Annotated in this window: 51 protein-coding genes, 1 tRNA gene and 1 riboswitch (1 of these 53 running past the window's edge); of the genes, 18 read left to right on the forward strand and 34 right to left on the reverse strand. The window is 41.8% G+C overall.

Features of this window, described 5'->3' with window-relative positions:
• From H5079_RS10985 to deoC, 15 genes are all read right to left on the reverse strand, one after another.
• On the reverse strand, window positions 1–497 hold a 497-nt coding region (locus H5079_RS10985; RefSeq protein WP_182677340.1), incomplete at its 3' end, for a GTP-binding protein.
• 62 nt (window positions 498–559) lie between these two features.
• Window positions 560–2,674 carry an elongation factor G gene (gene fusA / locus H5079_RS10990; protein ID WP_011326943.1) on the reverse strand — a complete coding sequence of 705 codons (2,115 nt, stop codon included), beginning with the start codon at window positions 2,672–2,674 and terminating at the stop codon, window positions 560–562.
• A gap of 27 nt (window positions 2,675–2,701) precedes the next feature.
• Window positions 2,702–3,172: a 30S ribosomal protein S7 gene (gene rpsG, locus H5079_RS10995; RefSeq protein ID WP_011326942.1), complete on the reverse strand. Its 471-nt coding sequence runs from the start codon at window positions 3,170–3,172 to the stop codon at window positions 2,702–2,704.
• A 98-nt stretch (window positions 3,173–3,270) separates the two neighbouring features.
• Complete coding sequence (gene rpsL, locus H5079_RS11000) at window positions 3,271–3,645, reverse strand: 30S ribosomal protein S12 (protein WP_008165517.1); 375 nt, start codon at window positions 3,643–3,645, stop codon at window positions 3,271–3,273.
• A gap of 192 nt (window positions 3,646–3,837) precedes the next feature.
• Window positions 3,838–8,010 (reverse strand): DNA-directed RNA polymerase subunit beta', encoded by a 4,173-nt coding sequence (rpoC, locus tag H5079_RS11005; protein WP_182677336.1) that lies wholly within the window; start codon window positions 8,008–8,010, stop codon window positions 3,838–3,840.
• A gap of 104 nt (window positions 8,011–8,114) precedes the next feature.
• Window positions 8,115–12,140, reverse strand: a complete 4,026-nt coding sequence (rpoB, locus tag H5079_RS11010; protein ID WP_086995185.1) for a DNA-directed RNA polymerase subunit beta — start codon at window positions 12,138–12,140, stop codon at window positions 8,115–8,117.
• A 270-nt stretch (window positions 12,141–12,410) separates the two neighbouring features.
• Window positions 12,411–12,773 carry a 50S ribosomal protein L7/L12 gene (rplL, locus tag H5079_RS11015; protein WP_011326939.1) on the reverse strand — a complete coding sequence of 121 codons (363 nt, stop codon included), beginning with the start codon at window positions 12,771–12,773 and terminating at the stop codon, window positions 12,411–12,413.
• A gap of 74 nt (window positions 12,774–12,847) precedes the next feature.
• On the reverse strand, window positions 12,848–13,342 hold the full coding sequence (rplJ, locus tag H5079_RS11020; RefSeq protein ID WP_011326938.1) for a 50S ribosomal protein L10: 495 nt from the start codon (window positions 13,340–13,342) through the stop codon (window positions 12,848–12,850).
• Between the two features lie 322 nt (window positions 13,343–13,664).
• Entirely contained in the window at window positions 13,665–14,369 is a 705-nt protein-coding gene (gene rplA, locus H5079_RS11025) for a 50S ribosomal protein L1 (protein WP_011326937.1), read from the reverse strand.
• A 4-nt stretch (window positions 14,370–14,373) separates the two neighbouring features.
• Window positions 14,374–14,802, reverse strand: a complete 429-nt coding sequence (rplK, locus tag H5079_RS11030; protein WP_011326936.1) for a 50S ribosomal protein L11 — start codon at window positions 14,800–14,802, stop codon at window positions 14,374–14,376.
• Window positions 14,803–15,013: 211 nt separating this feature from the next.
• The gene (nusG, locus tag H5079_RS11035; RefSeq protein ID WP_011326935.1) at window positions 15,014–15,571 is read right to left on the reverse strand and encodes a transcription termination/antitermination protein NusG; all 558 of its coding nucleotides are present in this window, start codon (window positions 15,569–15,571) and stop codon (window positions 15,014–15,016) included.
• Between the two features lie 4 nt (window positions 15,572–15,575).
• Entirely contained in the window at window positions 15,576–15,953 is a 378-nt protein-coding gene (gene secE, locus H5079_RS11040; RefSeq protein WP_011326934.1) for a preprotein translocase subunit SecE, read from the reverse strand.
• A gap of 132 nt (window positions 15,954–16,085) precedes the next feature.
• A tRNA-Trp gene (locus H5079_RS11045) sits at window positions 16,086–16,162 on the reverse strand.
• Window positions 16,163–16,337: 175 nt separating this feature from the next.
• Window positions 16,338–16,838 carry a hypothetical protein gene (locus tag H5079_RS11050; RefSeq protein ID WP_041454316.1) on the reverse strand — a complete coding sequence of 167 codons (501 nt, stop codon included), beginning with the start codon at window positions 16,836–16,838 and terminating at the stop codon, window positions 16,338–16,340.
• On the reverse strand, window positions 16,828–17,574 hold the full coding sequence (gene deoC / locus H5079_RS11055; RefSeq protein ID WP_182684108.1) for a deoxyribose-phosphate aldolase: 747 nt from the start codon (window positions 17,572–17,574) through the stop codon (window positions 16,828–16,830). Before deoC ends, H5079_RS11050 begins: the two co-directional genes overlap by 11 nt.
• A 267-nt stretch (window positions 17,575–17,841) precedes the next feature.
• On the opposite strand from deoC, the gene cysG reads away from it, so the two are divergent.
• Genes cysG through cysQ form a run of 6 tightly spaced genes read left to right on the forward strand, consistent with a single transcriptional unit; the run spans window position 17,842 to window position 24,807 of the window.
• The gene (cysG, locus tag H5079_RS11060) at window positions 17,842–19,263 is read left to right on the forward strand and encodes a siroheme synthase CysG (protein WP_182684109.1); all 1,422 of its coding nucleotides are present in this window, start codon (window positions 17,842–17,844) and stop codon (window positions 19,261–19,263) included.
• 55 nt (window positions 19,264–19,318) lie between these two features.
• Window positions 19,319–20,218, forward strand: a complete 900-nt coding sequence (gene cysD, locus H5079_RS11065; RefSeq protein ID WP_182684110.1) for a sulfate adenylyltransferase subunit CysD — start codon at window positions 19,319–19,321, stop codon at window positions 20,216–20,218.
• Window positions 20,218–21,642, forward strand: a complete 1,425-nt coding sequence (gene cysN / locus H5079_RS11070) for a sulfate adenylyltransferase subunit CysN (RefSeq protein ID WP_011326929.1) — start codon at window positions 20,218–20,220, stop codon at window positions 21,640–21,642. Before cysD ends, cysN begins: the two co-directional genes overlap by 1 nt.
• 31 nt (window positions 21,643–21,673) lie before the next feature.
• Window positions 21,674–23,398: an SLC13 family permease gene (locus H5079_RS11075; RefSeq protein WP_011326928.1), complete on the forward strand. Its 1,725-nt coding sequence runs from the start codon at window positions 21,674–21,676 to the stop codon at window positions 23,396–23,398.
• Window positions 23,399–23,432: 34 nt separating this feature from the next.
• Window positions 23,433–24,026 (forward strand): adenylyl-sulfate kinase, encoded by a 594-nt coding sequence (cysC, locus tag H5079_RS11080; RefSeq protein WP_011326927.1) that lies wholly within the window; start codon window positions 23,433–23,435, stop codon window positions 24,024–24,026.
• Window positions 24,027–24,036: 10 nt separating this feature from the next.
• The gene (gene cysQ, locus H5079_RS11085; protein ID WP_182684111.1) at window positions 24,037–24,807 is read left to right on the forward strand and encodes a 3'(2'),5'-bisphosphate nucleotidase CysQ; all 771 of its coding nucleotides are present in this window, start codon (window positions 24,037–24,039) and stop codon (window positions 24,805–24,807) included.
• 143 nt (window positions 24,808–24,950) lie between these two features.
• Here cysQ and H5079_RS11090 read toward each other — a convergent pair whose 3' ends face one another.
• On the reverse strand, window positions 24,951–25,457 hold the full coding sequence (locus tag H5079_RS11090) for a GNAT family N-acetyltransferase (protein WP_182684112.1): 507 nt from the start codon (window positions 25,455–25,457) through the stop codon (window positions 24,951–24,953).
• A gap of 331 nt (window positions 25,458–25,788) precedes the next feature.
• Here H5079_RS11090 and H5079_RS11095 point away from each other — a divergent pair, with 331 nt between their 5' ends.
• Window positions 25,789–27,048: an aromatic amino acid transport family protein gene (locus H5079_RS11095; RefSeq protein WP_011326918.1), complete on the forward strand. Its 1,260-nt coding sequence runs from the start codon at window positions 25,789–25,791 to the stop codon at window positions 27,046–27,048.
• Between the two features lie 84 nt (window positions 27,049–27,132).
• On the opposite strand, the gene speD is transcribed toward H5079_RS11095, so the two are convergent.
• The 8 genes from speD to H5079_RS11135 all read right to left on the reverse strand — a co-directional run bounded on the left by speD (window position 27,133) and on the right by H5079_RS11135 (window position 35,034).
• Window positions 27,133–27,945 carry an adenosylmethionine decarboxylase gene (gene speD, locus H5079_RS11100; protein WP_011326917.1) on the reverse strand — a complete coding sequence of 271 codons (813 nt, stop codon included), beginning with the start codon at window positions 27,943–27,945 and terminating at the stop codon, window positions 27,133–27,135.
• An 87-nt stretch (window positions 27,946–28,032) separates the two neighbouring features.
• Entirely contained in the window at window positions 28,033–28,446 is a 414-nt protein-coding gene (locus H5079_RS11105) for an OsmC family protein (RefSeq protein WP_011326916.1), read from the reverse strand.
• Window positions 28,447–28,615: 169 nt separating this feature from the next.
• A complete protein-coding gene (locus tag H5079_RS11110; RefSeq protein ID WP_011326915.1) occupies window positions 28,616–28,954 on the reverse strand; it encodes a DUF3802 family protein in 339 nt (112 codons plus the stop codon).
• Window positions 28,955–29,082: 128 nt separating this feature from the next.
• Window positions 29,083–30,552 carry a succinylglutamate-semialdehyde dehydrogenase gene (astD, locus tag H5079_RS11115; protein WP_011326914.1) on the reverse strand — a complete coding sequence of 490 codons (1,470 nt, stop codon included), beginning with the start codon at window positions 30,550–30,552 and terminating at the stop codon, window positions 29,083–29,085.
• A 16-nt stretch (window positions 30,553–30,568) separates the two neighbouring features.
• On the reverse strand, window positions 30,569–31,585 hold the full coding sequence (astA, locus tag H5079_RS11120) for an arginine N-succinyltransferase (RefSeq protein WP_011326913.1): 1,017 nt from the start codon (window positions 31,583–31,585) through the stop codon (window positions 30,569–30,571).
• Between the two features lie 87 nt (window positions 31,586–31,672).
• Window positions 31,673–32,878, reverse strand: coding sequence for an aspartate aminotransferase family protein (locus H5079_RS11125; protein WP_011326912.1), 1,206 nt, complete (start codon window positions 32,876–32,878; stop codon window positions 31,673–31,675).
• A 368-nt stretch (window positions 32,879–33,246) separates the two neighbouring features.
• Window positions 33,247–34,407 carry an HDOD domain-containing protein gene (locus H5079_RS11130; protein WP_011326911.1) on the reverse strand — a complete coding sequence of 387 codons (1,161 nt, stop codon included), beginning with the start codon at window positions 34,405–34,407 and terminating at the stop codon, window positions 33,247–33,249.
• Window positions 34,408–34,452: 45 nt separating this feature from the next.
• Window positions 34,453–35,034, reverse strand: coding sequence for an aminodeoxychorismate/anthranilate synthase component II (locus H5079_RS11135; protein ID WP_011326910.1), 582 nt, complete (start codon window positions 35,032–35,034; stop codon window positions 34,453–34,455).
• Window positions 35,035–35,305: 271 nt separating this feature from the next.
• Here H5079_RS11135 and H5079_RS11140 point away from each other — a divergent pair, with 271 nt between their 5' ends.
• From H5079_RS11140 to glpD, 3 genes are all read left to right on the forward strand, one after another.
• The gene (locus H5079_RS11140) at window positions 35,306–35,548 is read left to right on the forward strand and encodes a YdcH family protein (RefSeq protein ID WP_011326909.1); all 243 of its coding nucleotides are present in this window, start codon (window positions 35,306–35,308) and stop codon (window positions 35,546–35,548) included.
• A 202-nt stretch (window positions 35,549–35,750) separates the two neighbouring features.
• A complete protein-coding gene (gene glpK, locus H5079_RS11145; protein ID WP_182684113.1) occupies window positions 35,751–37,256 on the forward strand; it encodes a glycerol kinase GlpK in 1,506 nt (501 codons plus the stop codon).
• Between the two features lie 58 nt (window positions 37,257–37,314).
• Window positions 37,315–38,820: a glycerol-3-phosphate dehydrogenase gene (gene glpD, locus H5079_RS11150; RefSeq protein ID WP_182684114.1), complete on the forward strand. Its 1,506-nt coding sequence runs from the start codon at window positions 37,315–37,317 to the stop codon at window positions 38,818–38,820.
• Window positions 38,821–38,832: 12 nt separating this feature from the next.
• Here glpD and H5079_RS11155 read toward each other — a convergent pair whose 3' ends face one another.
• Window positions 38,833–39,231 (reverse strand): thioesterase family protein, encoded by a 399-nt coding sequence (locus H5079_RS11155; protein ID WP_011326906.1) that lies wholly within the window; start codon window positions 39,229–39,231, stop codon window positions 38,833–38,835.
• A gap of 33 nt (window positions 39,232–39,264) precedes the next feature.
• On the opposite strand from H5079_RS11155, the gene H5079_RS11160 reads away from it, so the two are divergent.
• On the forward strand, window positions 39,265–39,969 hold the full coding sequence (locus H5079_RS11160; RefSeq protein WP_011326905.1) for a 2OG-Fe(II) oxygenase: 705 nt from the start codon (window positions 39,265–39,267) through the stop codon (window positions 39,967–39,969).
• A gap of 19 nt (window positions 39,970–39,988) precedes the next feature.
• Here the strand turns inward: H5079_RS11160 and H5079_RS11165 are convergent, their stop codons facing one another.
• The 6 genes from H5079_RS11165 to H5079_RS11190 form a co-directional block, all read right to left on the reverse strand.
• A complete protein-coding gene (locus H5079_RS11165) occupies window positions 39,989–41,224 on the reverse strand; it encodes a cysteine desulfurase-like protein (RefSeq protein ID WP_011326904.1) in 1,236 nt (411 codons plus the stop codon).
• Between the two features lie 9 nt (window positions 41,225–41,233).
• On the reverse strand, window positions 41,234–41,866 hold the full coding sequence (locus H5079_RS11170; protein WP_011326903.1) for a 2OG-Fe dioxygenase family protein: 633 nt from the start codon (window positions 41,864–41,866) through the stop codon (window positions 41,234–41,236).
• A gap of 199 nt (window positions 41,867–42,065) precedes the next feature.
• The gene (gene acnB / locus H5079_RS11175) at window positions 42,066–44,663 is read right to left on the reverse strand and encodes a bifunctional aconitate hydratase 2/2-methylisocitrate dehydratase (protein WP_011326902.1); all 2,598 of its coding nucleotides are present in this window, start codon (window positions 44,661–44,663) and stop codon (window positions 42,066–42,068) included.
• Window positions 44,664–44,959: 296 nt separating this feature from the next.
• Window positions 44,960–46,024, reverse strand: coding sequence for an OmpA family protein (locus tag H5079_RS11180; RefSeq protein ID WP_011326901.1), 1,065 nt, complete (start codon window positions 46,022–46,024; stop codon window positions 44,960–44,962).
• 385 nt (window positions 46,025–46,409) lie between these two features.
• Window positions 46,410–47,819, reverse strand: a complete 1,410-nt coding sequence (locus H5079_RS11185; protein ID WP_182684115.1) for a YdiU family protein — start codon at window positions 47,817–47,819, stop codon at window positions 46,410–46,412.
• Between the two features lie 9 nt (window positions 47,820–47,828).
• A complete protein-coding gene (locus H5079_RS11190) occupies window positions 47,829–48,527 on the reverse strand; it encodes a DNA-3-methyladenine glycosylase I (RefSeq protein WP_182684116.1) in 699 nt (232 codons plus the stop codon).
• Between the two features lie 203 nt (window positions 48,528–48,730).
• A riboswitch (Lysine riboswitch) is annotated at window positions 48,731–48,928 on the forward strand.
• 152 nt (window positions 48,929–49,080) lie between these two features.
• On the opposite strand from H5079_RS11190, the gene dapA reads away from it, so the two are divergent.
• From dapA to H5079_RS11215, 5 genes are all read left to right on the forward strand, one after another.
• Complete coding sequence (gene dapA, locus H5079_RS11195) at window positions 49,081–49,965, forward strand: 4-hydroxy-tetrahydrodipicolinate synthase (RefSeq protein WP_011326898.1); 885 nt, start codon at window positions 49,081–49,083, stop codon at window positions 49,963–49,965.
• A 15-nt stretch (window positions 49,966–49,980) separates the two neighbouring features.
• Entirely contained in the window at window positions 49,981–50,721 is a 741-nt protein-coding gene (locus H5079_RS11200; RefSeq protein ID WP_011326897.1) for a 2,3,4,5-tetrahydropyridine-2,6-dicarboxylate N-succinyltransferase, read from the forward strand.
• Window positions 50,721–51,926 (forward strand): PLP-dependent decarboxylase, encoded by a 1,206-nt coding sequence (locus H5079_RS11205; protein ID WP_182684117.1) that lies wholly within the window; start codon window positions 50,721–50,723, stop codon window positions 51,924–51,926. Before H5079_RS11200 ends, H5079_RS11205 begins: the two co-directional genes overlap by 1 nt.
• A gap of 49 nt (window positions 51,927–51,975) precedes the next feature.
• A complete protein-coding gene (locus H5079_RS11210; RefSeq protein WP_089367575.1) occupies window positions 51,976–53,094 on the forward strand; it encodes a succinylglutamate desuccinylase/aspartoacylase family protein in 1,119 nt (372 codons plus the stop codon).
• Between the two features lie 194 nt (window positions 53,095–53,288).
• Window positions 53,289–54,323, forward strand: coding sequence for a phospholipase A (locus H5079_RS11215; protein WP_182684118.1), 1,035 nt, complete (start codon window positions 53,289–53,291; stop codon window positions 54,321–54,323).
• A 76-nt stretch (window positions 54,324–54,399) separates the two neighbouring features.
• Here the strand turns inward: H5079_RS11215 and H5079_RS11220 are convergent, their stop codons facing one another.
• Window positions 54,400–55,293 (reverse strand): bifunctional GNAT family N-acetyltransferase/hotdog fold thioesterase, encoded by an 894-nt coding sequence (locus H5079_RS11220; RefSeq protein WP_011326892.1) that lies wholly within the window; start codon window positions 55,291–55,293, stop codon window positions 54,400–54,402.
• Window positions 55,294–55,455: 162 nt separating this feature from the next.
• Here H5079_RS11220 and H5079_RS11225 point away from each other — a divergent pair, with 162 nt between their 5' ends.
• Entirely contained in the window at window positions 55,456–56,184 is a 729-nt protein-coding gene (locus H5079_RS11225; protein WP_182684119.1) for a fused MFS/spermidine synthase, read from the forward strand.
• Here the strand turns inward: H5079_RS11225 and dtd are convergent.
• Window positions 56,168–56,605, reverse strand: a complete 438-nt coding sequence (gene dtd, locus H5079_RS11230; RefSeq protein WP_058372331.1) for a D-aminoacyl-tRNA deacylase — start codon at window positions 56,603–56,605, stop codon at window positions 56,168–56,170. The two genes, H5079_RS11225 and dtd, sit on opposite strands and share 17 nt — an antisense overlap.
• Window position 56,606: 1 nt before the next feature.
• Complete coding sequence (locus H5079_RS11235) at window positions 56,607–57,509, reverse strand: virulence factor BrkB family protein (protein ID WP_011326889.1); 903 nt, start codon at window positions 57,507–57,509, stop codon at window positions 56,607–56,609.
• 87 nt (window positions 57,510–57,596) lie between these two features.
• On the opposite strand from H5079_RS11235, the gene H5079_RS11240 reads away from it, so the two are divergent.
• Window positions 57,597–57,671: the start of a DUF2959 domain-containing protein gene (locus H5079_RS11240; protein ID WP_011326888.1), read on the forward strand. 582 nt of this gene lie beyond the right edge of the window; the window shows 75 of its 657 coding nt (coding positions 1–75); the start codon lies at window positions 57,597–57,599; its stop codon lies off the right edge, out of view.

Below are 57,671 nucleotides of genomic sequence, written 5' to 3' on the forward strand. Positions count from 1 at the left end.
TCACCTGGGAAATCGTATTCTGAAAGAAGTTCACGAACTTCCATTTCTACTAGCTCAAGTAGCTCTTCGTCATCAACCATGTCACATTTGTTCATGAACACGATGATGTAAGGAACGCCAACTTGACGAGAAAGTAGGATGTGCTCACGCGTTTGTGGCATAGGGCCATCAGTCGCAGCAACTACTAAGATAGCGCCATCCATTTGAGCAGCACCAGTGATCATGTTTTTAACATAATCGGCGTGACCAGGACAATCTACGTGTGCGTAGTGACGTGTAGGTGTATCGTATTCAACGTGAGACGTTGAAATAGTGATACCACGTTCGCGCTCTTCTGGAGCGTTATCGATTGATGCGAAATCTTTAGCAACACCGCCGTATACTTTTGCAAGTACGTTAGTGATTGCTGCAGTTAGTGTAGTTTTACCGTGGTCAACGTGGCCGATTGTACCTACGTTTACATGCGGTTTTACGCGTTCAAACTTTGCTTTTGCCATCTTAAAAAATTCCTATAAAGAAATTAAAGTCTAACTCACTATTGAGTTAAACAAGCTAAAAATCATATTACAGCGCGAGCTGAAATTATTGTCTCTGCAACATGTTTCGATGCTTCGGCGTACTTCAAAAACTCCATAGAGTATGAAGCACGACCCTGTGTTGCAGATCGTAAGTCAGTAGCATAACCAAACATTTCAGAAAGGGGAACCTGTGCATTAATTTGCTTCAGTCCACCTAATGCATCTTCCATGCCTTCGATCATGCCGCGGCGACGGTTTAAGTCACCAACTACATCACCCATGTTTGCTTCAGGAGTGAGTACTTCAACCTTCATTACTGGCTCTAAAAGTACCGGGCTCGCTTGCAGCGCGCCTTGCTTCATTGCCAATGAACCTGCTATTTTAAATGCCATTTCATTCGAGTCTACATCATGGAATGAACCATCATATAAAGTCGCTTTAACGCCAAGTAATGGGTAGCCTGCCAGCACACCTTGAGACATTTGCTCTTGGATGCCTTTGTCTACCGCAGGGACGTATTCTTTGGGAATAGAACCACCTACAGTTTCGTTAACGAACTCGTAAATTGGTGCTTCGTCATCCGTAATATCCATCGGTTCAAGTTTAAGCCAGACGTGACCATATTGACCACGACCACCTGATTGACGTATAAACTTACCTTCAACTTTAACAGTTGAACGGATAGCTTCTCGGTATGCAACCTGCGGCTTACCAACGTTACATTCAACACTGAATTCACGTTTCATACGTTCGACGAGGATATCGAGGTGAAGTTCACCCATGCCAGATATTATAATCTGACCCGATTCTTCGTCGGTTTGTACACGAAAAGATGGATCTTCAGCCGCTAGTTTACCCAGCGCGATCCCCATCTTATCTTGGTCAGCGATTGTGCGAGGCTCAACCGCAACAGAGATTACTGGTTCAGGAAATTCCATACGCTCAAGCGTAATAATGGATTTCGGATCACACAGTGTTTCACCTGTTGTTACGTCTTTGAGACCAATAGCCGCCGCGATGTCGCCTGCGAAGACTTCTTTGATCTCTTCACGTGAGTTTGAATGCATCTGTACGATACGACCAAGACGCTCACGCTTACTTTTAACTGGGTTGTATACCGCGTCACCCTGTTTAACAGTACCAGAGTAAACACGGAAAAAAGTTAAGGTGCCAACAAACGGGTCCGTTGCAATTTTAAATGCAAGTGCAGCAAACGGCGCTTTATCATCAGCAGGACGCTCTTCTTCGGTACCATCTTCTAGGATACCTTGAATTTGTTTCACTTGCGTAGGAGCAGGCATGTATTCAACAACGCAATCAAGCACTGCTTGAACACCTTTGTTTTTAAATGCGCTACCACACGTCATAGGAACAATGTCGTTTGCTAATGTACGTTGGCGTAAAGCTTCTTTTATTTCGGCTTCACTTAACTCTTCACCCTCTAAGTATTTATCCATTAGTTCTTCAGTAGCTTCAGCAGCACTTTCAACTAAATGAGAGCGCCATTCATCGGCTAATTCCTGAAGTTCTGCCGGTATTGCCTCATAAGTGAAAGTCATTCCCTGGTCCGCTTCGTTCCAGTTAATAGCTTTCATCTTAATCAGGTCAATAACACCTTTAAAGCCGTCTTCAGCGCCTATTGGCAACTGAATTGGAACAGGCGTTGCTCCAAGACGAGATTTCACCTGGTCAACAACTGCAAAGAAGTCAGCGCCTGTGCGATCCATTTTGTTTACGAAGATCATTCTTGGAACTTCGTATTTGTTCGCTTGACGCCAAACTGTCTCAGTTTGCGGCTGTACACCAGATGAAGCACAAAGAACAACTACCGCACCATCTAATACGCGTAAAGAACGCTCTACTTCGATAGTGAAATCAACGTGTCCTGGAGTATCAATAATATTGATACGATGAGCGTCAAATTGAGCGTCCATCCCTTTCCAGAAACACGTAGTTGCAGCAGAAGTGATTGTGATACCACGCTCTTGTTCCTGCTCCATCCAGTCCATAGTTGCAGCACCATCATGCGTTTCACCGATCTTATGAGAAAGACCTGTGTAAAACAGAATACGTTCTGTTGTGGTGGTTTTGCCTGCATCTACGTGAGCGCAAATACCGATATTACGATAGCGCTCAAGTGGAGTTGTACGTGCCATAAAATCCTCTTAAAGGTTAAGGGCAGATTACCAACGGTAATGAGCGAATGCTTTATTCGCTTCAGCCATACGGTGAACGTCTTCACGTTTCTTAACCGCAGTGCCTTTGTTGTCAGCAGCGTCAACGATTTCTTGAGCTAAACGTAAGCCCATAGATTTTTCGCCACGCTTACGAGCAGCGTCTACTAACCAACGCATACCTAATGCGTTACGACGAACTGGACGTACTTCAACTGGTACTTGGTAAGTTGAACCACCAACACGGCGAGATTTAACTTCTACCTGTGGGCGGATATTATCAAGTGCCGTTTCAAAGATTTCTAGGTGCGACTTGCCTGATTTCTCAGCAGCCACATTTAGCGCACCATAAACGATTTTTTCAGCAGTAGATTTCTTGCCATCTAACATTACGATGTTTACGAATTTCGCAAGAAGCTCCGATCCGAACTTAGGATCTGGAAGAATTTTACGTTGACCTATTACGCGTCTTCTAGGCATTTTGTATCTCCGGTTTATTCAGGTTTGCTCTTATCGAGTCAATAACCCAAAACAATAATTAAAAATATTTAGTGCTTGGCCTTACTAACGGAGAACTATTAGCCTTTAGGGCGTTTAGTACCGTATTTAGAACGAGCTTGGCGACGATCGCTAACGCCTGCACAGTCAAGTGCACCACGAACGGTGTGAAAACGCACACCTGGTAAATCTTTAACACGACCACCACGGATTAGGATTACACTGTGCTCTTGAAGGTTATGACCTTCACCACCAATGTATGAAGTTACTTCGAAACCGTTAGTTAAACGTACACGAGCTACTTTACGTAACGCCGAGTTTGGTTTCTTAGGTGTAGTTGTATATACGCGAGTACATACACCGCGCTTTTGCGGACACGCTTTAAGCGCAGCTGAGTTACTTTTCGTAACCTTGCTACGGCGTGGCTTACGCACTAGCTGGTTAATAGTTGCCATTTAAATAGCTCCTGAAATTAGAATTACTACTGAAAAAATAAAAAATCCGCCCGTTTTTACAAGTTTGTTTTAAACGCACAGGTAAATGGGTGGCGGAATTTTAATGAGCAAAGATTGACCTGTCAACCTAAACCGCTCGCAAGGTAGAAGATATCTACCTTGCGAAAACCTAATCTATTGATTTGGTTTAGTTTATTGATTTCCAGATAAATCCGCATTTAAAGCATCAGTTAGCGCTTGAGTTGCCTCTTCTGCACTTACAGTCTGCTCTTCTACTACATTTCTTTGCTTACGGCGAGCCATACGTTCTTGATGATACGAAAAGCCGGTACCGGCTGGGATCAAACGACCCACTATTACGTTTTCTTTCAGACCGCGTAACTCATCGCTCTTACCATTCACTGCTGCGTCGGTTAAAACACGTGTTGTCTCTTGGAAAGAGGCTGCAGAGATGAAAGATTCTGTTGCTAGTGATGCTTTTGTGATACCCATTAACTGGATTTCAAACTTAGCTGGGATCTTACCTTGAGCTTCAAGGTCGCGGTTTGCGATATTAACGCGTGCCACTTCAATTTGCTCACCGGCTAAGAAGTCAGTATCACCACCGTGCATAATGGTACATTTACGTAACATTTGACGAATAATAGTTTCAATGTGCTTGTCATTGATCTTAACGCCTTGCAAACGGTAAACCTCTTGCACTTCGTTAACAATGTAGTTAGCAACATGAGTCACACCACGTAAGCGTAAGATGTCATGCGGTGATTCTGGACCATCGGCGATAACTTCACCTTTAGACACTCGTTCACCTTCAAACACGTTAAGTTGACGCCATTTAGGGATCATCTCTTCGTAATGATCACCTTCATCTGGAGTAATAACTAAACGCTTCTTACCTTTAGTCTCTTTACCAAAGCTAATTGTACCGGTAACTTCAGCTAAAATAGCTGGTTCTTTCGGTTTACGAGCTTCGAATAAATCGGCTACGCGTGGTAGACCACCCGTGATATCACGAGTTTTCGAACCTTCTTGCGGAATACGTGCTAATACGTCACCTGGGTTTACTGTCGTGCCGTCAATTACTTCAATCGTAGTGAATGAAGGAAGACGTGTTTCTTGTAAGCCGCGCTCTTCACTTTCAATGATAAGCTTAGGTTCTTTCGCATTCGCTTTAGAAAGATCTTTAACAACTATACGGGTTAAACCGGTTAGTTCATCTGTCTGTGTTTCAGTATTCGAGTCATCGATATCGCTGAACGATACTTTTGACTTATGCTCAAGTACGATTGGGTGACTATGCGGGTCCCAAGTAGCAACGATGTCGTTACCTTGAACTTCTGCATTGTCTTGTACTGTTAATACTGCACCGTAAGGTACTTTATAACGCTCTTTTTCACGGCCATAACTATCAATGATAGTAATTTCCGTAGAACGCGAAATAATAGCAATCTTACCGTCTGTATTTAATACGTACTTAGCGTTGTGAAGCTTTAATGTACCGTTAGTTTTAACTTGTACATTATTCTCAGCAGACGCTCTAGATGCCGCACCACCGATGTGGAATGTACGCATCGTTAACTGTGTACCTGGCTCACCAATTGATTGTGCCGCGATAACACCTACTGATTCACCTGCGTTGATGATATGGCCACGTGCTAGGTCACGACCGTAACAGTTAGCACAAACACCAAAGTCATTATCACACGTGATAACAGAACGTACGCGAACTTCATCTACTGAATGCTCTTCTAAAAGGTCACACAGTTTTTCGTCAAGCATAATGTTACGTTCAACAAGTACTGTATTAGTACCTGGAATAACAATATCTTCAGCAACAACACGACCTAGAACACGTTCACGAAGCGCTTCTACAACATCACCACCTTCAATAAGCGGTTTCATTGTTAAGCCATCTTCTGTGCCACAGTCATCTTCATTGATTACCAAATCTTGTGCAACGTCTACTAGACGACGCGTTAGGTAACCAGAGTTAGCTGTTTTAAGTGCTGTATCGGCAAGACCTTTACGCGCACCATGCGTTGAGATGAAGTACTGAAGTACGTTTAGACCTTCACGGAAGTTAGCTGTGATTGGCGTCTCGATGATTGAACCATCTGGACGTGCCATTAGACCACGCATACCCGCCAACTGACGGATCTGAGCAGCACTACCACGAGCACCTGAGTCGGCCATCATAAACACTGAGTTAAATGACGCTTGCTCTACTTCTTCACCTTGTGCATTAATAACTGTGTCTTTCGACAAGTTAGACATCATCTCACGTGATAAGTTTTCATTTACACGTGACCAAATATCGATAACTTTATTGTACTTTTCACCAGCCGTTACAAGACCTGATTGGAATTGTTGGTTGATTTCAGTAACTTCAGCTTCAGCTGCTTCAATGATCTGCGCTTTAACCGGTGGGATAACTAAGTCATCAATACCGATTGAAACACCTGACTTCATTGCATAATGGAAACCGGTGTACATAATTTGGTCAGCAAACATAACTGTGTCTTTAAGACCAAGACGACGGTAACACTCATTAATTAAGCCAGAAATCTGCTTTTTACCTAGCGGCTGATTGATTGACTCATACGGCATGCCTTTTGGTAAAATTAGCGACAGAATTGCACGACCAACAGTTGTATCAATAACAGTGATAGTATCTTCTACTACACCGTTTTCGTTTTTAACTGATTGACTAATACGTACTTTCACAATTGCGTGAAGGTCTGCATTGCCACTACGGTATGCTTTTTCTGCTTCTTTTGGATCTTTAAATATCGCGCCTTCGCCTTTAGCGTTAATACGGTCACGAGTCATGTAATAAAGACCCAATACAACATCCTGTGAAGGAACGATGATTGGCTCACCATTCGCAGGAGATAGAATGTTGTTTGTAGACATCATTAAGGCACGAGCTTCAAGCTGCGCTTCAATTGTTAGCGGTACGTGTACCGCCATTTGGTCACCATCGAAATCGGCGTTGTAGGCCGCACATACTAATGGATGCAAATGAATCGCTTTACCTTCGATAAGCACAGGTTCAAACGCTTGGATACCCAAACGGTGAAGTGTTGGTGCACGGTTAAGTAATACTGGATGTTCACGAATTACTTCGTCAAGCACATCCCATACTTCCGGCATTTCACGTTCAACCATCTTCTTCGCAGCTTTGATTGTCGTAGCCATGCCGCGACGCTCTAATTTGCCATAGATAAATGGTTTGAATAGCTCAAGTGCCATCTTCTTAGGAAGACCACATTGGTGAAGCTTAAGTGTAGGACCCACTGTAATTACAGAACGGCCTGAATAATCCACACGCTTACCAAGTAAGTTCTGACGGAAACGACCTTGCTTACCCTTGATCATATCGGCAAGAGATTTAAGAGGACGTTTGTTAGAACCTGTAATTGCACGACCACGACGACCGTTATCAAGTAGCGCATCTACCGCTTCTTGTAACATACGTTTTTCGTTGCGTACGATAATATCTGGTGCTGCTAAATCTAATAGACGCTTAAGACGGTTATTACGGTTAATAACACGACGGTAAAGGTCATTTAGATCAGACGTCGCAAAACGACCACCGTCTAGTGGTACTAATGGGCGTAGATCAGGTGGCAATACTGGAAGTACTGTCATGATCATCCATTCAGGGTTATTACCTGATTGGTGGAACGATTCCATTAACTTAAGACGTTTAGTGATTTTTTTACGCTTAGTTTCAGAGTTAATTGTTGGTAACTCTTCACGCATTTCAGCAATTAATTGTGCAAGATCGAGTTCACGAAGCAAGTCTAAAACTGCTTCAGCACCCATCTTAGCTTCAAATTCATCACCATGCTCTTCAAGTGCATCTAAGTATTCTTCTTCACCTAATAGCTGACCACGCTCAAGCGTTGTCATACCAGGCTCAGTTACTACGAATGATTCGAAGTAAAGAACACGTTCAATATCACGAAGCGTCATATCTAGCATTAAGCCGATACGTGACGGTAATGATTTTAAAAACCAAATATGCGCAACTGGGCTCGCAAGGTCAATATGACCCATACGATCGCGTCGCACTTTAGTGAGTGTAACTTCAACGCCACACTTCTCACAGATCACACCGCGGTGTTTAAGACGCTTATATTTACCACATAAGCATTCATAATCTTTCACTGGGCCGAAAATACGGGCACAGAATAAGCCATCGCGCTCAGGCTTGAAAGTACGGTAGTTAATAGTCTCAGGTTTCTTTACTTCACCGTATGACCACGAACGAACCATGTCTGGTGAAGCAAGACCAATGCGAATTGCATCGAATTCTTCGGTCTTATTTTGTTGCTTCAGAAACTTAAGTAAGTCTTTCACCTTAGCTCTCCTGTCGGAGTTAATCTTGAGGACGGGTAGTCTCGTCCCTACATTCTATTCGGCCGTAACAGATGCTGCAGCGTTAACTGCAGCATCTAATTGGCTTAATTTTCTTCCAACTCGATGTTGATACCCAGTGAGCGGATTTCTTTTAACAATACGTTAAACGATTCTGGCATACCTGGTTCCATTTTATGGTTACCATCAACGATGTTTTTATACATCTTAGTACGACCGTTCACGTCATCCGATTTCACTGTTAGCATTTCTTGTAGAGTGTAAGCAGCACCGTAAGCTTCAAGTGCCCATACTTCCATCTCACCAAAACGCTGGCCACCGAACTGTGCTTTACCACCCAGCGGCTGCTGAGTAACAAGGCTATAAGAACCAGTAGAACGCGCATGCATTTTGTCATCAACTAAGTGATTCAGTTTCAGCATGTACATGTAACCAACGGTTACTTGACGTTCGAACTGATCGCCAGTACGGCCATCATAAAGTGTAACCTGACCACTTCTTGGGTAGCCCGCAAGCTCTAGCATGTCTTTGATTTCGTTTTCTTTCGCGCCATCAAATGCTGGAGTAGCTATTGGTAAACCACCTTTTAAGTTTTCAGCCAAACGACGAATTTCGTCATCTGTAAAGCTATCAATGTCTACTACTTGACGAGATTCGCCAATTTCGTAGGCTTGCTTGATGAAGGCGCGTAACTCATGCAGCTCACGTTGCTCTTTCATCATTTCTTCAATGCGTTCACCAATACCACGTGCAGCTAGACCCATATGTGTTTCAAGGATCTGACCGATGTTCATACGTGATGGTACACCCAGTGGGTTAAGTACGATATCTACCGTACGACCTTTATCATCGTATGGCATATCTTCTACTGGTACGATAGTCGAGATAACACCTTTGTTACCATGACGACCCGCCATTTTATCACCCGGTTGGATACAACGTTTAACAGCTAGGTATACTTTAACAATCTTAAGTACGCCAGGTGCTAGGTCATCGCCTTGAGTGATTTTACGACGTTTGTTTTCAAACTTCTTATCGTATTCAGCTTTAAGCTCGTCATACTGGGCTGCTAATTGCTCAAGCTCAGCTTGCTTGTCTTCTTCAGCAAGGCTTTGCGTAAGTAGCTTCTCAGCATTTAATAACGCTAATTTGTCTTCATCAAAGCCAGCTGCGATAAGTAACTTACGCGCACGGTCTAATACACCAGCTTCTAGAATACGGAACTCTTCGTTGAAGTCTTTCTTCGCATCGCGAAGCTGCATTTCTTCAACTTCTAACGCACGCTTATCTTTTTCAACACCATCACGGGTGAAAACTTGCACGTCAATTACAGTACCAGTTACAGAATTTGGTACACGTAAAGAGCTGTCTTTAACGTCAGACGCTTTTTCGCCGAAGATAGCTCGTAGTAGCTTCTCTTCAGGAGTTAATTGCGTTTCGCCTTTCGGAGTCACTTTACCTACTAGAATATCGCCGCTTTTAACTTCAGCACCAATATAAACAACGCCTGATTCATCAAGCTTGCCTAGTGCAGATTCGCCCACATTCGGGATATCTGCAGTGATCTCTTCAGAACCTAATTTAGTATCACGGGCAATACACTGTAGTTCTTGAATGTGGATAGTCGTTAGACGATCTTCTTCAACTACGCGCTCTGATAGTAAGATTGAATCCTCGAAGTTATAACCATTCCATGGCATAAATGCCACGCGCAAGTTTTGACCAAGAGCTAAGTCGCCCAAGTCAGTCGAAGGACCATCTGCTAACACATCGCCACGAGTAACCGGTTCGCCAACCATACAAGTTGGTTTTTGGTTAATACATGTATTTTGGTTAGAACGTGTGTATTTGGTTAAGTTGTAAATGTCGATGCCCGCTTCGCCTGGAACGCGTTCTTCTTCATGTACATTAACAACGATGCGACTTGCGTCACAATACATTACTTCACCACCACGTTTTGCAACGATAGTAACACCAGAGTCTTTCGCTAGTGTTAACTCAATACCAGTACCTACTAACGGCTTATCCGCTTTCAATGTTGGTACTGCTTGACGTTGCATGTTTGAACCCATCAATGCACGGTTAGCATCATCGTGTTCTAGGAACGGGATAAGTGCTGCCGCTACAGAGATCACCTGTTGTGGTGATACATCCATATATTGCTGGTCCATACGTCCCATAAAGGTAGATTCACCTTTGTGACGACATGGAATAAGTTCATCTACAAACTCATTGGTTTCGGTTAAGTTTGAGTTCGCCTGTGCGATAACAAACTGACCTTCTTCAATGGCTGATAGGTAATCAACTTCATCAGTTACAACACCGTCTACCACTTTGCGGTAAGGTGTTTCTAAGAAACCATAATCATTCGTACGTGCGTACGTAGATAATGAGTTAATTAGACCGATGTTTGGACCCTCAGGAGTCTCGATTGGACATACGCGACCATAGTGAGTTACGTGAACGTCACGTACTTCAAAGCCTGCGCGCTCACGAGTTAGACCGCCCGGCCCTAATGCAGAAATACGACGTTTATGCGTTACTTCTGATAGCGGGTTATTTTGGTCCATGAACTGTGATAACTGAGACGAGCCGAAGAACTCTTTAACCGCTGCCGAAATAGGCTTAGCGTTAATAAGATCTTGTGGCATTATCGCATCTAGGTCACCTAAGCTTAAACGCTCACGTACAGCACGTTCTACACGCACTAAACCTACACGGAATTGATTCTCAGCCATTTCGCCAACACTACGTATACGACGGTTGCCTAAGTGGTCAATATCATCTACATCGCCAACACCGTTACGAATAGCAATCAATACTTTCATAACCGACACGATGTCTTCTTTGCTTAATGTGCCTGGGCCTGTATCGGTATCGTAACCAACACGGCTATTGAACTTCATACGACCTACCGTTGATAAGTCATAGCGCTCTTCTGAGAAGAACAAGTTCTGGAATAAGGCTTCAGCCGCGTCTTTCGTCGGTGGCTCGCCTGGGCGCATCATGCGATAAATTTCTACTAATGCTTCTAAACGGCTGCTTGAAGAGTCAATGTTCAATGTATTTGACATGTAAGCACCGCTGTCCACTTCATTGATATATAACGTATCAATTTTAGTGTGACCGGCTTTAACCAATTCAGCCATTAATTCAAGCGTTAGCTCGTCATTTGCATTAGCTACAACTTCACCTGTTGACTCATCAACATAGTTTTTCGCTAATACGCGACCAATGATGTACTCATGTGGTACTTCTAATTGCTTAATGCCTTTTTTCTCGATGTTCTTGATATGGCGAGCCGTAACACGACGACCACTTTCAACAAACACTTCACCGTCTTCGCTCTTAATATCAAAAGCGGCGGTTTCACCACGTAAACGTGAAGGTACCAGTTCCATAAGAACTTTACCGTCAGTTACTTCAAACGTAGTGTTGTCGAAGAAAATACCAAGAATGTCTTCACTCGAGTACTCAAGTGCACGTAAGATAATAGACGCCGGTAATTTACGACGACGGTCAATACGTACATATAAGTTATCTTTTGCATCAAATTCAAAGTCTAACCATGAACCACGATATGGGATAACACGTGCGTTATATAACACTTTACCCGATGAGTGAGTTTTACCGCGGTCGTTATCAAAGAATACACCAGGGCTACGGTGTAGCTGAGAAACGATAACACGCTCTGTACCATTGATTACAAAGGTACCGGTATCGGTCATGAGCGGAATTTCGCCCATGTAAACTTCTTGCTCTTTAATGTCTTTAACTGTGCCTGGAGCTTCTTTGTCCATAACTACAAGACGCAATTTCACGCGAAGTGGAGCAGAATAAGTCACACCGCGAATTTGACATTCTTTTACATCGAAAACTGGCTCGCCAATACGATAACTTACGTATTGCAGCTCAGAATTTCCTGAGTAGCTTTTAATTGGGAACACAGAACGGAAGGCTGCTTCCAAACCATGATCGCCATCAGCGTCAGGCACTAAGAATTTTTTAAACGATTCTAACTGTGTAGATAGTAAGAAAGGTATATCCAAAACTTGTGGACGTTTACCAAAATCCTTACGGATACGTTTCTTTTCAGAATAAGAGTAAGCCATGGGGTTCCTCAGCTTGCTGATCTTTGACCCGACCTGTTCTTGTAAGAACAGACTTAACTGGCATCTATGCCAAGATTTACAACATTTGATTGTTGTTCTAATTTAGTCCCACTTTAACACTAGCAAACTATAAAGCGTTGAAAGTAAAGAAAAAACCAGATTTTATTTGAACTAAAAGAGTGCATCACTCTATAGCGCAAAAAGGCCGGTGATTAAATAATCACCAGCCCTTGCCTGATTTCTCAGGCAGCGAACTTAGCAAAAGCTAAATTACTTAACCTCAACTTCAGCACCAGCTTCAGTAAGGTCTTTAGCAAGAGCTTCAGCTTCTTCCTTAGAGATACCTTCTTTAACAGGTGTTGGTGCAGCTTCAACAAGAGCTTTCGCTTCTTTAAGGCCTAGGCCAGTTGCGCTACGAACTGCTTTGATTGCAGAAACCTTGTTAGCGCCAGCGCCAGTAAGGATTACATCAAATTCAGTCTTTTCTTCAACTGCTTCAGCAGCTGGACCAGCTACCATACCAGCAGCAGCAGTTACGCCGAATTTTTCTTCCATTGCTTCGATAAGAGCAACAACGTCCATTACTGACATTTCAGCAATTGCGTCAAGGATTTGGTCTTTAGATACAGACATTTCAAATTTCCTAATAATTAACGGACTTTAAGTCCAAATAAATTTTACACCGAAAGGGATTAAACAGCTTAAAATTAAGCAGCTTGCTCTTCTTTCTGTACACGTACTGCTTCAATTGTTTTACACAATTTACCAGCAGACGCTTCTTTCATAGCGCTCATTAAGCGTGCAACAGCTTCGTCGTATGTAGGTAATGTAGCAAGCATTGCTGCATCAACAACATTTCCTTCAAAAGCGGCCGTTTTAAGCTCAAATTTCTCGTTCTTTTTTGCAAAAGCAGAAAAGATACGCGCAGCAGCACCTGGGTGCTCTGATGAGAAAGCGATTAAGCTTGGACCAACAAATGAATCAGAAAGGCACTCAAACTGTGTTCCTTCAAGAGCACGTTTTGCTAAAGTGTTACGGACAACTTTCATCCAAACACCATTTGCACGAGCTTCTTTACGAAGGGCAGTGATTGCGCCAACTGTTACACCACGAGAATCTGCAACAACTGCAGATAGAGCACCATTGGCTGCTTCGTTGACTTCAGCAACTATTGCTTGTTTGCCTTGAAGATTTAAAGCCATGGGTGTTACTCCTGGTTTAATGGGGTTACCGACACTCGGTGTCCCCTGTTCTACTCTTCCCTATCAAACAAGATAGAGATGCTTTTTACGGCGAGAGCCAGAAGGATTAGGAAAAATCTATCTGGGGTCTACACCGTCTACGTAGGTGAGTATTAAGGCCGAAGCCACCTACGGTCTTGGACGGAAGTCCAATTTATCGCTTTACCCTAAGGTGCAACGAAATTATGGACTTCAACCCGAATTCTTTACTTTGCTGAAAAACGAATTAATCAACAAAATGGCGCGAAATTATAGTACAAATTTCACGCCATGTAAACACCGATTAAGCTACAGTAGTGCTTAACGTGTTTTGGTCAACAGCAACGCCTGCGCCCATTGTTGTAGAGATGCTTACTTTCTTCACGTAAACACCTTTAGCTTGAGAAGGTTTAGCCTTCTTAAGCGCAACAATTAGTGACTCAAGGTTTTGTTGTAATTGCTCAGCAGTGAAATCAACCTTACCAATAGTAGTATGGATGATGCCATTTTTGTCATTACGGTAACGTACTTGACCCGCTTTTGCATTTTTAACTGCTTCAGCAACGTTAGGTGTTACTGTACCAGTCTTAGGGTTTGGCATTAGACCACGTGGGCCTAAGATTTGACCTAGTTGACCAACAACACGCATAGCGTCTGGTGATGCAACAACAACGTCAAAGTTCATCTCGCCTTTTTTAACTAGCTCAGCAAGATCTTCCATACCTACTAATTCTGCACCGGCTTCTTTCGCAGCTTCTGCGTTAGCGCCTTGTGTGAATACTGCAACGCGAACGTCACGACCAGTACCGTTAGGTAATACAGTTGCACCACGAACGTTTTGATCAGATTTACGAGCATCGATACCAAGGTTAACAGCAACGTCAACACTTTCTACAAACTTAGCTGTCGCTAACTCTTTTAAAAGCGCGATCGCTTCGTTGATTTCGTAATCTTTAGTTACTTCCACTTTTTCGCGGATAGTACGCATACGTTTAGTTAATTTAGCCATATTCTTAGTCCTCTACGCTCAAGCCCATCGCACGAGCAGATCCTGCGATAGTGCGAACCGCAGCTTCTAAATCAGAAGCTGTAAGGTCAGCTCGTTTAGTCTCAACAATCTCTTCAAGTTGAGCACGAGTTACTGTGCCTACTTTTTCAGTGTTAGGACGGCCTGAGCCTGATTTAACGCCAGCTGCTTTAAGTAGCAAGTATGCTGCAGGTGGAGTTTTCATGTCGAACGTAAAAGAACGGTCACCGTAAACAGAGATCACTACAGGAACTGGAGCGCCTTTTTCGATAGACTCTGTACGTGCGTTAAACGCTTTACAGAATTCCATGATGTTTACACCGTGTTGACCTAGTGCAGGACCTACTGGTGGACTAGGATTAGCCATACCAGCATTAACTTGTAGCTTGATTAGAGCTTCAACTTTTTTAGCCATTATAAATACCTCATTAAGTGGGTCTCAGCCTTGTGCGCGCGAGGACGCGTACTCTAACGGCTCCCCAATATAAAAAATTGTTTCGTACTTTTTGTAGCGTAAAATTAATTTACCCAAATACAAAAAGGCCGCTGATTATAAGTTAATCAGCGGCCTTTTTCAAGCTTCGTGCCAAATTTTATAAAAAATTTAGCATCACTTTTTTAATCAATTACTTATCTTGTTCAACTTGACCAAATTCAAGTTCAACCGGTGTAGAACGACCAAAAATAAGTACCGACACTTTAACGCGGCTCTTTTCGTAGTCAACTTCTTCAACAACACCGCTAAAGTCAGCAAATGGACCGTCAGTAACACGAACAACTTCACCTGGTTCAAATAAGGTAGCAGGTTTAGGTGCTTCAGCATTTTCTTGTAAACGATTAAGAATACGCTCAGCTTCTTTGGCACTAATTGGTGCAGGACGATCAGACGTACCACCAATAAAGCCCATAACACGTTCTGTGCTATTAACTAAATGCCAGCTTTTATCGTTCATATCCATTTGAATTAGTACGTAACCTGGGAAGAACTTACGCTCAGATTTACGCTTTTGACCAGCGCGCATCTCAATCACTTCTTCTGTTGGTACTAATACCTCACCAAAGCTCTCTTCAAGGCCTTTGATTTTAATGTGTTCTAAAATAGTTTGTGCAACACGCTTCTCATAACCTGAGAAAGCCTGTACTACGTACCAACGTAGCTTTATTTCGTTGTTCTCATCCGACATGGGATCAGATCTCCAATCCAGTTAAAAAGCCTACAGCGCGGAATAAAATGCCATCTAATCCCCAAAGGATAAGTGCCATTATCGCTGTTGCAACCATTACAATTAATGTCGTGTGGATAGTTTCTTGACGCGTTGGCCAAATTACTTTGCGCACTTCAATTCTTGCTTCTTTAGCAAAAGTAAGGAAAGTACGTCCTTTAGCTGTTTGCGAGGCAATTGCTAAACCAGCTGCTATTGCAACTACAACGCCAATCGCACGTAGTAATACAGACTGATCTGCAAACATGTGATTACCAACAACTGCGCCTGCAAGTAGCACTATTGCTACTAACCACTTTACTGACTCCATCGCACTTGATGGCGTTTCTACATTCGTGCTCATAATATTATTACCTTAACTACAGACACAACAACCCTACGCTATGGTAGGGTTAATCCATTAAAATCTAAACTTAAAAACAGACTTATTTAAACCGATTTTTAACCCCAGACTTACCCGCATCGCGAGTAATATTGGCAGGGGCGGAGAGATTCGAACTCCCAACCGTCGGTTTTGGAGACCGCTGTTCTACCAATTGGAACTACGCCCCTGCAAAGTGGATGCCTATTATACTTACGCAGTTCATTAACACAAGAGTAAAGATTGTCATCTGATAAAATCTTCACCGTTAATTTACACACCGCATTATTTAACCACTTAACCCGCTAAATTAATATTTATTTATGCAATAAAAAGTCATTCCTGCAATGAGTTACCGTAAAAAAATCAAAATAAACGTACCAACTCGCCACGATAGAAATCGCGTAGCAACCAAATTTGCTCAAATGCATGCGTTTGCGGCACACTAATCATTTTAAGCTGAGCATCAAAGTCTGCTTTATGCCAAATAGTGCTGGCATTGCGAATTAATAACCAAGTTCGCGCTGAATGATAAGATTTAGTGGCTTTTTGCTCCAGTAATCTCTCTAACGCTAGGCGTAACCTTTGCTCACTTGGGGCTTGCGCCATATCGGCCAATGCCCGTTGCATTGGAATTGACAGTGGCCGGCCAAGCACTGCCATTGCTTCGGTTTCACTGGCATATAAATGCGCAACTTCAATATCAAGTTGCTGATCGCCTTTGTAGCAGCTAACGTCGGGCTTATTGGGCTCATTATGCCAAATATGGCGCATATGAATGCCATATTGCTGCTCATAACAACGTAAAAACAACCTCGCTGCCTCGTGCTCTAACTGTTGTTTTTCTTGTTCGCTATCACGCTTCATTTAATACCGCGTACACATTAGTTAATAAACTTGATGCGCCAAATCTAAAGGTATTTGCTTGTAAGTAGTCATTACCCATAATAGTGCTTGCAAGGGCTAAGTAATCGCTCGCATCTGCAACTGTTTTAACTCCTCCCGCCGCTTTAAAGCCAACTAGCTTGCCCGATTCTTTAATGGTATTGAGTATAGTTTTTGTCGCATCAAGCGTGGCATTAACGGCGACCTTACCGGTACTGGTTTTTACAAAGTCGGCACCGCCTTTAATAGCTAATAATGTGGCTGATGCGATTAAATCAGGTGTTTGTAACTCGCCGCTTTCTATAATCACTTTAAGTAGAGCGCGCGACCCACAGACTTTTTTGCTCTCGGTAACATACTTAAGCACACGGCTTTTATTACCCGCTATTAGCGCTTTATATGGAATAACTAAATCAATTTCATCTGCACCGCGCTCTATGGCAATTAGTGTTTCGTTTATTACGGTATTTAAAGGTGCGTCACCCGTTGGAAAGTTAGTTACTGTGGCTACTTTTATATGGCTTAGTTCTCTGGTAGCTAAGGCTATTTTTGCTTCTGCTACAAAATCACTGTAAACACATACTGCAGCGGGCGTGCCTAATTTAGGGTTAATGCTGTTCACTAACGTATTAATAGCGGCACTATCATCGTTGCTATTTAAGCTGGTTAAATCCATTAAGGCGACAGCCAAAGCAGCCTCTTTTTGTTGTTTACTCATAGTAACCTCATCATATTTATACCGTGATTTAATACCTGTAATTATAGTAACCTAAACTTGCTATAGCTCATAACCAAACACTCTAAGCCCTTAGTTTTACATGCAACCGACCGCAAAGCCTTACTAATTAAGATTTCGGCCTTAAAAACCCACTCGTTATAACTTTTAGTTATAACGAGTGGGTTTTAATTATTTTTTACTTAGTATGTGGCGCTATATTGTGGCTATCAGGCTAAACGAGCCATTTATTTTAGGGGTGTGATTAACGTGCAGTATTTACCTATCTTTACCAAACTCGACAACAAACCTGTATTGGTTGTTGGCGGTGGAGATGTTGCGTTGCGCAAATGCAGCGCGCTTTTAAAAGCGCGTGCCAGTATTACTTTAGTCGCTCCCAAATTTTGCCAACAGCTCATTGAACTTGCTAGCGACAATAAAGTAACGCTTATACATGAGTACTTTAACGAGCAACATTTAAAAAATATGATGCTGGTAATTGCTGCTACAGATTTAGAGCATGTAAATAGCCAAGTGTTTGAACTGGCTAATGCTCATAACATTTTTGTTAATGTAGTTGACGATCAGCCTAAGTGCACCTTTATATTTCCATCGATTGTCGATCGCAACCCAATCACAATTGCTATATCAAGCGCAGGCACTGCCCCGGTATTAGCACGTCGCCTACGCGAAAAATTAGAAACCCTAATACCGCAACATATTGGCCCGCTGGCAACGCTTGTGGGTGGCTTTAGAAGCAAAGTAAAACAACGCTTTAAGCACTTTGCCGATCGTCGCCAGTTTTGGGAAGGCGTATTCGACTCATCTGTTGTTAGTAAAGTACAAACCGGCGACACCCAAGCCGCAGAGCAACAGTTAGAACACATGCTAAATGCTAAAGCCGAGCCCGAAGGCGAGGTTTATGTAGTAGGTGCAGGCCCTGGCGATCCTGAATTGCTGACACTTAAGGCACTGCAACTTATGCAACAAGCCGATGTAGTGGTTTATGACTATTTAGTGTCTGACGAGATCATGGAGTTAGTGCGCCGTGATGCCGACCTTATTTGTGTAGGCAAGCGTTTAGGCGATCACAGCGTAGCGCAGCAAGACACTAACCAAATGCTGGTCGATTTAGCCAAGCAAGGTAAAAAAGTATGCCGTATTAAAGGTGGCGATCCGTTTATTTATGGTCGTGGTGGCGAAGAAGTACAAGTACTTGCGGCTAACAAGGTAAATTATCAAATTGTACCTGGTATAACTGCCGCTGCAGGATGCAGTGCCTATGCGGGTATTCCGCTTACCCATCGTGACCACGCACAAGCGATTCAGTTTGTAACCGGGCATTGTAAAAAAGACGGCCAAGAACTCGATTGGCAATCGCTGGCTAAACCAAATCAAACCTTAGCTATTTATATGGGCGTGATAAAGTCGCCACATATACAAGCTGAGCTTTTAAAACATGGCCGCAACGCCAATACACCCGTTGCCATTATTGAAAACGGCACCCGTAAAAATCAACGCGTAATTACTGGAAAGCTGGGCGAGCTTGCCGATTTAATTACGCGTAACAGTTTGGTTTCTCCTGCGCTGCTTATTATTGGCGAAGTAGCATCCTTGCACCAAGAGTTACATTGGTTTGGTGCCAAAGCGCAAACTAGCAGTTTTGCGCAACCACTTACCGATGTGGCATAAGCTTTATACATTTATTAGATTTTAACTTTTAATTATTTTAGTAGGACGACTAACAATGGCTTTAACTCACCTTCAGCAGCTTGAAGCTGAAAGTATCAAAATCATGCGCGAAGTCGCCGCTGAGTTTGAGAACCCAGTAATGCTTTACTCAATTGGTAAAGATTCGTCGGTACTTTTGCACTTAGCGCGTAAAGCATTTTACCCTGCAAAAATTCCGTTTCCGTTATTACACGTAGACACTAATTGGAAGTTTAGCGAAATGATTGAATTTCGTGACCGTATTGCCAAAGAATACAGCTTTGAGCTACTAGTGCATAAAAACCCAGAAGGCATGGAAATTGGTATAAGCCCATTCGAGCATGGCTCTGGTAAACATACCGATATAATGAAAACTCAAGGTTTAAAGCAAGCACTCGACAAATATGGCTTTGATGCCGCCTTTGGTGGCGCACGCCGCGACGAAGAAAAGTCACGCGCTAAAGAACGTGTTTATTCATTTCGCGATAAGCACCACCGCTGGGATCCTAAAAACCAACGCCCAGAGCTTTGGAATACGTACAACAGCCAAGTAAATCCAGGTGAAAGTATTCGTGTATTCCCTCTGTCTAACTGGACCGAGTTGGATATTTGGCAATATATTTATCAAGAAAACATCGACATGGTGCCTTTGTATCTAGCTAAAGAGCGCCCAGTGGTTGATCGCGACGGCACCCTAATTATGGTTGACGATGAGCGTATGCCACTTTTGGAGGGTGAAGTGCCAATGATGAAGTCGGTACGTTTTCGGACTTTAGGCTGCTATCCACTTACCGGTGCAGTGGAATCAACGGCCAGCTCATTAACCGAAATTATTGAAGAAATGCTGCTATCTACGTCATCTGAACGTGAAGGTCGGGTTATTGACCATGACTCGGCAGGCTCAATGGAAAAGAAAAAACGTGAAGGGTATTTCTAATGGCTAATCAAAATAACGACACATTTAACGAAGTAAAAGCAATCGGTATAGACGCTTACCTAGCACGTCAGCAAGACAAAAGCTTATTACGCATGCTTACCTGTGGCAGTGTAGATGACGGTAAATCAACACTCATTGGCCGCCTACTGCACGACAGCCACCAAATTTATGAAGATCAGTTAGCAGCACTACATAAAGATAACGAAAAAGTAGGTAACGCAGGTGATGACCTTGATTTAGCATTACTTGTTGATGGCCTACAAGCTGAGCGTGAGCAAGGCATAACCATTGACGTAGCGTACCGTTACTTCTCGACCGCTAAGCGCAAGTTTATTATTGCCGATACCCCAGGGCACGAGCAGTACACGCGCAACATGGTAACGGGTGCATCAACCAGCGATGTGGCCATTATTTTGGTGGATGCACGTTACGGCGTGCAAGTACAAACTAAACGTCACAGCTTTATTTGTGACTCGCTTGGTATTAAGCAATTTGTTGTGGCTATTAATAAAATGGATATCGTTGATTTTGACGAAACTGTTTATGAAAAAATTAAAGCTGATTACTTAAAATTTGCCGAGCAACTTAATGTAAGTAACATTAAATTTGTACCTATGTCGGCGCTTAAAGGCGATAACGTAGTTACTCGTTCTGTACATACGCCTTACTACACCGATAAACCATTGCTAGAGTTATTAGAAGACTCGCCAGCAGCGCAAATCGACACTGACTTTGAAGCACGTTTACCGGTGCAATATGTGGCGCGCCCTAACTTAAACTTTCGTGGTTTTCAGGGCACGCTAGCCTCAGGCAAGTTACAAGTGGGCGATGCAATAAAAGTATTACCATCGGGCAAAACTTCTAGCATTAAAGAAATTGTTACCTTTGATGGCAACCTAGACAGTGCACAAGCTGGCCAAGCAATTACCGTTACGCTAAATAGCGAAATTGATATTAGCCGAGGCGATGTCATTGTACCAGCAAGCTCTACGGCAATAGTTACCAACCAGCTACAAGCTAAATTAGTATGGATGCACGAAACGCCGCTGCAACTAGGTAAAAGCTATAACTTTAAACTTGGTAGCAAAAACACCTCTGCTCAAGTTACTAAGATTGATCACACTATCGATGTAAATACCTTAGAGCATGGTAGCAGCGACACTCTACAGTTAAACGAAATCGCTATTGTAACGCTAGAACTTAGCGAAACTATTTTGGCTGATGAGTATCACAGTAATCACGAAACCGGCTCGTTTATACTTATCGATCGCTTATCTAACTTAACTATTGCAGCCGGTATGATAGAGCAAGTACTGCAAAGCCAAGCGCAGCAAAGTAACTTTAGTGCTTTTGAAGTTGAGTTTAACACTTTAGTACGCAAGCACTTTCCGCATTGGCAAGCGCTTGATATATCAAAGTTATAATACTTTTTGAGCCTGTTATAGGATATAAAGCATGGTAGATCAGCTCATTTTAACAGGCATTATGCTTACTTTAGTCGGGTGCCTTTTTGGCACTCGGCTTAATCCTGCATGGCTATTTGTGGGAGCCATTGGCAGCAGCTACTTAGCAGGGCTAATAGATTTAGAAAGCATGTTAGTTAATTATACTAACCCGTCGCTAATTACTTTGGTGTTATTAATATTAGTGTCAATTGCGATTGAAAAAACCACCCTTATTCAAAAATTAGCGCAATCGCTATCGAGTGGTAGTTTAGTTAAATCAGTGACTAAATTGGGACTTTCGACCGCGTTTTTATCGTCGTTTACCAATAACACCGCCGTGGTTGCTTCCTTAATTACCGCGATAAAAGACAACCCCAATCACTCGCCATCAAAGTTATTATTACCGCTATCGTACACCGCTATTTTAGGCGGCACTATTACCCTTATTGGCACATCAACCAACTTAATAGTAAATGGTTTTGCCGTAGATGCGGGCATGGCACCACTGGGATTTTTTGACTTTACCTTAGTAGGTTTGGGCGCATTAAGCGTGGGCTTAATCACTATTTTAGTCATGTTAAAATACTTACCCGACAACGGTAAAAGCGACCAAGAAGTCGTGCCTTTTTATCTTGAAGGTAAAGTACAAGCCGGTTCAAAGCTAATTGGTCGCACCGTAGAAGAAAATGGCCTGCGTGAACTTAAAGACTTATTTTTAGGCGAAATAATTCGCGATAACCAACGTATTTGTGCGGTCACGCCACAGCAAATAATTAAACAAAACGACATATTACTTTTTGTGGGCGATATAAAATCAGTCCCCCTACTTACGCGTTTCGATGGTTTAAAAGTAGTGCACGACAATCATCAAAAAGACATAGAACACTTAGTAGAAGTTGTTGTAAGTCAGTCTTCAAAATTTATTGGTAAAACCGTAAAAGAAGCCCGCTTTAGAGAGCAGTTTCATGCGGCCGTTATTGCTATTCGCCGCGGCCACGATCGCCTGCAAGGTGGTTTAGGGCAAGTGCGTTTACAAGCAGGCGACTCACTAATACTCGCCCCGGGTAAAAATTTTTACAGCTTGCCTAATTTAAAGCGCGAATTTGTGTATATATCGGGGTTTGATTTACAAACTCACCTAGCGCCTAAACAGTCAAACATTGTGCTGCTAAGCTTTGCCGCTGTACTGGGCTTAAGTATTATTGGCTTAGTGCCGCTAGTTAAAGGCTTATTAGTATTACTGATTGGCTTTATGCTTTGCGGTACTATTAAGCTTAGCGAAGTAAAACGTCGCTTTCCTATTGAGTTACTCGCCGTAGTAGGCAGCGCCATAGGCTTAGCAAAACTAATGATAGGCACCGGACTTGCTGGGCAAATATCGGCGGCTATGTTTGTAGTACTTGGCGACTTTGGCCCATACAGCGCCTTTATCGCAATATTTTTAATGACAGTATTATTTACCGAGCTGATAACCAATAACGCCGCTGCAGCATTGTCGTTTCCGGTTGCCTATTCACTTGCCGTTGGCTTTAACGTAGACCCACTGCCATTTATTATGGCGGTTGCGTTTGGCGCATCAGCAAGTTTTATATCGCCGTTTGGGTATCAAACTAACCTTATGGTTTACAGCGCGGGTAACTATCGTTTAAAAGATTATGTAGTGATGGGCTTGCCCCTTTCTATTATTTATTCAATAACAGTATTAACCTTGATCCCGCTAGTATTTCCGTTTTAATACCGGCACGCACAGCATAAAGAGATAACTCACTATGGATGAAAATATTGTTTGGCATAACTACGCAACCACTAAAGCACAACGTAGTGAGCAAAAAAAGCATCAGAGCGCTATTATATGGTTTACCGGATTTTCGGGCTCAGGTAAAAGCACTGTAGCAAACGCGCTAGAAGCCGCACTTAATCAACAAGGTATTCATACTTACCTGCTCGATGGCGACAACGTACGCCACGGTTTATGTAAAGACCTAGGCTTTAGCGACGCAGACCGAGTTGAAAATATTCGCCGCGTAGGCGAAACAGCAAAGCTAATGGTTGACGCTGGCTTGTTAGTGCTTACTGCGTTTATATCGCCTTTTAGAGCAGAGCGCGACATGGTACGCAGCTTAGTAGATGACAAGGAGTTTATTGAAGTATTTATCGACACCCCACTCGATGTATGCGAAAGCCGCGATCCTAAAGGCTTATACAAAAAAGCCCGCGCTGGCGAAATTAAACACTTTACCGGCATTGATTCCAGTTACGAAATACCCATCAATCCAGAAATAATTTTAGATACCAGTAAAAACACGCTAGACCAATCGGTTGTTCAGCTGATAACGTATCTAAAACAACAGCACATAATATAGGTTAACCCCAATGAACCAAACCGAACTGCTAGAAGAAACCCTGATCCTTGCCCGCAAAGCGGGTAGCGCCATAATGGGAATTTATCAAAAGGACTTTAACGTTGAATACAAAGCCGATGAAAGCCCTGTAACCGACGCCGACTTAGCAGCTCATAAAATTATTGTTGCAGGGCTACAGCAGCTCACTCCCGACATTCCTATATTAAGTGAAGAAAACGCCGATATAAGCTGGGAAGTTCGCAAAGCATGGAAAAGTTACTGGCTAGTAGATCCTATCGATGGCACCAAAGAGTTTATTAAAAAAAATGGTGAGTTCACCGTAAATATCGCACTTATCGAAAATGGCATTCCGGTTTTAGCCGTAGTAGACGCCCCAGCCCTTGGCGTATCTTACTTAGCAAGCGAAGCCATAGGCGCATTTAAAGACAAAGGCGATGAACGCATAGAGCTAAAAGTAACTACCAAACCAAACACAGGGTTAATACGCGTAGTTGGCAGCCGCTCACACCCCTCACCCGATTTAGCCGAATTTGTAAAACGCTTTGACGAAGTAGAAATGGTTTCAAAAGGCAGCTCACTAAAACTATGTTTAGTGGCCGAAGGCAGCGCCGATATTTACCCGCGCTTAGGCCCAACCTGTGAGTGGGATACTGGCGCCGGCCATGCAATCGCCGCAATCGCCGGCGCTAAAGTAACTAAAATTGATGGCAGCCCGCTAATTTACAACACCAAAGATGAGTATTTAAATCCGTATTTTATTGTTTCAGCTATTGAAGAATAAAGCGCCTAGAGCTGCGGGCTTTTAGCTACTAGCAGCTCTATGTCAATTTAAACACCGTAGGTTGGGTTGAGTGAAGCGAAACCCAACGAATAACCGCTGTTAACCACAATATTTTAATCTTCCAATTTCACCTCAAAAAACACTTAAATCGGTGCGCGTAAAAAGTGTGTAACGCCTAATGTGTGTCCGTTTATTGTCATGTAGTTGTCTTTATGTGATTGGGCTTTAAAACCACACTTTAATAGTACGGCTTTTGAGGCGGGGTTATTATCTAGCACTAAGGCTTCTAACTTGTTAACTGCATAATGCTGAGCGGCTATGCTAATTAATTCGTTAAGGCAAAAACTGGCGTAGCCTTTACCTATGCTATTTTTAGCAACTCGATAACCCACTGCGGCAGTGTTTGTTTGCCCTGTTATATCTTTTAAATTTGCGCGCGCAACAATTTGCTCATTAACAATAAGCACACCCGAATAATGCGTACCTAATTGCATGTTTATAATGGCATCATAAATATGCATTTTAATGCCTAAATCGCGATAAAAGTAATCCTCTCTCGGCGGCAGCATTGATTCAAACCAAGCTTTATTTTCTGATTCAAATTGCAATAACATAGCTAAATGCTTAACTGACAAGATTTCAAATATCACAAAAACTCCTGTTTTTAATCACTTTACAACCTAGGTGGAAAGTAGGGTTTACAATAATTATACTCTAGATTGCAGTGTGTAAACTTTAAACTTTATGGGGAAAAGCTATTAACCCCCTTTTTAAGTGCACCTTTCCTGCTTATTATTTTTAACGTTGAGCTAAAGCCACTGCCATTCTCTGCTCACTTTTATAACGCTGTTGCAAATTAATTACAGGCGTAACTGGTACGCTACAAATAAGCGAATATTAAGCTAGTTTATCGAATGAAATCATTAAGTAAAAACTATATGCTTTGCCGTCATTATTATTCTAAAAAAACCTGGTGAGCTTATGCCCCCATCTCAAGATGCTACGCATTTTAATGCATCTACAGCAAAACAGTCTTCTTGGACTTTGCACGACACACAGTGGACGTTAAGCCTATTTGGTACCGCCGTTGGTGCCGGTATTTTATTTTTACCTATTAATATTGGTATTGGCGGTTTTTGGCCGTTAATTATTATGGCGTGCTTGGCCTTTCCAATGACCTTTTTAGCGCACCGCGGTTTAGCGCGGTTTGTGCTGTCGTCAAAAAATAAAGATGCTGACTTTACCGATGTAGTAGAGGAGCATTTTGGGGTGACCGCGGGTCGGCTAATCTCTTTGCTGTACTTTTTATCTATTTTTCCGATTTTACTTATTTACGGTGTCGGTTTAACCAATACCGTAGACAGCTTTATGGTGAACCAGCTTGGCATGGAGTCACCATCGCGGGTGTTGCTTTCTGGTGTATTGGTTGCAGGTATGATTGGCTTAATGATGGGCGGCGAAAAGCTGATGCTTCGTGCTTTTGCTATTTTAGTTTATCCGCTTGTGGGCATATTGTTTTTTTTATCCTTGTATTTAATCCCTAGTTGGCAAATGCCGAATATGGCGCTGCCAGAAGTGGGCAGCTTTGGTAAAACACTGTGGTTGTCGATTCCTATTATTGTATTTTCGTTTAGCCACGCAGCGGCTATTTCGAGCTTTGTAAACGTACAACGCGGTCATTATGGTAATAAAGCGGTTGCTAAGTCTGAGGCGATATTAAAGCGCACCAGTTTACTGTTAATTACCTTTGTATTGCTGTTTGTGTTTTCGTGTGTGTTGTCCTTAACTGGCGAGCAAATGGCGGCGGCGAAAGCGGCAAATGTGTCGGTTTTATCGTACCTTGCCAACATTACTGACAATTCGTTTATTGCTACGCTTGGCCCATTGGTGGCGTTTATTGCGATTATGTCGTCATTTTTAGGGCACTTTTTGGGTGCACGCGAAAGCTTTACTGGCTTAGTAACTAAGCAGTCGAACATAAGCGCTAAAGTTGCCGATAAGGTAGGTGCTGTACTAATGTTTTTTGCTATTTGGTTTTGCGCGGTTAAAAACCCGAGCATACTCGATATGATGGATCAGTTATCTGGCCCTATTATTGCGATGATTTTATTTATTATGCCCATGATTGCTGTTTATAAAGTACCGGCATTACACAAGCATCGTAATCGTTTAAGCACCTTATTTATATTAGCGGTTGGCTCAATGGCGGTAATGGCTTTGCTTTACAGCATGCTTAAATAATACTAAATATACTGGCTATAAGCTTTTTAACACAAAAAAAATGGCGCTCATTGAGCGCCATTTTTATTGACTATATTTTGCTATTTAATCTAGGTCTGGCAAGTTACGGCCATAGAATATTTCTTGCATTTCACGGGTCAGTTTAGAGCGAATTTCTTCCTCTTCTTCATCTGACAAATCATCCGTAGAAAGGCCGAATAAATAGGTATTTAAATCAGTCTCTTTTAACATCATTTTAGTGTGAAACAGGTTTTCTTGATACACGTTTACGTCCATCATTTGGTACGCTTCTTTGGTATCTTCTGTCATGAAGTTTTGAATTGAGCTAATTGCATGATCGATGTAGTGCTTAACGCCGTTTATGTCGCGGGTAAAACCACGTACGCGGTAGTCAATTGTTACTACGTCTGACTCTAGGCTATGAATAAGGAAGTTTAACGCTTTAAGTGGCGATATTATGCCACACGTTGACACTTCAATATCGGCGCGAAAAGTACAAATACCGTCATCAGGGTGAGCTTCTGGGTACGTGTGTACACAAATATGGCTTTTATCTAAATGGGCAACCACTGAATCTGGTAATGGGCCTGGAGCTTCGTCAGCATCGTAATTTTGCTGCTCTTCTACCGGCTCTTCTGAAACCAAAATAGTTACGCTTGCACCTTGCGGTTCGTAGTCTTGGCGCGCTACATTTAAAATGTTAGCACCTATAATATCAACAACTTCACCTAAAATGTCGGTTAGTCTATCTGCACTGTACTGCTCATCGATATATTCAATATATTCTTTACGTTGTTGCTCGGTCTTTGCATAGCAAATGTCGTAAATACTAAAGCTTAAACTTTTAGTTAAATTATTAAAACCATGAAGTTTAAGTTTATCGAAGGGTTTGTTCATAATAAACCAACCTATAAATTAGTGAAATCTGCTCTAGCAGAATAAAAGTTCGCGGATTTTATACGAATTTTACTCATGGAAAAAGCGTTATTTTACTTGATCTTGCACAACTTCGTGGCTATGCGTAATTTTTACTGTTTTATCAAGCATTAATGCGACCGAGCAATACTTTTCAGCAGAGAGTGAAACAGCGCGCGCAAGGTGCTTTTCAGACACATTATTGCCCGTTGCTACAAAGTGTAAATTAACTTTGGTAAATACTCGTGGGGCAGTTTCGGCGCGCTCTGCCGTTAACTGTACTTCTACGTTGCTAAAATCTTGTTTGGCTTTTTTTAAAATGCTCACTACATCAACCGATGAACAACAACCGATTGACATTAATACCATTTCCATAGGGCTTGGTGCAGCACTGTCGCTACCACCGTCAAATACAACATTATGATTTGAATTAGAGCGACCAATAAAGGTATTACCTTCAACCCATTTTACATTTGCTTGCATTGTTATACCTCAAAAATTATTTTCTTGATTGTATACCAATCAGCTTTAATAAGTGAGCGCCCAGCAATAATATAAATTAGCTTGATCAAGGCACTTAAATTTATGCAAGGGTGGTAAAACCGTCAGCGCATTTAAAGCGTGCTACCGGAAAATATAGAAGGGTTGCGGGCTAAGAAACGGCGTTATCAAATAGGTTTTTAACCAAACCACCAAACTCATCAATAAACATGTGTTGCTCTACCGTAACAGGCCGCGAGGTGATGCTACTGAGGACTTCTTGTAAATCGTAAACTATGCCATCAACTTCACGCACAATTTGGCTACGCTGCTCTGTAGTGAGCTCTGTGTGCTGCTGACATATGAGCATTACGTTTTGTGCAATCACGTCTTCGATTAATTCCATAACCGTAGGTGCACCTGGTTTTATTTCACCCGGCTTTTCAAATAAAGCTAAGTTTTGAGTTAGGTACATAATTAAGTCGTCGTACCCTTGCCTATTTAAAACCATTACACGTATACCTTAAAAATAATTAATTCAGTAATTTAAGCAGAAAGCACTAATAATTACTAGCTTAGCGACATAGCTAATACAAAAAAAGCAGCCGAAGCTGCTTTTATAATTATTTAGTAGTAATTTTAGTCTATTTTTAAGCCTGGGCTTAATGTAGCTGGCATAGCAACTTTTTCAAGCTCTACTGATGCTACTGGGTATGCACAGTAATCGGCAGCGTAATACGCGCTGGCTCTGTGATTACCCGATGCGCCAATACCACCAAACGGTGCAGCACTTGATGCGCCAGTAATTGGGCGGTTCCAGTTAACAATACCAGCGCGAATACGGCGTAAAAAGTGCTCGTAGTCGGCTGCACTGTCGCTAAGTAAACCTGCTGATAAACCAAAGCTTGTGTCGTTGGCTTTATCAATTGCTTGGTCAAAGTCGTCAAAGCGGAATACTTTTAGAAGTGGTCCAAAATGCTCTTCATCTGGGAAGTCGCTAATATTTGTACACTCAATAATACCTGGTGTTACAAAGCCAGTATTAACTGTATGCTCAAGCTCTACCAATACTTGAGCACCAAGCTCAACAAGTTCGTTTTGCGCTTTAACCATACCGGCAGCGGCGGCTGATGAGATCATTGAGCCCATAAATGGCTGATCTGCATCGTCATAATTACCTACTTTAATCGCTTTAGTTGCGGTAATTAAACGCTCCAGGATTACATCACCTTTGCTACCCGTTGGTAAAAATAGTTTACGTGCACAGGTACAACGCTGGCCACTTGAAATAAACGCTGATTGAATAATATCGTGAACAACCGCTTTAGTATCTTCAACGTCAGTAATAATAAGTGGGTTATTACCGCCCATTTCTAGCGCTAAAATTTTACCAGGTTGACCCGCAAACTGTTCATGTAAAATATGACCTGTGCGCGAAGAACCCGTAAAGAACAAGCCATCAATACCTTTGTGAGCAGCAAGGGCTTTACCCGTTGCTACTTCACCTTGTACAAGGTTAATTACACCCGCTGGTAAACCTGCTTTTTCCCACAGCTTAAGCGTAAGCTCGGCAACTTTAGGCGTAAGTTCTGACGGTTTAAATATAACCGTGTTACCCGCTAAAAGCGCTGGCACTATGTGGCCATTAGGTAAATGCCCCGGAAAGTTATACGGACCAAATACAGCTACAACACCGTGTGGCTTGTGGCGGATCATTGCGCGCCCTAGTGGCATTGCATTTTCTACGTCGCCAGTGCGCTCTAAAAACGCTTTTTCAGAAATGGCAATTTTACCAACCATAGCACCCGCTTCTGTGCGAGTTTCCCACAGTGGCTTACCTGTTTCTTGTGCAATAGTAATGGCTAGCTCTTCGCTGTTTTCTTTTAATTGCGCTGCGAATGCTTTAACTATTTCTAAACGTTCAGCAAATGTTTTATCAGCCCAAGCATAAAACGCTTCGCGCGCTGCGCTAACTGCAGCGTCTACTTGCTCTGCAGTTGCTGAGTTTGCTTGGAAAATAACATTGTTATTGGCTGGGTTTACTGAACTAAATTCGGTTCCTTGGCCTTGTGACCATTGACCATTAATAAATTGTGCAGGATGAGTCATTATACTTTCTCCTAAATTAAATCGTGGTTGCGCTTACGCTATCGCCCGCTTGTAAATACAGTGCATCGGCTACTTGTTGCGTTATTACTATGCTGCTCATGCGCTCATCGAACGTCATAGGTACTACAGTTGCTCTAAAGTCTGTAAGCTTTTCGTTGGCTAATAACACCATGGTGTCGCCACTTGGCTCACCTATTTCAACTTTAAAGTGTTTAGCATTACGAATGGTGGCAATGTTATCTACTTTTGCTTCAACTGTGGGGCCGGCATCAAAAATATCAACATACCCATTAAAGGTAAAACCTTCACTTTTTAATAGCTCAATTGCTGGGCGTGTGTTGTCGTGTACTTTACCAATAACAGCTTGCGCATTTTTGCTGAGCAAATTAACGTAAATTGGGTACTTAGGCATTAATTCAGCAATAAATACTTTTTGGCCTATGCCTGTTAAATAGTCGGCAGTTGGAAAGTCCATTGAAAAAAAGTGCTCTTCTAGCCATTGCCAAAATGGGCTGCTGCCATTGTCGTCAGACACACCACGCATTTCTGCAATGACGGTTTGTGCAAAACGCTCTTGATGCTGCTTAATAAACATAAAACGCGATTTTGAAAGTAATTTACCGTTACTGTTTTTGCGGTATGCGTCTTTCAAAAATAATGTACATAGCTCTGTAGCGCCGGTGTAATCGTTACAAAGCGTTAAAATATCAACTGCTTTATATACGTTTAGAGTGCGTGAAGAATGAATCACTTTACTTAAATGATAGTGATAAAATGCATCATCTAAGCCAACAGCGGCTTCTATACCTGAGGTACCAACTACTTCACCGGTTTCGGTGTCCTCTAGTACAAATAAATAACCTTCGTCGCCCGGCTCGGTAGCAGCTTTTGCAAATGAGCTAACCGAATGATCTATTTTCTTTTGCAATAACTTTTCATTATTAGGTAAAGAAGTAAAGCCATGACCCGATTCGTGGGCTATTTTCACTAATGCAGGGTAGTCACTTTGTTGGATTGGGCGAAGGATCATCATAAACCCGCTTACTCCCTTATATTATAACGGTAAATTAAAATTAGAGGGCAAACTAGGTCTGCCCTTAATAGATATTGTTTGGCTATGTTAAGCGCTTACAACACTGGCTACTGCTTTTTCAAAGCGTGCCATACCTTCACGAATGTCGGCTTCTGGGATAACTAATGATGGTGTAAAGCGAACCACGTCAGCACCGGCAACTAATGACATAAGACCGTGCTCAGTACCTGCCACTAAAAACTCTTTTGCACGACCTTTGTATTGCTCGCTTACTACTGCACCAATTAATAAACCTTGGCCGCGAATTTCGCTAAACACGTGGTATTTATTATTAATTTCAGTAAGTAGTTGGTTAAATAATGCTGCTTTTGCTGTTACACCAGCAAGTACTTCTGGGGTATTTACAGTATCGAATGCTGCTTCAGCAACGGCGCACGCTAATGGGTTACCACCATAAGTAGAACCATGCGTACCTACTTTAAGGTGTTGTGCAATTTCAGTTGTGGTGATCATAGCACCAATAGGAAAACCGCCGCCCAATGCTTTAGCCGTAGTTAAAATGTCAGGAACAACGTTTAAACCTTGGTATGCGTATAAGTTACCTGTACGGCCAACACCTGTTTGCACTTCATCAAAAATAAGCAGTGCATTATGTTTAGTACATAAATCACGAACGCCTTGTGCAAATTCGTCAGTTGGCGAAACAATACCGCCTTCACCTTGTAGTGGCTCCATCATTACGGCACATGTTTTGTCGCTAATAAGGGCTTCAAATGCTGCCAGGTCGTTGTAATCACAATGTACAATGTCGCCTGGCTTAGGACCAAAACCATCTGAGTATGCCGCTTGGCCACCAACAGTTACGGTAAAGAATGTACGGCCATGGAAACCTTTGTTGAATGCGATGATTTGTGATTTTTCTGCGCCAAATTGATCAAGGGCAAAACGACGCGCTAATTTAAGTGCTGCTTCGTTTGCTTCTGCGCCTGAGTTGGCAAAGTAAACTTTTTCGGCAAAGGTTGCATCAACCATTTTTTTAGCTAAGCGTAATGCTGGCTCGTTGGTCATTACATTTGATAGATGCCAAAGCTTTTCGCCTTGCTCTTTTAATGCGCCTACTAATGCAGGGTGGCAATGGCCAAGACAGTTAACGGCAATACCACCAGCAAAGTCGATAAACTCTCGACCTTGTTGATCCCATACGCGAGAGCCTTCGCCTCGAACTGGAATTACGCTTGAAGGTGCGTAGTTAGGAACCATTACGTGATCAAATAATTCGCGATTGACTGTCATTTTATTTCCTCTTAATTGTGTACATCACAAAGCCGTAAATAGCTGTGTGGTAACCTGTAGCATATGTGTTTTTTAGCAAACTCAGTATAGCGATATTTGCATAAAAAGGGCTGTGTGGTTCAATTTTCAGACGCTTATTATTTCAGAAAACATTGATTATGTCTCTTCAAAAACTTTCATGTAACCCTTGATAATAAAGGGCTTGAGATATAATTTCATAGATAGTGAATAACTATTTGGTTGCTTTATGCAACTCGTTTTTAGCCAATAAAGCGCCTGAACAACGAGCGCGCCTCACTTTAAACGGGGAAATGTATTGAAAAGAGATAATAAAAAGTGAATGGATAGTCGCAAAAAAATTAACAAATTTAATCAATTTGAATAGCAAGATTATTAAAATTGCTTGCTTGGAGTGCTTTTAGCTCTTTTTTGGTGAACTTAAAGTACGAAAACCAACTAAGCGTTTCATCCGGTTCAACTAGCTGATGCTGCTTTAGCGTTAAGTACTGAGAGTAACATCGTGCTTTTAGCATTACCTGCGTTAAAGGCAGCGCTGTATCGCCTTTTTCTACACCATTAACGAGTTGCTGCATTACGCTATTAAACGGCAAATACTTAAAGGCCATTTTTTCAATTATTTTAGCGCTAATAGCCAACGACTGTTCGCTCAGTAAGGTGGTTAAAAATAAAGGGTCTGGTTTTAGCTCTAGCAATGCAGTATGCAAGCCTTTATTCGCTGTAGTGCGAGCAAATTGTACTTTTCGCTGCCAAATTTGCTCAAACACTTTTAAATATAAACGCACTAAGGCTATTTGCCCCACGTTTAATAACATCCCTAAAGTAAAAGCATGGCTTGGGTTAACCTCGTTAACTTCAGCAATTTTTTGTGCCGCAATAGCATTCGCCATGGCGCTTTCTTTTAAGCGCCTTTTTAGTAACGAAAAAGGCTCTGTGCTATAAGGCATCCAATGGCGCACTGCAAAAGTTGGTACTACTAGCTGTAAGTTATCTAGGCCAATATAACGCAGCGCTAAAGCGGGGCTATCTACTTTCACTGCGGTATTTTTGCTGCGCTGATTACGATAATAAGGCAAGTTAACTAAAGTAACTAACTCTCTGCCAAGCCAGCTTAGGTCGTTAACTAAGGGCTCTAAGCGCCCAACCGATGCGCTTTTTGTGGCTAAAATATCTAACATGGCACATACGCTGTCCTCTACACCTATGGTGTTTTGAATAACACTGTCTATATCGCTAAGCTGCTCAGACATCATTTTTTCTATTGCTTTATGCAGTTGCTCGCTCGCTGCTGCACGATATTTATGATGCGCGGTGCTTTTTAACTTGCGCTTTTGCTGAGCGGCAACCTCTACTTCAAGTAATGTGCGTTGCTTTAGTGGTTCGCCATAGTCCATTTCTAGCGTATGAATAAAGCCAATTTGTTGATGAGCAAAGTTATGACCAAGCAGCAAATCATGTGCTCGTTGATTAAGCATTTTAACAATACGCGGTTGCTGCACTATTTCGGTCATGGCTCTCTGTCTTTAATGTAATGATATTTACTTAATACTATAAGCTTAGAAGCGAGTTAAAAAGTTATCAAGTAACGCTAAACCTTGCTCAGTTAAAATAGCTTCCGGATGAAATTGTACACCTTCAAGTGCTAAGTCTGTATGTAATAATCCCATAATTTCGTCAAACTCACCTTGCTGGGTTTGTGTCCAGGCTGTTACTTGTAACTCTTTAGGCAGCGACTGTGCCTCAACAATTAAAGAATGATACCGACAGACCGTTAAGGGCTTAGCTAAACCTTTAAATACTCCTTGATCGCTATGGTAAATTGGCGATGTTTTACCGTGCATTACTTTTTTAGCACGCACCACCTTTGCTCCTAAGGCTTGGGCAATAGTTTGATGCCCTAAGCAAATTCCTAAAATAGGATACTGCCCTTTTAATTGCTCAACAATACTTAATGAAATACCCGCTTCGCTTGGGCTTTTAGGACCGGGTGATATAACAATATGTTGAGGATTTAACTGCTTAATTTGGCTAAGCGTTATTTGGTCATTGCGCTTAACCAGTACCTCTTGATCTAAACGCTGAAAGTACTGTACCAAGTTATAGGTAAACGAGTCGTAATTGTCGATCATTAAAAGCATGTAATAAAGCACTCAAAATAGTTATTGTTTGCGAGGAGTTGTTGCATTTTGTATTCTAACTTAAGCATCTTTGAGTGTCAGTGCTTTGTATAGTGATATATAAGTATTTCCGTAATAATAATTAATAACGGCTATGTGTTGATTTATACTCAAGCAACCCCCAGTTCTAATATTATGGCGTACATAAATACCCATACAATCTGAATTTAACTAAACCCTAAGCGTGTTATTTTTAAAACACATTTATTACACGCACCGTTAAGGAGTACCTATGTTAGGCGAAGATCATTCATTAACTCAAGACTTTCCTGAGCACCTAAATACCATTAAAAAACTCAATAGCAATGATCCAGAGTTTGCAGATAAAGCCAAAAAATACAACGCGCTTGATAAAGAAATTCGTACCTTAGAGCTGCAAGACGCGCCTATCGATGACGAGGAAATGCTGCAATTAAAACATGACCGTGTGGTGTTAAAAGATTGGCTACATCAACAATTGTTAAAAGCCAGCTAAGCGCAATTTATACCCATTGTATTTAAGAGCCCTCTGACTTATGGGCTCTTATTACTCTTGCTTCTTAATATACACTGCCACCACCCTTGGTATAAATTACAGCGTTATAGCTATAACAGCCCTTCCTAATATTTAAAAAGCATTGCTATTAATTTAACTTGCAGACAAGCTATCTGTATCTAAGATAAATAACGTTAAGCTTATGTCTAAATACATACTCTCGATTGATCAAGGAACTACCAGCTCTCGGGCTATTTTATTTACCAAAGATGCCAAGGTAGTTGATACTGTTCAGCAAACATTCCCGCAGCACTTTCCCAATAATGGCTGGGTTGAGCATGACCCTAACGATATTTTACAAACCGTACTAAGTACCTGTAAAACAGTACTGGCTAATAACCAGGTTACAGCCGAGCAGGTCATTGCCATTGGTATCACTAATCAGCGCGAAACCACTTTAGTATGGAATAAAAAGACTGGCCAACCAATTTATAATGCCATTGTGTGGCAAGATCGCCGTACCAGCGAGTATTGCGAGCAAATACGTAGCGATAAACTCAGTAAAAAAATTAGCGATAAAACCGGGCTATTATTAGATCCGTACTTTTCAGCCACTAAAATTCGCTGGATTTTAGATAATGTTGCCGATGCACAGCAACAAGCGCTAGCCGGCGAGCTAGCATTTGGTACGGTTGACAGTTATTTACTGTGGCATTTAACCGCTGGCAAAGTACACCGTACCGATGCCACCAACGCCTCACGTACACTATTATTTAATATACATCAGCAATGTTGGGATGAAGAGTTACTAACGCAGTTTAATATTCCACACTCTATGCTTCCAGAAGTGATGGACAGCGCAGCCGAGTTTGGCAGTACCAGCAGTGAAATTTTTGGTGCACCGATTAAAATTTGCGCTATGGCGGGGGATCAGCAAGCCGCATTAATTGGTCAAGCTTGCTTTAAAGAAGGCATGGCTAAAAGTACCTACGGAACGGGCTGCTTTTTAATGCTTAATACGGGCGATAAAGCCCTTACCTCTAATAACCGCTTATTAACTACTGTGGCTTACAGGCTCAATGGTAGAGTGACCTACGCTATAGAGGGCAGTATTTTTATGGCGGGTGCCACTATGCAATGGATTGTTGAGGGCTTAAAGCTACTTGAACATGCCGGCGACAGCGAGGCTATGGTCAAAGACGTGCCACTGGATCACGGCGTATTTTTAGTGCCTTCGTTTACCGGTTTAGGCGCCCCATACTGGGATGCCAATGCCCGTGGTGCTATTTTAGGTTTAACCCGTGATTCTGGCATTAGCACTATAGTAGCAGCGGCGCTGCAGTCTGTTGGCTATCAAACCAAAGATTTACAAAAAGCCATGGAAGGTGATGGCCTGCGTCCAAGTATTTTGCGCGTGGACGGTGGCATGGCAAAAAATAATTGGGCCATGCAGTTTTTAGCTAATATTTTAGGCGCAAGTGTGGAACGCCCAGCGCTAACAGAAACAACCTCTCTGGGTGTTGCCTATTTAGCAGGGCTGCAAACTGGGACTTATAAGTCAACGGAGCAATTAGCTACTATGTGGCAATGCGACCGTCGTTTTGAACCAACCATGAGCATAGATGAACGTAACGATTTATACGCAAAATGGCAGCACTGTATAGCACAAGTCACACTTTCAAATAACGCAACAAAAGACGACTGCTAATGCGATAGTGTTATTGGCTATTGATATGCCATCGCTTAAATTAATAAAGAGGTATTCAGTGAAATTACTCGATAATGAATATGATTTACTGGTTATTGGCGGTGGCGTTAATGGCACTGGTATTGCGGCTGACGCCGCCGGTAGAGGCTTAAAAGTATTACTGTGTGAGCAAAATGATTTAGCCTCTGCTACATCATCAAGTAGCAGTAAACTTATTCATGGTGGACTACGCTATTTAGAGCATTACCAATTTAGGCTAGTAAAAGAGGCACTTAAAGAGCGTGAAGTGTTATTAAAAAATGCCCCACATATTATGTGGCCGCTATCTTTTAGGCTGCCACATCAAGCGCATTTACGCCCTTACTGGATGATTAGAATTGGGTTGTTTATATACGACCATCTTGCCAAACGCATTACTTTACCCGCCTCAAAATCAATTAAATTTACCCGCGATAGTATATTGAATAATACTATTACCCGCGGTTTTGAATACGCTGATGGCTGGGTTGATGATTCGAGGTTAGTTATTTTAAATGCGTTAGCAGCACAGCAAAAAGGTGCAACCATTTTAAGCCGCACGCGCTGTATTAAAGCAGTTCGCAATAACAATAATTGGAGTGTGACCTTAGAGCAACAAGGTAGCAAAAAGCAATGTTCTATAGTTGCTAAAGGAGTTGTTAATGCAGCGGGCCCTTGGGTTGCATCACTTTTTGATGAGGTAATTACTGGGCCGTCGCCACATAATATTCGCTTAGTTAAAGGCAGCCATATTATTGTGCCGCGTATTCACACTGAGCCGCAGGCCTATATTTTACAAAATAAAGATCAGCGTATTATTTTTGTTACCCCATTTGAAGATGACTATTCACTGATTGGCACTACAGATGAAGAATACAGCGACAATATAGCAGATGTAAAAATTAGCGATAAAGAAGTCGATTACTTAATTGGCATTACTAATAATTACTTTAAAAAACAACTTACTCATAACGACATAGTGCATACCTTTAGTGGTGTACGCCCCTTACTAGATGATAACTCATGCGACGCACAAGCCGTTACTCGCGACTACAAACTGATATTATCGAGCAATAATAACCAGGCACCACTGCTAAGTGTATTTGGTGGGAAAATTACCACTTATCGCAAGCTCGCTGAAAACGCAGTAAACGAACTCGCCAGCTTTTATCCGCATATGGGCCAAACATGGACAAAAAACACTCCATTACCCGGTGGCGACTTTTCATCAAAGGTAGTATTAAAGCAACAACTACAGGTAAAGTATGCATGGTTGCCTGAGTTTATTTTAAATCGCTTTATACGCAGTTACGGTACTGGCACTTATACCCTACTTACAGATGCCCAAAGCGTAGCTGATTTAGGCCAGCATTTTGGCCATGGTTTATACGCCACTGAAGTAAATTATTTAGTTAATAGCGAGTGGGCTAGCAGCGCCGAGGATATATTGTGGCGTCGTAGTAAGTTAAGTTTGCGTTTTAATACTGAGCAAATAACAGCGCTGAGCCAGTATATTCAAAATTATAATGGCTCAATACCGCTGTAAACATTTACCAAACTAGCTAGCCGGGGCTAAATGCTCATTAAGTGACGATTTTTCAGATACTGAAAGCGATTGCTTTGCTTTTGCTGCAAAATCGTAACGTACCAATACCGTTTTACCAACTGCACAGCAGTTACCTTGCTGGTGAGCTTCTTGGCGTAATACAAATGAGCTGGTACCTACATGCTCTACTGAGGTTTTAATGGTTACTTCATGGCCATAAAATAACTCACCAACAAACGACACTTCGACTTTGGCAATAATTAGCTTCCAGTCATGTGGGTTTAAATCTGGGGTAAAAAACCTAAAAATAGGCGCACGCGAAGCTTCAAACCATACAGGGAGTACGGTATTGTTAATATGTCCTAGCGCATCTGTTTCACTAAAGCGCGGCATCACTTTTTCAATAAACATAATAATCCAATAATAATTATATAAAGGTAAACTATGACGGACTTTATTCGCGTATACGATAACGCGCTCAGCAATGACTTTTGTGATAACTTTATCACTACCTTTTCTCAAAGCCCGCATATAAAACAAGGGATGACATCTGGCGGTATCGATTTAAATAAAAAAGATAGCCACGACTTGCACTTAAACAATCATCCGGAATACGTTGAGCAATTAAAACACATTCAACAAACCACTGCACAGTATGTTTTTAAATACATTGAAGAACATATTTTTATTATGATTGGTGCCTTTGGCCTAAAAGTGTATCACCCTAAAAGTGGCGAACCTGTTGACTTAACACACGCAAACTTTGATGAAGTGGGTAAACCACAACTGCCCTTATTAGTGCAGCAAATTTTTAGGCTAGGAAATATTCAGGCGCAAAAATACCAAGTTAATAAAGGCGGTTACCCGTATTGGCACAGCGAAGTTTATCCGCAGTTAAATCATAACGAGGCGCTACATAGAGTATTGCTGTTTATGTTTTATTTGAACGATGTTGAACAAGGTGGGGAAACGGAGTTTTATTATCAAAAGCGTAAAATTGCGCCTAAAAAAGGCACTATGGTAATAGCGCCCGGCTACTTTACTCACACTCACCGTGGCAATAAGCCAGTATCTAACGATAAGTATATTTTAACCTCGTGGGTACTGTTTAACCGCGCAGAGCAAATATACGGTGCGCCAAAGAGCTAGCGCACCTTTTTTATGTATATTAACCTAGTAGCTCATCAAACAAATTAAATAACTGATCAAGCTCTGCGGTGGTGTTGTAGTGCATGCAACCAATGCGCACTACGCCACCTTTATCAAGTACGCCTAATTGCTCACACAAACCTTGCGCGTAAAAGTTGCCGTCCCATACACAAATATGTTGCTTACCTAAACATTCAGATACAGCGCGCGGCTCTAAACCTTCAAAAGTTAACGCAAAAGTAGGCGTACGCTCATTTAAACGATCTAAGTCATCTATACCAAACAATTTAATACGCGGGTAATTAACTAAGCGCGTTAAAAAGTATTCACTCAGCGCCATTTCGTGTTGCTTGGTTTTAGCAAAGGCAACACTTAACTTTTCGCGGCGTGAATGGCTGTCGTCAAGCTCGCTAATTGCTGCAATGTAATCAACCGCCGCTATAAAACCAGCCATGGCTTCAAAGCTTTGCGTGCCGGTTTCCCAGCGACCAGGCGCTACGTCTTTAGCTGGCTCAACTTTGTACGGGGTAAATCCTTCAAGGTGCTCTTTTTTGCCATAAACCATACCTAAATGCGGGCCAAAAAACTTGTACGCAGAGCAGGCTAAAAAGTCGCAATCAAGCGCTTGTACATCTACAAGTTCGTGCGGTGCATAATGTACGGCATCAACATAAACAAGTGCGCCTACGTTGTGGGCAAGCTCTACAATACGTTTAATATTGTTAATTGAACCTGTGGTATTTGAAGCATAAGTTACCGCTACCAGCTTAGTATTACTGTTTAGTAAACTCTCGAACTGCGCCATATTGAGTGTGCAGTCGGTTTCGTTAATAAGCGCAGTATTAACTTTAACACCTTTATCTTCTGCGGCTTGCTGCCACGACGAAACGTTAGAAAAGTGATCCGCGTTAGTGACAATAATTTCATCACCCGTTTGCCAGTCGCGTGAAATTGCGCGGCTAAAGCTAAACGTTAAGCTGGTCATATTCGGACCAAATACAATTTGTTGTGAGCTGGGCGCATTGAGTAAATCGGCAGCAGCTTGGCGAGCATTTGCCATTAGCTCAACGGTTTTATCGCTTGAGAAAAATGCTCCACCTAAATTTGAGTTGTAATAACCCAAATAAGCAGTCATAGCGTTAAGTACCGATTGCGGTACTTGCGAGCCACCGGGGCCGTCTAAAAACACGGGTGATTTACCATTAACGCTTTGCATTAATGCCGGAAATTGCTCACGTAATTGCGTTATATTCATGCTCATTCCTTAAGACGTTAATACAAAGCAATCCAGGTAACCTGGCTTACTGGCATCAAGTTTATTCATTGGAGTAGCGTTATGCCACACTTGACGGTCGTTAATTACTGCAAACATACCGTCTTTTATGGCCATTTTAAAACAGGGATCGGCTTGCTTGTTTTCGTATACAAGCAATTCACCGCCCTCTAAGTTTTCATGCGATACACCACATACACACACATGATCAAAACCATCTTGGTGCACGCCTTCTGGCGCTGCAGGCGTATCGCTATCAATGGCTAACATACGAAATTGGTGAATTTCGATATCACGTTCTTCATCAATCCCGGTAATTTGACGAAACTCATTCACAATACTTTTCATGCCCGCTGACTCAAGTAGACTTTGCTCTAAATTTTCGTAACTACGCTCAACATTACCCTGAAAGGTATTAATTGCATCATCTTGTACAAATGCTTTTGTTGCTTGTAGCTTTAGCTCACCATTTTGTAGTTTAACTACAGAGTAACGGCGTTTACGAAAGGCACCATCTGCATAAGGATTAGTCGGCAGGTTATCAAAAGAAGGCTTAACCAAATCAATATTTGTTTGGTTAATAAAACGCAACTGCAGTAAATTCTGGGGGTTTAAAGCGGTCATAAAAATCCTGCTATAGTAATTATAATATTGCAGGGATTTTAATGCATGCAAAGAGGATTTATTGCTTTATTATTTAACTTCAAAACAATTAACCACCAAAATTAATACAATAAATGCAAAAAAACAACATTAACTATCTAAAATTTATTTTTGCCAATAAAAAACCCGCAAAAGCGGGTTTTTAAATAAGCTGTAAAAATTATACTGCTTGTTGAATGATCACGTTGTCTGCTTTTTTAGTGTAAGCAGGCATGCGATGGAAGTTCAAGTAGCGATATGTATCTGACGCTGTTGCATTGATCTTCGCTGCATATTCTTGATACTCAGCAGCAGTTGGCAATCGACCGATAATTGCCGCAACTGCAGCAAGTTCAGATGATGCTAAAAATACATTTGCACCATTACCTAAACGGTTAGGGAAGTTACGTGTAGAGGTAGACACTACCGTTGCTTTATCAGCAACACGTGCTTGGTTACCCATACATAATGAACAACCTGGAGTTTCTATACGTGCGCCAACACGACCAAAGATGCCATAGTAGCCTTCTTCAATTAGTTGGTCTTTGTCCATCTTAGTAGGTGGAGCAACCCAAAGCTGAGTAGGTAGTTGACCTTTAAAGCCATCTAGTAACTTACCAGCCGCGCGGAAGTGACCAATGTTAGTCATACAAGAACCGATGAATACTTCATCAATTTTCTCGCCAGCAACATCAGAAAGTAAACGCGCGTCATCTGGATCATTTGGAGCACAAAGAACTGGCTCTTTAATCTCAGCTAAGTCGATTTCAACTACGTGAGCGTATTCAGCATCTTTATCTGCTTCCATAAGCTCAGGATTAGCTAACCAGTCTTGCATTGCATTAATACGACGTTCAATCGTACGTACATCGCCATAACCTTCAGAGATCATCCACTTAAGCATAACAATGTTTGATTCTAGGTATTCAGAAATAGACTCTTTTGAAAGCTTAACCGTACAACCTGCAGCTGAACGCTCAGCAGATGCATCTGATAATTCAAACGCTTGCTCAACAGTTAGGTGCTCAACGCCTTCAATTTCTAGTACGCGACCAGAGAACTCGTTGATTTTACCTTTTTTCTCAACTGTTAATAAGCCTTGCTTGATACCGTAGTAAGGGATTGCATGTACAAGGTCACGTAATGTGATACCTGGTTGCATTTCGCCTTTAAAACGAACCAAAATTGACTCAGGCATATCAAGAGGCATAACACCTGTTGCTGCTGCGAATGCTACTGCACCCGAACCCGCTGGGAATGAAATACCTAATGGGAAACGTGTATGCGAATCACCACCAGTACCTACGGTATCTGGTAATAACATACGGTTTAACCATGAGTGAATAATACCGTCACCTGGGCGAAGTGAAACGCCGCCACGGTTCATGATGAAATCAGGAAGCGTGTGATGCGTGTTTACATCAATAGGTTTTGGGTATGCCGATGTATGACAGAAAGACTGCATTGTTAAGTCTGCAGAGAAACCTAAACAAGCTAAATCTTTAAGCTCATCACGTGTCATAGGACCTGTTGTATCTTGCGAGCCAACAGTTGTCATTTTAGGCTCACAGTATTGACCTGGGCGAATACCTGCAACGTTACATGCTTTACCAACCATTTTTTGCGCTAGTGTAAAGCCTTTATCTGATACTTCAGTTGCTGTTGGTACTTTAAATATATCAGTAGCACCTAAACCAAGTGATGTACGTGCTTTGTCTGTTAAACCACGACCAATGATTAGTGGAATACGACCACCAGCACGAACTTCATCTAAAATCACTTCAGATTTAAGTTCAAACTTAGAGATTACTTTATCAGTACCATGCTGCTTAACAACACCTTCGTATGGGTAGATGTCAATTTGCTCGCCCATGTTAAGTTCATCAACATTTAGCTCAATTGGTAAAGCGCCAGAATCTTCCATAGTGTTAAAGAAGATTGGTGCAATTTTATTACCTAGACATACACCGCCAACACGCTTATTTGGTACAAACGGGATATCATCGCCCATAAACCAAAGCACTGAGTTAGTTGCAGATTTACGTGAAGAACCCGTACCAACAACATCACCAACGTAAGCTAGTGGTAAGCCTTTAGTTTTTAATTCTTCTAGTTGGGTGATTGGGCCTACTTCGCCTGGTTTGTCAGGAGTGATACCGTCACGTTCAATTTTTAGCATAGCTAAAGCATGTAGTGGAATATCTGGACGAGACCATGCATCTGGTGCAGGTGACAAGTCATCCGTATTTGTTTCGCCAGTTACTTTAAATACAGTAACTGAAATCTTTTCAGCAACAGCTGGTTTATTAGTAAACCATTCTGCATTTGCCCAAGACTCAATAATTTGCTTAGCGAATGTGTTACCCGCTTTTGCTTTTTCTTCTACATCGTAAAATGCATCAAACATTAATAATGTGTTTGAAAGGCCTTTTACTACGATAGGTGCAAGTGTGTCGTCATCAAGTAGGTCTATCATAGGTGCGATATTGTAACCGCCTAGCATAGTACCTAATAATTCTGCCGCTTTTTCTTTAGAAAGTAGTGGAGAATTAGTTTCACCTTTAGCAACTGCCGCTAAAAACCCTGCTTTGATATAAGCTGCATCATCAACACCTGCCGGTACACGATTAGCAAATAAGTCGAGAATAAACTCTTCTTCACCAGCCGGTGGAGTTTTGATTAATTCAATAAGATCAGCCGTTTGCTGAGCATCTAATGGCGCTGGTACGATACCTAACGCGGCACGTTCTTCTACGTGTTTACGATATTCTTGTAGCACAATATTGCCCTCTTGGTGACGTGAAAGTATTCGGTAGCGCTTCATAAGCGCAATGTTACCCAATACTTATAGTATTCTAACGCTTAATTATAAAGCTTTTGTAGGTAGATGAAAATCTATCCAGTTCAGCAACTGATTATACCGACTATAAGTATTATGAATAGTAGATAAAGTAAAATCAATTTCTATGAATGTTTATTAAGTAAGAATCATTAGTATTAATTTTTAATTTAAGTTTTTAGTAGGCATAAAAAAACCCAGCATAAAGCTGGGTTTTTGTAATTCAATCGATTTTATTAACGTAAAACTTTAACGTTTTTAATCGTTTTGATATGCGCTTCTACACGACGGTTTTCTTCGTGTGCTGCTTTAGTGTTCGCTTCATTTTTAAGACGCTCTTCACCTAAACCAACTGTAGTAATACGGTCTTCTGCTACGCCATCAGCTACTAATTTTTTAGCTACTGCGTCAGCACGTTTTTTAGATAACCACTTGTTGTAAGATGCTTTACCTACAGAAGAAGTATGACCTTCTAAAAGAACAGTTGTATCTGGGTACTCTTTTAAGAACTCAGCTACTTTATCGATATCGTTTAAGTACTGTGTAGATACTGCAGATGTATTATTAGGGAAAGTCACTAATAAGCTTACAGTTACTTCTTTATCTTCGTATAATGTACAACCTGTGCCATCAACTGCATCTGTCATTGGTGTGTTAGGACACTGATCATCTGCATCTGGAATGTTATCGTTGTCGCTATCTACTGGTGCAACTTCAACAATTACTGGCTCTGGAGCTGGTTGAACTGGCTCTTCTGCTACTGAACTTTGACCAAATAAGTAGTTAATACCTAGTTTAGCGTTCACATCGGTATAACCACGGTCAAGACCTTGATAAACAGATGTTTCTGCGTTAACAAATAAGCCGTCTGTAATGAAGTGCTGGTAACCAACACCTGCGTTTAAGAAAGTATTATCTGTTGCTACTTTTACTTCTTTAATACCAAATAAACCATAGAAAGGACCGCCACCAAAGTGGTAAAGTGCATCAACACCAAAACGCTCGCCGTCTACGTCGTTACGATTACCATTAGGAATCGGATTTTTAAGAAATGCATTAAAGTCCATATCTGCATACTCAAGACGTGCACTCCAGTAATCACTGAAACGGTAGCCAACTTCAGCACCCCAACTTGCAGATTCATTAACTTCCAAGTTTTGGTGCATGTTTAAGTTTTTCCAAGATGCATCGTAATAGTCACCGAACACACCAATGTAAAAACCTTCAGTTTTTTCTGCTGCAAATGCTGATGCGCTAGTTGCAGCTAACGCGATTGCGATTGTAAGTGATTTTAATTTCATTGTTTTCTTCCCATTTTAACAATTAAAAAATATAGCTAATTCTTTCTAGCTCAACCAGTTTTATTAATATTACCTGATCCTTTATTAATCAATACTTAACAAAAGATAAATTAATTCGTTTTCAACACTCTATATACAAGTATCAGTAAGTTTAGGACATATTAATTACTTTACCCAACCCCTAGATAATAAATACTATCGCTAGTATCTAAATTTATTAAATAACCATACCGACTTCACTAGCTGAGTTTATATTGAGCTCCAAGCTCCTAGCTTTAAATGCATATCAATAATATCAGCTCAGTTTATTGTGCTCAATAATAAAGCAGCGCTACGGCCGCTAAATGACCTTTAATAATCAGCAACTTAAATTTCAATCTAATAATTAAGTACCACAAAAAGTATAATACTCTTTATCGCTGCTAGGTGCATCCTGAAATTTTGCCAATTTGTCTGTATTTTCATAAGGTGTGTGCATAACCTGCATAAACTCATGCAGTAATTCACTTGAGCCAGTCTTATTATACTCACTAAGTATTTTTTCGATCACATGGTTACGAGGAATAACTCGCGGATTAGCTGCGCGCATTACGGTATAGCTGCGATCATCGGTACGTTTTTGCCACTTACCGGCCCACTGAACTAATACCACTGGTATGCTCACTCCACCTGTTAAAGACTCGGTTAGTGCATCAAACGTGTTGGTATAGTCGAGTTGGTGCTCTTTTAATAACTGTAATAGCTCTGCAATTAACTCTTTATCGGCTGTATCTGTGCCAGCTAAGCCCAGTTTTGTTGCCCACATTGCACTAAATTCAACATTAAATTGCTCAGCAAAACCATCTATTATTGGGGTCATTAACGCCACAGCTTGTTCGTCGTCATCATTTACAAGCGGTATTAAACTCTCAGCTAAGCGGGCGCAGTTCCAGTTAGCAATATTAGGTTGATTACCAAATGCATAACGCCCTTGCTTATCAATAGAGCTAAACACGGTATCAAAATCGAAGCTGTTCATCATGGCACATGGGCCATAGTCGATAGTTTCGCCGCTAACCAGCGTATTATCGGTATTCATTACCCCATGTATAAAGCCTACTCGCATCCAACTAACCACCAGCTCAACTTGGTTTTTAATCACTGCAGCTAAAAATGCTAAATAGCGCTCAGGTCCTGTTGCTTGAATTTTTGGGTAATGACGCTCAATAGCTAAGTCGGCAAGGTTTTTAAGCCCTGCAACGTCGCCTTGCGTTGCTAAATACTGAAACGAGCCAACACGGATATGGCTACTGGCTAAGCGCGTTACAATAGCGCCAGGTTGAGGTGGGTTTCTGTACACGGTTTCGCCACTACCAACCACTGCTAAGCAGCGCGTAGTTTTAATACCTAACGCTTGCATTGCTTCGCTCATTATATATTCACGAATTGCTGGGCCAAGTGCACAGCGGCCATCGCCACCACGAGAGTAAGGAGTGGCACCTGAGCCTTTTAATTGAATGTCCCACAACTGGTTTTGCGCATCCTCTACTGCACCTAGCAAATGAGCACGCCCGTCGCCTAAACGAGGTGAAAAATGTCCAAATTGATGCCCTGAGTATCCCAGTGCAACCGCTGCAATTGCTTGCTGTTCGTTGCCGCTAAAAGTACTGGCCCGTAATTCAGGAACTACATTAATATTAAACGCTTTAGCTAAGCTGTCGTTCCATAGTAATAGCTGTGGGGCGGCCACCTTAGATGGGCGATCTTCAATTGCAAAATTGTCGGCTACTTGTCTGTACCTTGGCATTAAATTCATAACTACCCTCTACTGTTGTTGGCTTATACCTACACGATTATCGCCTACACTGTAGGCTATAATTAAGCTTAGCTCTTGCATGCTCAAACCGCTTTGTTGTTGTAATTCATTAAAGAACGCTTGCGCTGCAGTTAACGACTTTTTAGTTTGTAAGCCACCATCAATAATTTTATGCGCGCGCAAATAACTCTCAACATCCCGCGATAATAAAAAGGTGTCTTTACCCAATGCACGCAAAGTATAAGGGCCGGTATTTCCACCCAAGCGTGCACCGTGTTTTTTTAAGTACGCCCACAAACCAATAATATCTTCACTTGGCCAGTCTGCAATAAACTGACTAAAGCTACCATGTTGCTGGGTAACCTCATGGATCATGAACGCATTTTCGGGGATCGTTTTTACTTTTTTATAATTGCGAACAATGCGCTCGTCGCTGGCTTTTTGCTCCAACATATCGGGTGGCATCATTAATAATTTTTCAACGCTAAAATGCCAAAAAACCTCTCTAAAGCCTGCCCACTTGCTGTTAATAACCGACCAGTAAAAGCCACTTTGAAAAACCTTGCGCGTAAACTCTTCCAGCCAATCATCATCACTTAAAGCTACTAATTGTCGCTTAGATGCAGGTTTAGCGAGTAATTGCTGTAGCATTTGTGTTGAGCCTTTTCGCTCTACTGCTCGCTGATAAATATCATTAAATTTTTCCATCTGCTTGAAACCTTATTTTGCAGTTACAAATTTCGCGCCGCGATTATCCCCTAGTTTAAGGGAAATCGTCCTTATACGTAACCGTTGCCAAAATCGATGACACTATCTGCACTTAGCTGCTTGACACCCAGATGGCTAAAATGATTTAATCATCGCACTTACCCTATTTAATTATATTTGTATTGCTAGCAGTACAAATATAAAGGGCTGGAAGAGGTGCGTTATTCAGGTAGCGTATGTTAGGAGCACAAACTCCATTGAGCATACGTAAGGGGAATTAACGCCGAGAAACAACAATATTTGTGTCATTGTTGTTTCGGGCGACTAGGTTGAATCCTAGCGACTGTCACCAATAGCTATTTAAACGTAGCTTATTAGTTTGGTGGAGAGCTTCTGGTCTTAGTATAATAAGGCCGTGCGCCCTATTATTTAAGCCCATTCGCTCTTCGAATTATAACATACCCTACACGTGGGTATTTGTTCGAACGATGTTAATGCGGCTCTTTCCTATATAGCTTCTTAACTCACCGAACATTCTATAAGTTCGCGAGAGATGATCAAAAACTTTAATTTAGATGACTACTCAGTCTGGACGGCGCTCGTTACTCCGTTTAATCAAAACGGTACAATCGACTATGGCACCTTAACCACTTTGGTTGCTGAGCAAGCCGCTGCCAATAATGCTATTTTATTACTAGGCAGCACAGGCGAAGGCTTAGCCTTAACACTTAAAGAGCAACAAGCCATTGTTGAGCACGTGTGCCAATTATCGCCTAATGTACCCTTAATGGTGGCTGTAGGTGGTATGAACCTCAAACAGCAATTAGCCTGGGTTGAATACTGTAACCACTTGCCTATTCATAGCTTTTTACTTGGCTCGCCGCTTTATGCAAAGCCCGGTGTAATTGGGCAAACCCATTGGTTTGAAAGCCTTTTAAATATAAGTAAACACCCTTGTATGCTTTATAACGTACCAGGGCGAAGCGCTGTCGATATTCCAGTGGCAACCATTCAAAACCTACAACAACATAAAAACCTATGGGCACTTAAAGAAGCCAGTGGCAACATTGCGCAATTTGAAGCTTACCGTCAAGCGGCTCCTAACTTAGCTATTTTTAGCGGCGACGATGCGCTTATGCCCTACTTTGCCCAAGCCGGCGCTAAAGGGCTGGTATCGGTAGCAGCTAATGCTTGGCCGCTACAAACTCACGAATTCGTACAGCGTAGCCTAAGTGGCCAATACCCCAATTTATTTACTCAGTGGTCAAGCGCAATCAGTAGCTTGTTCACTGTAGCAAACCCCATTCCCGTTAAAGTACTCATGCATTTACAAGGGCGATTAACGAGTTCGTATTTACGCCCACCGTTAACTCACCTCGAATTAACGCAAACAACGTGCATTGAACAAGCAAACAACACCATTTTATCTTGGCATTAAACATAGGTTTTTATAATGAGCTGGTTAGAACTATTAAATAATTTAGAGTCGGGCGCAGTACGCGCAGCATCACAAAACGAAAGCGGCCAATGGCAGGCTAACGTTGCAGTAAAACAGGGTATTTTAGAAGCCTTTAAAAATGGTACAAACACCGAATTTGTCGGTGGCTTTGTTGATAAACATAACTTAGCGCCACAACAGTTTAGTGCCACCGATGGCGTACGTATGGTCCCGGGTGGCTCAAGCGTTCGCCGTGGTGCTTATGTAGCTAAAGGCACTATTATTATGCCACCAGCGTATGTAAATATTGGCGCATACATTGACGAAGGCACTATGGTAGATAGTCACGCTTTAGTTGGCTCGTGCGCGCAAGTAGGTAAAAATGTCCACCTTAGCGCAGCCGTGCAACTTGGCGGTGTGTTAGAGCCAATTGGTGCCAGCCCAGTGGTAGTTGAAGATGATGCATTTATTGGCGCAGGCTGCGTAATTGTTGAAGGCGTAGTAATTAAAAAAGGCGCAGTACTTGCCCCTGGTGTGCGTTTATCGGCCACAATTCCGGTTTACGACTGTGTAAACGAGCGCCAACTAGACAAAGGCGAGCCAATTCCTGAGTACGCTATTGTAATACCAGGCTCTCGCCCTGCTTCAAACGAATGGGCGCGTGCACAAGGTTTAAGCATGTCGTGCGCGTTAATTGTTAAGTACCGCGATGAGCAAAGTGATGCATCATTACTACTTGAAGAGGTTTTACGTTAATGAGCTTTTTGAGCACGGGCGTTAAAACGGCAATTAATGAATTATCAAGCCAACTCGATAGCCCATTTTTTGTTTACGACCTAGATACGCTAAATAGTCACTTGGCACAATTGGTCGCACAAACCGAGGTAAAACTTTGGTATGCGGTTAAAGCGAATCCGCTGTCTAAAATTATTCAATGCTTAGATAACGCCGGGTTTAATTTTGACGTAGCCAGTAAAGGCGAGCTTGAGCAAGTACTTGCTCAAGGCGTTAGTAGCGATCGCGTGCTCAACACCGGGCCAGCTAAAAGCCCAAAACAAATTAAACACTTTATTGAGCGCGGCGTACGTACTTTTGTTGCCGAAAGTCTTAATCAAGTTCGCTGGCTCAATGAGCAAGCCAAGCTACAAAACTGTCAACTACAGGTATTACTGCGCGTACAGTTACGTTGGCCCGAGGGCGAAAAAAACCCACTAGGTGGCGATAGCCTCACGCCATTCGGACTCGGTTGTACAGAGTGGCAGGCACTTAATATTACCGACTATGACGCACTTAGCTTTGATGGCCTGCATATTTTTCAATGGGGAAATATGCTCAGCACGCAAAAACTCAGTGAGTTGTGGTCACAAATGATTGCACCACTTAGCCAACTTGCCCGCGATTTAAATATAAACCTTAAAATTTTAGATTTAGGTGGCGGCTTAGGTATTCCGTATACGCAAAACGACATAACGCTTAATTGGGATGACTTAATAACTGCCCTCGCTAAAATTAAAAAACAGGCGGGCGTTGAAGAGTTATGGATGGAGCTTGGCCGCTATGCCGTGGGTGAATGCGGACATTACGCAGCCCCAGTAGTAGAGCGCAAACAAAACTATGGCCAACAACAAGTTATTTTAAGTGGCGGTATAAACCACTTATTGCGCCCAGCCGTCACCAGTCAAGACTTTCCAGCAGCATTACTACGAGATTCACACACACCAACCCAAGCTATGAGCTTATACGGGCCACTTTGTACCGCACTCGATTGCTTGGGCGAGCACGCATTACCAAGTGATCTCAATGAGCACGACTGGTTGGTGTTTAGTCAATGTGGTGCCTATGGCTTTAGTGAAAGTATGCCGTACTTTTTATGCCACGAACTTGCTGGCGAATATGTTTTAGAACAAAACAAACTTAGCTGTTTGCGTGCAGCCGAAGATGCCAGTTATTACTTGAGATAATGTACCTAAAATAATGTACCTGAGATAAAATTAAAATGTTGAGATACTCATGATCGCCTCACCAATTAGTCAAGAAAACATCGTCGTTGGTGAAGTTGCCAATGGCTTACCACTCACTATTCCTGTGTATCGTTTAAAAGGCGATGGCACGGGGCCAAGTGTGTATATTCAGGCCAACATGCACGGAGCTGAAGTACAAGGTAACGCGGTAATTTTTCAACTACTTGAACAATTAAAGCACCTTAATCTTAAAGGTGATATTACTTTAGTGCCCTATGCCAACCCTATTGGTTGCAATCAAAAGTCGGGGGAATTTACCCTAGGTCGGTTCGACCCTATCACCGGCACTAATTGGAATAGGATGTATCATTATAATACTGATTTAGTCACTCAGTTTGCACAAAACCATATGCAATACGACGATGCCATATTAAAAAGCGCGTTCAAACAGGCACTTATTGACGAAGTTGACAGTAAACTTAATGGCCCTGCTTATTTACTCAATACTGGTAAACGCATTGCGCTTAACTTACAAAAGCTCGCTCACCAAGCTGATATAGTACTGGATTTACACACAGGTCCTATTTCAAGCAAGCACTTGTACTGCCCAACCTATGCGACTAATAGCGCTCGCTACTTTAATATTGAGCACGTACTGCTTATTCCAAGTGACTTTGATGGTGCGATGGATGAGGCAAACTTTTGTCCGTGGTGGCATTTAAGCGAAGCACTGAGCAAGCAAGGCCGCGAGCTCAGCATACCTGTAGAAGCTTTTACTGTAGAGCTAGGCAGCCAAGAAAAAATAGACTTGAGCGAAGCACTAAACGATGCAAACAGTATTTTAAGTTACTTAAATTATAAAGCCGTATTTGTAAATGCGCCCCACACTCCAGCTAACATTACTCGCTACGCGTGTCATTTAAACGATTACTTTGCTTACTACGCGCCCATGGGCGGAATGGTTGAGTATATTGCCCCCCTAGGCGGGCATATAAAAGCCGGTGAGCCAATTGCTAAAATACTGCGCATGGAGCGTTATTTAAGTGAACAACCACTACAAACACTTTCCCTTGAATCTGACGCTATTGCCATACTGCATTTTGCCTCGGCGAGCGTTAATCAAGGCACTGAACTGTATAAGTTTTTTACTAACGTATTTGAGCTTTAAGCTCTCCCTTCTCATTGCGTGAGAGTAAGTTAACTATAGTTAATTTGCATTATAAAAGCGGCTTAGGCCGCTTTTATTTTGATCTAATTATACTAAATATACGTAAATTCAGTAAAAGTTCACCGTTACATATGTAAAAAGGCGTTATAATTAAATTAACGCATTAAACCATCAATACTCACAAAGGAATTACAATGAGCTGGCGATACTTGATCATACTTTCAACATTAGTTAGTACTACTGTTTTTGCTGAAGAAAAACCTAAAAGCAATGAGCAAAATAGTAATATTGAGCTGGTAAAACAATGTATTTTAAATGAAGTGATTGGTGGAGACGGCAAGCAAACACTCGATCAGCTTCGTAAAAAGTGCTCCGCTCTTGAAGAAGATAAGCAACTTACCGCCATCGATAAGCGCAAAGCACGAGAAGCAGTAAGCCAAAAAAACCGTAATGTGATTACGCCACATAAACGTAACTACATTTTACCAATTTCATATGTATCGCATCCGAACAATAGCTCGTTTGAAACATTTGACGAGCTAACTGGCGAAAAAAATGACGAGCCACTCGATAACTTAGAAGCCAAATATCAGCTTTCAATTAAAGTGCCTCTATTCAATGACTTTTCTGATGAAGACCAAGCTATATTTTTTGCCTTTACATTACAGTCATATTGGCAGCTTTATAACAAAGAAAGCTCATCACCTTTTCGTGAGACTAACTACGAGCCAGAGGTTTTTTGGGTTAACTATTTAGATCCAGAACACGTTCCTTGGGGCGACGAAATGGCTGTTGTTTTGGGTATTTCGCATCAATCTAACGGTAATAGTCAGCCAAATTCACGTTCATGGAACCGTATTTACGCTAACTTTATTTGGGAAAAAAATGGCTTTGTATTTAACTTTAAGCCTTGGTATCGTATTTCAGAAAGCGAGAAAGAAACACCTTTAGATCCAAGAGGCGACGACAACCCTGACATTTACAAATACATGGGTTACTTTGAGTTTAGCGGTGCGTATCGCCTTAATGAACATGAATTTAGCTTTATGACCCGTAACAACTTAAATTCAGACAATCGCGGTGCATTACAGCTCGATTGGTCATTTCCGCTTTGGGGCCGAGTGCGTGGTTATGCACAGTATTTTAATGGCTATGGCGAAAGCTTAATTGATTATAACGCTGATATAGAAAGAATTGGCGTAGGTATACTACTTACCGATTTACTTTAATTAATTAGCGATTAAATTAAACAAATTAAAAAGCCAAGCATCGCTTGGCTTTTTTGCGTTTTAAAGAGTTAAACAGTTATTTTTTTACTACAAACTGCCCTTCAAATTCAGCCACTACCTTATCACCATCATAAATAATAACAGGTACTAAATAGCTGGCTTTACCTTCAGTTTCTAACTCGCTGAGCTTACCCTTACAGCTTTGTATATCAACACAGCCGCGTGGATCACTGCTAAGCGGTTTTAAATATTTAATATTGGCATCGGCTAATACAATATTTCCTTCAAGCCCTGCTTCTTTTAGTGCTAAGTAGGTTGCGCCCCACCCCGTAAGGGTTGCTAAGCTATAAATAGAACCAGCAAACATAGTGTTATGCAGGTTTAAATTAGCATCTAAATCTGCGCTAGTCGTAAATTGCCAGTCGGTATAGCTCTCTACTTTAATGCCCATTGCATCACTAATTGGGATTGATTCACGCCAGGTGTTTTGCAGCACTTGAGTCCAGTTAGGGTGGCGAAACCAGCCTGGCTCTGATGGCTTTTGTTTTACCATTTTATAGTGTTGTACATCGCCGTACGCTAAATGCGCTTTTTCTTGTGTTTCATAACCATGGCGCTTATAAAATTCGAGTGCGCGCTCGCGTGCAAATAACACCAACTCTGCAGCGTCTTGTGACCATGCTATTTTTTCTAGGTCATGTAATAAACGACTACCAATATGCTGATTACGACTTTCTTCAGCTACAGCCATATAGCGAACCTGAGCTTGTTGCTGGTTATTAAAGTGCAGCCGCGCCACCCCTAATACTTTACCCGCTTTATTTTTAATAAAGCGATGCTCGGCATCTTGTTCTAAATCATCCTGTTCAGAACCACGTGGCTCACCCCAAGGGGCACGTAAAATTTCCCAACGTAATTGATAATAGGCTTGCCAATCTTCACTACTTTGCGGTGTACTTACCTGAAACATACATACTCCTGCTGTTAAGCCGTAAATAAAATACAACGTCACTTAATTATGGCAAATACCATACTCCATCTAAAAAAAACTGCCAATACGACTTTGGTGATGGCAAATACAAAGTGTAAAAAATTAATGACAAAAGCCATTGCGCTTTGCTTCGGCTAGTTTATGCTGGGCAACATGAGCGAATACATAAACCCTGTAAATGGCCTGATTAATAGCTATTTTATTGAAAATAGCCACAGTATTGGCCAGTTACTTTATTGGCATAAATATGGGGGCGATCACATTCAAGTACGCCAACATCAGCAACTGCGTTGGCTGCTAATAAATGACACTCTGCAATCTGTGGTAACGCAGCAGCAACCAAGCAATTTATTACTGCCACACTTACAGTGCTTAGCACAGCATTGGCACACATTAAGTACCCCTAAAAAAGTACTCGAACTGGGGCTTGGCGGCGGCGCAATTCGTAATTATTTGCTGCACCAATATCCACACGCAAAAATCACCTCAGCTGAAATAAATGCAGATATAATTAGTTGTTATAAAAAGTTTTTTACTACGCAGCAAGTGCCTAGTAATAATACACAGCGGTTACTTTGTGAGGATGCTCAACAAGTACTGGGTCGCGCCCGCAACATAGATTGGATTATTTTAGATTTATTTAGCCAAATAGACGCACCACGATTTTTATTCGCACCCGCTTTTTATCAAAAAATACACGCAGCCCTTAACAACAACGGCACGCTATTTATTAATTTTTTATCGCAACATGAGTCGCAATTAAAACAGTTACAGCAAGTATTACTTAATGTATTTGGTTATAAAGTTAGCCCGCAAAAGGTAGCAGGCTATATAAATCATATTGTGGTGATCACTAAACAGCTAAATTAAAGGTTACTGGCCCATCGTTACACAAGCTCACTTGCATATCGGCACCAAACTCACCGGTAGCAACCGTTAAATTGAGCGCCTTGGCTTGCGCTACAAAGTATTCGTATAACTCATTAGCTTGGCTTGGAGTTGCCGCCGATGAAAAGCTAGGTCGCATGCCCTTTTTAGTATTTGCCGCCAAAGTAAACTGCGATACTACCAACAGCTCACCAGCAATATCTTTTAGACTTAAGTTCATTTTGTCGTTTTCGTCAGTAAAAATGCGGTAATTACTAATCTTATGCAGCAACTTATCGGCCGCTTGCTCGTCATCTTGTTTTTCAACACCCAACAACACTAAAATTCCTTGGCCAATTTCGCCAACTACTTGGTTATTAATTTCTACTTTGGCATGTTTTACACGTTGTATTAAACCTTGCATTTTATAGCGTATCCTTTGTATTTTCTTGCTCGTCTAGCTCTATTTCGGGCGTGTCTTCAATATTTTCAGGGCTAATACACGCCGTAAGCTCAGCGCCTAGCAACACCACTATCCACGACAAATATATCCACACAAACAAAATAGGAATGGTAGCAACTGCACCATAAATAACTTCATAAGATGGAAAGTGGCTAATATAAAGCGCAAAACCTTTTTTAGTTAACTCAAACAACATGGCAGCAAATAGTGCACCTGGTATCGCCGCTTTAAACGAAACCCGAGTGTTGGGCACCAAGGTGTAGAGCATAATAAAACCCACCATAGAAATGCCGTACGGCAATAACTTTAATAAAAAGCCACTAAACCCCGGAATCCCCTGATCAGCAAACGACACCAACGATACAATATACGAAGTAACTGCAATACTGCCGCCTAAAAATACGGGCCCTAAACTAAGTACCATCCAATAAACGGCAAACGAAATCATCATTGGACGCTTTTTCTTAATTCGCCAAATACGGTTAAGCGTGGCATCAACATTACGAATAAGTAACAAGGCAATAGCAGCTAAAAAGCCAATGCCCACTGCGGTCATTTGATTTGCATTGCCCGCAAACGAGCTAATATGCTCTTTAATAACATCTGACGAAGTAGGCACAAAGTTAGTAAATAAAAAGCTTTCAATTGCTAATCGAGTTGATTCAAACCCCGGAAAAGCCGAAAATATCGCCACACCTACGGCAATTAATGGCACCAAAGACAGCAAAGTTACATAAGCTAAATAGCCCGCGTTAACGGTTATTTGGTCATCAATACAGCGGTTAATATATTGCATCCACCAGCCGGGTTGCTGCCGTAAAAAAGATCCAACTTGCTGTTTATAATAAGAGAGCTTATCGTTCATAACATTGACTTGTGCTAATATAATTTTGACCATAATAACAATCAGCACCATAATTTACAGCATTAACACACGTAAATAGGAAACCAAATGAAAAAACAAACATTACTGAGTGTTACCGTACTTGCACTTGTACTAACATTATCGGGTTGCCAGTCAGCTTAT

The organism is Pseudoalteromonas sp. SG44-5 (assembly GCF_014164175.1).
Taxonomy (GTDB): Bacteria; Pseudomonadota; Gammaproteobacteria; order Enterobacterales; family Alteromonadaceae; genus Pseudoalteromonas; species Pseudoalteromonas nigrifaciens.

Bases quoted from the DNA above. Each gene is read 5' to 3' on its own strand.
- fusA (WP_011326943.1), bottom strand. From the start codon at position 2,674: ATGGCACGTACAACTCCACTTGAGCGCTATCGTAATATCGGTATTTGC.
- rpsG (WP_011326942.1), bottom strand. From the start codon at position 3,172: ATGCCTAGAAGACGCGTAATAGGTCAACGTAAAATTCTTCCAGATCCT.
- rpsL (WP_008165517.1), bottom strand. From the start codon at position 3,645: ATGGCAACTATTAACCAGCTAGTGCGTAAGCCACGCCGTAGCAAGGTT.
- rpoB (WP_086995185.1), bottom strand. From the start codon at position 12,140: ATGGCTTACTCTTATTCTGAAAAGAAACGTATCCGTAAGGATTTTGGT.
- rplL (WP_011326939.1), bottom strand. From the start codon at position 12,773: ATGTCTGTATCTAAAGACCAAATCCTTGACGCAATTGCTGAAATGTCA.
- rplJ (WP_011326938.1), bottom strand. From the start codon at position 13,342: ATGGCTTTAAATCTTCAAGGCAAACAAGCAATAGTTGCTGAAGTCAAC.
- rplA (WP_011326937.1), bottom strand. From the start codon at position 14,369: ATGGCTAAATTAACTAAACGTATGCGTACTATCCGCGAAAAAGTGGAA.
- rplK (WP_011326936.1), bottom strand. From the start codon at position 14,802: ATGGCTAAAAAAGTTGAAGCTCTAATCAAGCTACAAGTTAATGCTGGT.
- nusG (WP_011326935.1), bottom strand. From the start codon at position 15,571: ATGTCGGATGAGAACAACGAAATAAAGCTACGTTGGTACGTAGTACAG.
- secE (WP_011326934.1), bottom strand. From the start codon at position 15,953: ATGAGCACGAATGTAGAAACGCCATCAAGTGCGATGGAGTCAGTAAAG.
- H5079_RS11050 (WP_041454316.1), bottom strand. From the start codon at position 16,838: ATGAAGCGTGATAGCGAACAAGAAAAACAACAGTTAGAGCACGAGGCA.
- deoC (WP_182684108.1), bottom strand. From the start codon at position 17,574: ATGAGTAAACAACAAAAAGAGGCTGCTTTGGCTGTCGCCTTAATGGAT.
- cysD (WP_182684110.1), top strand. From the start codon at position 19,319: ATGGCTTTAACTCACCTTCAGCAGCTTGAAGCTGAAAGTATCAAAATC.
- cysN (WP_011326929.1), top strand. From the start codon at position 20,218: ATGGCTAATCAAAATAACGACACATTTAACGAAGTAAAAGCAATCGGT.
- H5079_RS11075 (WP_011326928.1), top strand. From the start codon at position 21,674: ATGGTAGATCAGCTCATTTTAACAGGCATTATGCTTACTTTAGTCGGG.
- cysC (WP_011326927.1), top strand. From the start codon at position 23,433: ATGGATGAAAATATTGTTTGGCATAACTACGCAACCACTAAAGCACAA.
- cysQ (WP_182684111.1), top strand. From the start codon at position 24,037: ATGAACCAAACCGAACTGCTAGAAGAAACCCTGATCCTTGCCCGCAAA.
- H5079_RS11095 (WP_011326918.1), top strand. From the start codon at position 25,789: ATGCCCCCATCTCAAGATGCTACGCATTTTAATGCATCTACAGCAAAA.
- speD (WP_011326917.1), bottom strand. From the start codon at position 27,945: ATGAACAAACCCTTCGATAAACTTAAACTTCATGGTTTTAATAATTTA.
- H5079_RS11105 (WP_011326916.1), bottom strand. From the start codon at position 28,446: ATGCAAGCAAATGTAAAATGGGTTGAAGGTAATACCTTTATTGGTCGC.
- H5079_RS11110 (WP_011326915.1), bottom strand. From the start codon at position 28,954: ATGGTTTTAAATAGGCAAGGGTACGACGACTTAATTATGTACCTAACT.
- astD (WP_011326914.1), bottom strand. From the start codon at position 30,552: ATGACTCATCCTGCACAATTTATTAATGGTCAATGGTCACAAGGCCAA.
- astA (WP_011326913.1), bottom strand. From the start codon at position 31,585: ATGATGATCCTTCGCCCAATCCAACAAAGTGACTACCCTGCATTAGTG.
- H5079_RS11125 (WP_011326912.1), bottom strand. From the start codon at position 32,878: ATGACAGTCAATCGCGAATTATTTGATCACGTAATGGTTCCTAACTAC.
- H5079_RS11130 (WP_011326911.1), bottom strand. From the start codon at position 34,407: ATGACCGAAATAGTGCAGCAACCGCGTATTGTTAAAATGCTTAATCAA.
- H5079_RS11135 (WP_011326910.1), bottom strand. From the start codon at position 35,034: ATGCTTTTAATGATCGACAATTACGACTCGTTTACCTATAACTTGGTA.
- H5079_RS11140 (WP_011326909.1), top strand. From the start codon at position 35,306: ATGTTAGGCGAAGATCATTCATTAACTCAAGACTTTCCTGAGCACCTA.
- glpK (WP_182684113.1), top strand. From the start codon at position 35,751: ATGTCTAAATACATACTCTCGATTGATCAAGGAACTACCAGCTCTCGG.
- H5079_RS11155 (WP_011326906.1), bottom strand. From the start codon at position 39,231: ATGTTTATTGAAAAAGTGATGCCGCGCTTTAGTGAAACAGATGCGCTA.
- H5079_RS11160 (WP_011326905.1), top strand. From the start codon at position 39,265: ATGACGGACTTTATTCGCGTATACGATAACGCGCTCAGCAATGACTTT.
- H5079_RS11165 (WP_011326904.1), bottom strand. From the start codon at position 41,224: ATGAATATAACGCAATTACGTGAGCAATTTCCGGCATTAATGCAAAGC.
- H5079_RS11170 (WP_011326903.1), bottom strand. From the start codon at position 41,866: ATGACCGCTTTAAACCCCCAGAATTTACTGCAGTTGCGTTTTATTAAC.
- H5079_RS11180 (WP_011326901.1), bottom strand. From the start codon at position 46,024: ATGAAATTAAAATCACTTACAATCGCAATCGCGTTAGCTGCAACTAGC.
- H5079_RS11185 (WP_182684115.1), bottom strand. From the start codon at position 47,819: ATGAATTTAATGCCAAGGTACAGACAAGTAGCCGACAATTTTGCAATT.
- H5079_RS11190 (WP_182684116.1), bottom strand. From the start codon at position 48,527: ATGGAAAAATTTAATGATATTTATCAGCGAGCAGTAGAGCGAAAAGGC.
- dapA (WP_011326898.1), top strand. From the start codon at position 49,081: ATGATCAAAAACTTTAATTTAGATGACTACTCAGTCTGGACGGCGCTC.
- H5079_RS11200 (WP_011326897.1), top strand. From the start codon at position 49,981: ATGAGCTGGTTAGAACTATTAAATAATTTAGAGTCGGGCGCAGTACGC.
- H5079_RS11205 (WP_182684117.1), top strand. From the start codon at position 50,721: ATGAGCTTTTTGAGCACGGGCGTTAAAACGGCAATTAATGAATTATCA.
- H5079_RS11210 (WP_089367575.1), top strand. From the start codon at position 51,976: ATGATCGCCTCACCAATTAGTCAAGAAAACATCGTCGTTGGTGAAGTT.
- H5079_RS11215 (WP_182684118.1), top strand. From the start codon at position 53,289: ATGAGCTGGCGATACTTGATCATACTTTCAACATTAGTTAGTACTACT.
- H5079_RS11220 (WP_011326892.1), bottom strand. From the start codon at position 55,293: ATGTTTCAGGTAAGTACACCGCAAAGTAGTGAAGATTGGCAAGCCTAT.
- H5079_RS11225 (WP_182684119.1), top strand. From the start codon at position 55,456: ATGCTGGGCAACATGAGCGAATACATAAACCCTGTAAATGGCCTGATT.
- dtd (WP_058372331.1), bottom strand. From the start codon at position 56,605: ATGCAAGGTTTAATACAACGTGTAAAACATGCCAAAGTAGAAATTAAT.
- H5079_RS11235 (WP_011326889.1), bottom strand. From the start codon at position 57,509: ATGAACGATAAGCTCTCTTATTATAAACAGCAAGTTGGATCTTTTTTA.